Source organism: Nocardioides aurantiacus, assembly GCF_003752505.1.
Taxonomy (GTDB): domain Bacteria; phylum Actinomycetota; class Actinomycetes; order Propionibacteriales; family Nocardioidaceae; genus Marmoricola; species Marmoricola aurantiacus.
In genome coordinates, this window is record NZ_RKHO01000001.1 from 2,556,015 (window position 1) to 2,612,918 (window position 56,904).

At 74.1% G+C, this 56,904-nt stretch carries 53 protein-coding genes and 1 tRNA gene (2 of these 54 running past the window's edge); 16 read left to right on the plus strand and 38 right to left on the minus strand.

Features of this window, described 5'->3' with window-relative positions; all coding sequences use genetic code 11:
* The 5 genes from EDD33_RS12230 to EDD33_RS12250 form a co-directional block, all read right to left on the minus strand.
* A protein-coding gene (locus EDD33_RS12230) for a PhzF family phenazine biosynthesis protein (protein WP_123391191.1) crosses the window boundary here: on the minus strand, positions 1–93 show its 5' portion. Its footprint begins 765 nt before the window's first position; the window shows 93 of its 858 coding nt (coding positions 1–93); it begins with the start codon at positions 91–93; the stop codon falls past the left edge of the window.
* Positions 94–122: 29 nt separating this feature from the next.
* The gene (locus EDD33_RS12235) at positions 123–2,420 is read right to left on the minus strand and encodes a ComEC/Rec2 family competence protein (RefSeq protein ID WP_123391193.1); all 2,298 of its coding nucleotides are present in this window, start codon (positions 2,418–2,420) and stop codon (positions 123–125) included.
* Complete coding sequence (locus EDD33_RS12240) at positions 2,417–3,421, minus strand: helix-hairpin-helix domain-containing protein (protein WP_123391195.1); 1,005 nt, start codon at positions 3,419–3,421, stop codon at positions 2,417–2,419. Before EDD33_RS12240 ends, EDD33_RS12235 begins: the two co-directional genes overlap by 4 nt.
* A 67-nt stretch (positions 3,422–3,488) precedes the next feature.
* Complete coding sequence (locus EDD33_RS12245) at positions 3,489–4,358, minus strand: DegV family protein (RefSeq protein WP_123393376.1); 870 nt, start codon at positions 4,356–4,358, stop codon at positions 3,489–3,491.
* 10 nt (positions 4,359–4,368) lie between these two features.
* The gene (locus tag EDD33_RS12250) at positions 4,369–5,910 is read right to left on the minus strand and encodes an MFS transporter (RefSeq protein ID WP_211332532.1); all 1,542 of its coding nucleotides are present in this window, start codon (positions 5,908–5,910) and stop codon (positions 4,369–4,371) included.
* 51 nt (positions 5,911–5,961) lie between these two features.
* Here EDD33_RS12250 and EDD33_RS12255 point away from each other — a divergent pair, with 51 nt between their 5' ends.
* On the plus strand, positions 5,962–6,609 hold the full coding sequence (locus EDD33_RS12255) for an SDR family oxidoreductase (RefSeq protein ID WP_123391197.1): 648 nt from the start codon (positions 5,962–5,964) through the stop codon (positions 6,607–6,609).
* 21 nt (positions 6,610–6,630) lie between these two features.
* Here EDD33_RS12255 and leuS read toward each other — a convergent pair whose 3' ends face one another.
* Positions 6,631–9,108 (minus strand): leucine--tRNA ligase, encoded by a 2,478-nt coding sequence (leuS, locus tag EDD33_RS12260; RefSeq protein ID WP_123391199.1) that lies wholly within the window; start codon positions 9,106–9,108, stop codon positions 6,631–6,633.
* A gap of 191 nt (positions 9,109–9,299) precedes the next feature.
* On the opposite strand from leuS, the gene EDD33_RS12265 reads away from it, so the two are divergent.
* Genes EDD33_RS12265 through EDD33_RS20030 form a run of 4 tightly spaced genes read left to right on the plus strand, consistent with a single transcriptional unit; the run spans position 9,300 to position 12,677 of the window.
* Entirely contained in the window at positions 9,300–10,409 is a 1,110-nt protein-coding gene (locus EDD33_RS12265) for a sigma-E factor regulatory protein RseB domain-containing protein (protein ID WP_123391201.1), read from the plus strand.
* Entirely contained in the window at positions 10,406–11,308 is a 903-nt protein-coding gene (locus EDD33_RS12270; protein WP_123391203.1) for an ABC transporter ATP-binding protein, read from the plus strand. The genes EDD33_RS12265 and EDD33_RS12270 overlap by 4 nt, the downstream gene beginning before the upstream one ends.
* Positions 11,305–12,117 (plus strand): ABC transporter permease, encoded by an 813-nt coding sequence (locus tag EDD33_RS12275; RefSeq protein ID WP_123391204.1) that lies wholly within the window; start codon positions 11,305–11,307, stop codon positions 12,115–12,117. The genes EDD33_RS12270 and EDD33_RS12275 overlap by 4 nt, the downstream gene beginning before the upstream one ends.
* Positions 12,114–12,677 (plus strand): hypothetical protein, encoded by a 564-nt coding sequence (locus EDD33_RS20030; RefSeq protein ID WP_170169802.1) that lies wholly within the window; start codon positions 12,114–12,116, stop codon positions 12,675–12,677. Before EDD33_RS12275 ends, EDD33_RS20030 begins: the two co-directional genes overlap by 4 nt.
* Before the next feature lie 4 nt (positions 12,678–12,681).
* Here the strand turns inward: EDD33_RS20030 and EDD33_RS12285 are convergent, their stop codons facing one another.
* From EDD33_RS12285 to EDD33_RS12295, 3 genes are read right to left on the minus strand one after another with little or no spacing between them, the layout of a single operon-like run.
* Entirely contained in the window at positions 12,682–13,467 is a 786-nt protein-coding gene (locus EDD33_RS12285; RefSeq protein WP_123391207.1) for a lipase family alpha/beta hydrolase, read from the minus strand.
* A 7-nt stretch (positions 13,468–13,474) separates the two neighbouring features.
* Positions 13,475–13,744 carry a hypothetical protein gene (locus EDD33_RS12290; RefSeq protein ID WP_246003496.1) on the minus strand — a complete coding sequence of 90 codons (270 nt, stop codon included), beginning with the start codon at positions 13,742–13,744 and terminating at the stop codon, positions 13,475–13,477.
* 10 nt (positions 13,745–13,754) lie between these two features.
* A complete protein-coding gene (locus EDD33_RS12295) occupies positions 13,755–15,455 on the minus strand; it encodes a sodium:solute symporter family protein (protein WP_123391212.1) in 1,701 nt (566 codons plus the stop codon).
* A gap of 129 nt (positions 15,456–15,584) precedes the next feature.
* Between EDD33_RS12295 and galE the strand changes: the two genes are divergently transcribed.
* Positions 15,585–16,544, plus strand: a complete 960-nt coding sequence (gene galE, locus EDD33_RS12300) for a UDP-glucose 4-epimerase GalE (RefSeq protein WP_123391214.1) — start codon at positions 15,585–15,587, stop codon at positions 16,542–16,544.
* A 61-nt stretch (positions 16,545–16,605) separates the two neighbouring features.
* The gene (locus EDD33_RS12305; RefSeq protein WP_123391216.1) at positions 16,606–17,373 is read left to right on the plus strand and encodes an SDR family NAD(P)-dependent oxidoreductase; all 768 of its coding nucleotides are present in this window, start codon (positions 16,606–16,608) and stop codon (positions 17,371–17,373) included.
* A 3-nt stretch (positions 17,374–17,376) separates the two neighbouring features.
* On the opposite strand, the gene EDD33_RS12310 is transcribed toward EDD33_RS12305, so the two are convergent.
* Positions 17,377–17,769: a DUF1304 domain-containing protein gene (locus tag EDD33_RS12310; protein ID WP_123391217.1), complete on the minus strand. Its 393-nt coding sequence runs from the start codon at positions 17,767–17,769 to the stop codon at positions 17,377–17,379.
* Between the two features lie 140 nt (positions 17,770–17,909).
* Here EDD33_RS12310 and EDD33_RS12315 point away from each other — a divergent pair, with 140 nt between their 5' ends.
* The 4 genes from EDD33_RS12315 (at position 17,910) to EDD33_RS12330 (ending at position 21,343) form a co-directional block, all read left to right on the plus strand.
* Entirely contained in the window at positions 17,910–19,370 is a 1,461-nt protein-coding gene (locus tag EDD33_RS12315; protein WP_123391219.1) for a flavin-containing monooxygenase, read from the plus strand.
* A 133-nt stretch (positions 19,371–19,503) separates the two neighbouring features.
* Positions 19,504–20,514 carry an iron-containing redox enzyme family protein gene (locus tag EDD33_RS12320; RefSeq protein WP_123391221.1) on the plus strand — a complete coding sequence of 337 codons (1,011 nt, stop codon included), beginning with the start codon at positions 19,504–19,506 and terminating at the stop codon, positions 20,512–20,514.
* Positions 20,511–20,711: a CDGSH iron-sulfur domain-containing protein gene (locus tag EDD33_RS12325; RefSeq protein WP_123391223.1), complete on the plus strand. Its 201-nt coding sequence runs from the start codon at positions 20,511–20,513 to the stop codon at positions 20,709–20,711. Before EDD33_RS12320 ends, EDD33_RS12325 begins: the two co-directional genes overlap by 4 nt.
* On the plus strand, positions 20,708–21,343 hold the full coding sequence (locus EDD33_RS12330) for a methyltransferase (protein ID WP_246003497.1): 636 nt from the start codon (positions 20,708–20,710) through the stop codon (positions 21,341–21,343). The genes EDD33_RS12325 and EDD33_RS12330 overlap by 4 nt, the downstream gene beginning before the upstream one ends.
* A 6-nt stretch (positions 21,344–21,349) precedes the next feature.
* Here EDD33_RS12330 and EDD33_RS12335 read toward each other — a convergent pair whose 3' ends face one another.
* The 5 genes from EDD33_RS12335 to kdpA are packed head-to-tail and all read right to left on the minus strand — an operon-like array spanning position 21,350 to position 28,886.
* The gene (locus EDD33_RS12335; RefSeq protein ID WP_123391227.1) at positions 21,350–22,048 is read right to left on the minus strand and encodes a response regulator transcription factor; all 699 of its coding nucleotides are present in this window, start codon (positions 22,046–22,048) and stop codon (positions 21,350–21,352) included.
* Positions 22,045–24,540 (minus strand): DUF4118 domain-containing protein, encoded by a 2,496-nt coding sequence (locus EDD33_RS12340; protein ID WP_123391229.1) that lies wholly within the window; start codon positions 24,538–24,540, stop codon positions 22,045–22,047. The genes EDD33_RS12335 and EDD33_RS12340 overlap by 4 nt, the downstream gene beginning before the upstream one ends.
* A gap of 4 nt (positions 24,541–24,544) precedes the next feature.
* Positions 24,545–25,159, minus strand: a complete 615-nt coding sequence (gene kdpC, locus EDD33_RS12345) for a potassium-transporting ATPase subunit KdpC (RefSeq protein ID WP_123391230.1) — start codon at positions 25,157–25,159, stop codon at positions 24,545–24,547.
* Positions 25,160–25,161: 2 nt separating this feature from the next.
* Entirely contained in the window at positions 25,162–27,222 is a 2,061-nt protein-coding gene (gene kdpB, locus EDD33_RS12350; RefSeq protein ID WP_123391231.1) for a potassium-transporting ATPase subunit KdpB, read from the minus strand.
* Positions 27,219–28,886 carry a potassium-transporting ATPase subunit KdpA gene (gene kdpA, locus EDD33_RS12355; RefSeq protein WP_123391232.1) on the minus strand — a complete coding sequence of 556 codons (1,668 nt, stop codon included), beginning with the start codon at positions 28,884–28,886 and terminating at the stop codon, positions 27,219–27,221. The genes kdpB and kdpA overlap by 4 nt, the downstream gene beginning before the upstream one ends.
* Positions 28,887–29,179: 293 nt before the next feature.
* Between kdpA and EDD33_RS19780 the strand changes: the two genes are divergently transcribed.
* Both EDD33_RS19780 and EDD33_RS12365 read left to right on the plus strand, forming a co-directional pair.
* Positions 29,180–29,791: a Pr6Pr family membrane protein gene (locus tag EDD33_RS19780; protein WP_246003672.1), complete on the plus strand. Its 612-nt coding sequence runs from the start codon at positions 29,180–29,182 to the stop codon at positions 29,789–29,791.
* Positions 29,788–30,306: a DNA polymerase ligase N-terminal domain-containing protein gene (locus EDD33_RS12365; protein ID WP_211332533.1), complete on the plus strand. Its 519-nt coding sequence runs from the start codon at positions 29,788–29,790 to the stop codon at positions 30,304–30,306. Before EDD33_RS19780 ends, EDD33_RS12365 begins: the two co-directional genes overlap by 4 nt.
* 47 nt (positions 30,307–30,353) lie before the next feature.
* On the opposite strand, the gene EDD33_RS12370 is transcribed toward EDD33_RS12365, so the two are convergent.
* The 16 genes from EDD33_RS12370 to EDD33_RS12440 form a co-directional block, all read right to left on the minus strand.
* Positions 30,354–30,426 (minus strand) — tRNA-Ala (locus EDD33_RS12370).
* Positions 30,427–30,499: 73 nt separating this feature from the next.
* On the minus strand, positions 30,500–31,165 hold the full coding sequence (locus tag EDD33_RS12375) for a histidine phosphatase family protein (protein WP_170169803.1): 666 nt from the start codon (positions 31,163–31,165) through the stop codon (positions 30,500–30,502).
* Positions 31,166–31,167: 2 nt separating this feature from the next.
* Positions 31,168–31,548, minus strand: a complete 381-nt coding sequence (gene rsfS / locus EDD33_RS12380) for a ribosome silencing factor (protein ID WP_123391235.1) — start codon at positions 31,546–31,548, stop codon at positions 31,168–31,170.
* Positions 31,545–32,186: a nicotinate-nucleotide adenylyltransferase gene (gene nadD / locus EDD33_RS12385; protein WP_281274217.1), complete on the minus strand. Its 642-nt coding sequence runs from the start codon at positions 32,184–32,186 to the stop codon at positions 31,545–31,547. Before nadD ends, rsfS begins: the two co-directional genes overlap by 4 nt.
* A gap of 35 nt (positions 32,187–32,221) precedes the next feature.
* Entirely contained in the window at positions 32,222–32,374 is a 153-nt protein-coding gene (locus EDD33_RS20035; RefSeq protein WP_156384401.1) for a hypothetical protein, read from the minus strand.
* A gap of 26 nt (positions 32,375–32,400) precedes the next feature.
* Positions 32,401–32,859 carry a hypothetical protein gene (locus EDD33_RS12390; RefSeq protein WP_123391236.1) on the minus strand — a complete coding sequence of 153 codons (459 nt, stop codon included), beginning with the start codon at positions 32,857–32,859 and terminating at the stop codon, positions 32,401–32,403.
* Entirely contained in the window at positions 32,856–34,103 is a 1,248-nt protein-coding gene (locus EDD33_RS12395) for a glutamate-5-semialdehyde dehydrogenase (RefSeq protein ID WP_123391237.1), read from the minus strand. Before EDD33_RS12395 ends, EDD33_RS12390 begins: the two co-directional genes overlap by 4 nt.
* A 20-nt stretch (positions 34,104–34,123) precedes the next feature.
* On the minus strand, positions 34,124–34,441 hold the full coding sequence (locus EDD33_RS12400) for a hypothetical protein (protein ID WP_211332534.1): 318 nt from the start codon (positions 34,439–34,441) through the stop codon (positions 34,124–34,126).
* Between the two features lie 136 nt (positions 34,442–34,577).
* Positions 34,578–35,690 carry a glutamate 5-kinase gene (gene proB / locus EDD33_RS12405; protein ID WP_211332535.1) on the minus strand — a complete coding sequence of 371 codons (1,113 nt, stop codon included), beginning with the start codon at positions 35,688–35,690 and terminating at the stop codon, positions 34,578–34,580.
* Complete coding sequence (gene obgE, locus EDD33_RS12410; RefSeq protein WP_123391240.1) at positions 35,687–37,219, minus strand: GTPase ObgE; 1,533 nt, start codon at positions 37,217–37,219, stop codon at positions 35,687–35,689. Before obgE ends, proB begins: the two co-directional genes overlap by 4 nt.
* Positions 37,220–37,343: 124 nt before the next feature.
* Positions 37,344–37,601 carry a 50S ribosomal protein L27 gene (gene rpmA, locus EDD33_RS12415; RefSeq protein WP_056544267.1) on the minus strand — a complete coding sequence of 86 codons (258 nt, stop codon included), beginning with the start codon at positions 37,599–37,601 and terminating at the stop codon, positions 37,344–37,346.
* Positions 37,602–37,654: 53 nt separating this feature from the next.
* Positions 37,655–37,957 (minus strand): 50S ribosomal protein L21, encoded by a 303-nt coding sequence (rplU, locus tag EDD33_RS12420; protein ID WP_056544270.1) that lies wholly within the window; start codon positions 37,955–37,957, stop codon positions 37,655–37,657.
* 187 nt (positions 37,958–38,144) lie between these two features.
* The gene (locus EDD33_RS12425; RefSeq protein ID WP_246003673.1) at positions 38,145–41,552 is read right to left on the minus strand and encodes a ribonuclease E/G; all 3,408 of its coding nucleotides are present in this window, start codon (positions 41,550–41,552) and stop codon (positions 38,145–38,147) included.
* 457 nt (positions 41,553–42,009) lie between these two features.
* A complete protein-coding gene (locus EDD33_RS12430) occupies positions 42,010–42,753 on the minus strand; it encodes a TIGR03936 family radical SAM-associated protein (protein WP_123391242.1) in 744 nt (247 codons plus the stop codon).
* Positions 42,659–43,969, minus strand: coding sequence for a winged helix DNA-binding domain-containing protein (locus EDD33_RS12435; protein WP_246003498.1), 1,311 nt, complete (start codon positions 43,967–43,969; stop codon positions 42,659–42,661). Before EDD33_RS12435 ends, EDD33_RS12430 begins: the two co-directional genes overlap by 95 nt.
* A gap of 11 nt (positions 43,970–43,980) precedes the next feature.
* Positions 43,981–44,280, minus strand: a complete 300-nt coding sequence (locus EDD33_RS12440) for an SseB family protein (protein WP_123391243.1) — start codon at positions 44,278–44,280, stop codon at positions 43,981–43,983.
* Positions 44,281–44,418: 138 nt separating this feature from the next.
* Between EDD33_RS12440 and EDD33_RS12445 the strand changes: the two genes are divergently transcribed.
* Both EDD33_RS12445 and EDD33_RS12450 read left to right on the plus strand, forming a co-directional pair.
* Positions 44,419–45,642 (plus strand): MFS transporter, encoded by a 1,224-nt coding sequence (locus tag EDD33_RS12445; RefSeq protein WP_246003499.1) that lies wholly within the window; start codon positions 44,419–44,421, stop codon positions 45,640–45,642.
* The gene (locus EDD33_RS12450; RefSeq protein ID WP_123391245.1) at positions 45,639–46,859 is read left to right on the plus strand and encodes an alpha/beta fold hydrolase; all 1,221 of its coding nucleotides are present in this window, start codon (positions 45,639–45,641) and stop codon (positions 46,857–46,859) included. The genes EDD33_RS12445 and EDD33_RS12450 overlap by 4 nt, the downstream gene beginning before the upstream one ends.
* 3 nt (positions 46,860–46,862) lie before the next feature.
* On the opposite strand, the gene EDD33_RS12455 is transcribed toward EDD33_RS12450, so the two are convergent.
* From EDD33_RS12455 to EDD33_RS12485, 7 genes are all read right to left on the minus strand, one after another.
* Positions 46,863–48,797 (minus strand): TIGR03960 family B12-binding radical SAM protein, encoded by a 1,935-nt coding sequence (locus tag EDD33_RS12455; RefSeq protein WP_123391246.1) that lies wholly within the window; start codon positions 48,795–48,797, stop codon positions 46,863–46,865.
* A 77-nt stretch (positions 48,798–48,874) separates the two neighbouring features.
* Positions 48,875–49,234 carry a monovalent cation/H(+) antiporter subunit G gene (gene mnhG, locus EDD33_RS12460; protein WP_123391247.1) on the minus strand — a complete coding sequence of 120 codons (360 nt, stop codon included), beginning with the start codon at positions 49,232–49,234 and terminating at the stop codon, positions 48,875–48,877.
* A complete protein-coding gene (locus tag EDD33_RS12465; protein WP_123391248.1) occupies positions 49,231–49,530 on the minus strand; it encodes an MrpF/PhaF family protein in 300 nt (99 codons plus the stop codon). Before EDD33_RS12465 ends, mnhG begins: the two co-directional genes overlap by 4 nt.
* Positions 49,527–50,090 carry a Na+/H+ antiporter subunit E gene (locus tag EDD33_RS12470; RefSeq protein WP_123391249.1) on the minus strand — a complete coding sequence of 188 codons (564 nt, stop codon included), beginning with the start codon at positions 50,088–50,090 and terminating at the stop codon, positions 49,527–49,529. The genes EDD33_RS12465 and EDD33_RS12470 overlap by 4 nt, the downstream gene beginning before the upstream one ends.
* A complete protein-coding gene (locus EDD33_RS12475; RefSeq protein ID WP_123391250.1) occupies positions 50,087–51,787 on the minus strand; it encodes a Na+/H+ antiporter subunit D in 1,701 nt (566 codons plus the stop codon). Before EDD33_RS12475 ends, EDD33_RS12470 begins: the two co-directional genes overlap by 4 nt.
* Positions 51,784–52,218: a Na(+)/H(+) antiporter subunit C gene (locus tag EDD33_RS12480; protein WP_123391251.1), complete on the minus strand. Its 435-nt coding sequence runs from the start codon at positions 52,216–52,218 to the stop codon at positions 51,784–51,786. Before EDD33_RS12480 ends, EDD33_RS12475 begins: the two co-directional genes overlap by 4 nt.
* A complete protein-coding gene (locus EDD33_RS12485) occupies positions 52,218–55,127 on the minus strand; it encodes a Na+/H+ antiporter subunit A (RefSeq protein ID WP_211332536.1) in 2,910 nt (969 codons plus the stop codon). Before EDD33_RS12485 ends, EDD33_RS12480 begins: the two co-directional genes overlap by 1 nt.
* Positions 55,128–55,267: 140 nt before the next feature.
* Between EDD33_RS12485 and EDD33_RS12490 the strand changes: the two genes are divergently transcribed.
* Positions 55,268–56,904: the 5' portion of an ATP-binding protein gene (locus tag EDD33_RS12490; protein WP_211332537.1), read on the plus strand. 301 nt of this gene lie beyond the right edge of the window; 1,637 of the gene's 1,938 nt are visible here — the first part of the coding sequence; the start codon lies at positions 55,268–55,270; its stop codon lies off the right edge, out of view.

The following is a 56,904-nucleotide window of genomic DNA, read 5'->3' on the forward strand; positions in this document are numbered from 1 at the left end:
GAGCCCCTCGGCCCCGTGCACCACCGCCACCGGGTTGCCGCTGAGCGGCCCGTCGGCGAAGACGTCGACCCAGGACACGGGGAGGCTGGTCATGCGACCCAGCCTTCCAGGACCCTGCCGCGTCAGTCACGGCTCCCCACCACCGCCGGCCCACTGCCGCCCGCGGGGACCACGACCGCGACGTCGCCGTCGCGGTCGGTGCGAGCGACCCGCATGCCGGCGTCACGGAGCAACGCGCTCAGCGACGGAGCGGGGTGGCCGTAGTCGTTGTCCTCCCCCACCGAGACCACGGCCAGCCGGGCGCCGGTCGCGCGGACCAGGTCGGGGTCCTGGCTCGCGCTGCCGTGGTGGGCGACCTTGAGGACGTCGGCCTCGATGCCGCCGGTCTCGCGCAGCAACCGGGACTGCGAGGCCTCCTCCTCGTCGCCCATGAGCAGCAGCCGGACGCCGCGGGTGCGCACCAGCAGCACGACGCTCGAGTCGTTGGGCGGCGACTCCGACGCGGCCGGGGGCGGACCGGCCGGGGCGACGACCTGCCACTCCAGGTCGCCGAGCCGCCTGGTCCCGGCGTACGTCGCCCGCTGCACCGGCACCCCCGCCGCGGCCGCCACCCGGGCCACCTCACGGGCGCCGCCGGCCGGCTCGGCGAGGCCGGTCACCTCGACCGCGCCGACGCGACGCCCGCGCAGCACCCCCGCGAGCCCGTCGACGTGGTCGGCGTGGAAGTGGGTCAGCACGACCAGCGGCACGTCCTCGACGCCCAGCCGGCGCAGGCAGCGGTCGGCCGCGGCCGGGTCCGGACCGGCGTCGACGACGAGCGCCCGGCCGGGACCCACCCGCAGCACCAGGGCATCGCCCTGCCCGACGTCGCACGCCACCATCACCCACCCCCGCGGCGGCCAGCCCGGGCTGGGCAGCGGCACCAGCAGCGCCACCAGCGCGAGCGAGGCCAGCACCACGCTCGTCGTGCGCCGCGCCAGGACGTGCCCCAGCAGCACCGTGACCGCCAGGCAGGTCAGGCTGAGCAGCGTCAGCCCGAGCGCGGTGGTCGGCCACGAGGCCGACGCCGACGGCAGGTCGGCCGCCCGCTGCGCCACGGCGACGATCCAGCTCGCGCACCACGCCGCCGGGGCCGCCACCACCGCGCCCAGCCAGGGCCAGACGAGCCCCACCACCCCGCCCGCGAGCCCGAGCACCGTGGCCGGTCCGACGGCCGGCGCCACCAGCAGGTTGGCCAGCACCGCCACGAGGCTCACCTGGCCCGACAGTGCTGCGACCAGCGGGGTGCAGGCGAGCTGGGCGGCGAGCGGCACCGAGACCGCCTCGGCGACCCAGCGCGGCACCCACCGCACCATCCGGTCGCGCCAGGCGGGTGCCAGCCACACGATCCCGGCCGTCGCGAGGGCGGACAGCGCGAACCCGGCCGAGAGTGCGAGCCACGGGTCGAGCAGCAGCAGGCCCAGGACCGCGGCGCCCAGCGCCCGGGTGGCCTGCCGGCGACCGTGCGAGCCCAGCGCCAGCAGGCCCACCACCCCCATCGCCGCCGCCCGCACCACGCTCGGCTCGGTGCGGGCCAGCAGCACGAACCCGGCCACCCCGAGCAGCCCGACCACCAGCAGCCCCCGAGCCCGTACGCCGGCCCAGCGGGCCAGCAGCAGCAGGCTGCCGACCACGAGCGTCAGGTTGGTGCCGGAGACGGCCAGCAGGTGGGTCAGCCCGGCGGTGCGGAAGTCCTCGGCGACCCCCTCGGGCATCGCCGTGTCGTCCCCGTCGACCAGGGCGGGCACCAGCGCCCGGGGTGCGGGGGGCCGGTCGGCCACTGCCTCGCGGATCGAGGCCCGCAGCGCCGCGGCGCCCCCGAGCAGCGGACCCGGCACGTCGACCACGCGGGGCGGTCCCCGGGGACCCAGCACGGCGGCGAGGTCGCGGCTGCGCGGCGGCGCGAGCCGGCCCGACGTCTCCACGCGGCTGCCCAGCTCCACCCGCGACCACGCGGTGTCGCCCAGGAGCAGCACCGGGGCGCGCACCGCGTGCGCCCGCCCCCGACCGCTGACCTGCTCCACCCGGGCACGCACCAGCACCACGTCGCCGAACCGGCCCGGTCGCAGCACCGGGTCGGAGGTGGTCACCAGCTCGACCTGCACCACGGCGCGCTGCCGGGCGAGGTCGGCCACCGGGCCCGACCCCACCCCGTCGACCCGGAGCAGCACCGAGGACACGACGCCGACCCCGCAGCACACCCAGACCAGCAGCGTGGTGGTGTCGCGACCCCGCCGACGCAGTCGCGCCCACACCATGCCCACGACCGCCACCACCGGCACGGCCGACCACGCGGGTGCCAGCACGGCGAGCAGTGCGCTCCCCCACGCCACGAGCGCCAGCGCCGGCAGCCGCAGGTCGTCGACCGACGGCGGCCTCACAGGGTGACGTGGGGGGCGATCTCGGCGAGCGTCTTGTCACCGATGCCGTCCACCTCGAGCAGCTCGTCCACGGCCGTGAAGGAGCCGTGCGTGCTGCGCCAGTCGAGGATCTTCTGCGCCGTCACCGGGCCCACCCCCGGCAACGTCTCGAGCTGCTCGGGCGTCGCGGCGTTGAGGCTGACCAGCGCCCCTGCGGGGTCCGGCGCGGCCTGCGCCGCTCCCGCCGCCGCTCCCCCGGGCCCGGCCGGCACAGCCGCGGCGACCGGCGCGCCGACCAGCACCTGCTCCCCGTCCACCAGGACACGGGCCAGGTTGAGGCCCCGCAGGTCGACCCCCTGCCGGGCGCCACCGGCGTGCTCCAGGGCGTCCACCACCCGCGACCCGGCCGGGAGCGTGGCCACGCCGGGACGACGGACCTTGCCGGCCACGTCGACCACGACCGTCGCACCGGGCGACCCCGTCCCCGACGGGGTGGCCGCCGAGCCCGTCGACGCACCCGGGGAGTCCGGCGGCGACGCCGAAGGCGTCAGCTCGGCCAGCGGCTCGGCGGAGGCGGGGGCGCGGTCGAGCGCGACCGGCCGCGGGCTCCCCCGCTGCCAGACGTAGGCCGCCAGGGCGATCCCCGCCACGACGAGCAGCACCACCAGCAGCGCCTGCCCGCGCTGCAGGCCCACCCGACCCCGCACCGTGCTCGGCAGCGCATCGGCCACCCACGCACGGGCCCCACCACCGAGCCGCGCCCCCACCCCCGGCGGCCGCTGACGCGCGTGCCGACCCACGGGCCGGACCACGACCGGCGGCCCGACCAGCGGCCCGGCCGGCGGACCGGCCCCGCCCTCGGCCCCGGGCGGCTCCTCGACGGCGTCCGGCACCTCCCAGGGCGCCGGCTCGTCGTCGACGCGCCGCAACCCGGCCGCCTCCAGCTCCCGCCCCAGCAGCTCGAGCCGACGACGGGCCGCCGCGGCGACCTCCTCCTGCGACTGCCTGCCCCTGCCGACCATGACCGCGACGCTAGGAAGCGGGCGCCGCCCCCACCAGGGCCACGCGGCACCCTGTGGACGACGCGGGTCAGGAACCCGCCTGTGGAGGCCGGGGCGCCACCACCACGGCGACCATCCCCGGTCCGACGTGGGCGCCGAGCACGGCGCCGATCTCGACCAGCGCGACGTCGCGACCCTCGAGCTGCTCGGCCAGCCGCCCGCCCAGCACGGAGACGAGGGCCGTGGCGCGCTCCTCGGACTCGAGGTGGGCGACCGCCACGTCGACCGGGCCGGTGGCCGCCTCCGTGGCGAGGACCTCGAGCCGCTGCAGCGCCTTGCCGGCCGTGCGCACCTTCTCGAAGGCGCCGACCCGGCCGTCGGTGAGCCTGAGGATCGGCTTGACCGCGAGCGCCGAGCCGACGAGGGCGGCCGCCGCGCCCACCCGTCCACCGCGACGCAGGTGCTCGAGCGTGTCGACGTAGAACAGCGACGTGGTGGCCTCCCCGCGGGCCCGGGCGACCTCCGCCGCCCGCGCGGCCGGCTCCCCCGCCGCCAGTGCGTCAGCGGCGGAGAGCACCGCGAACCCGGTGCCCATCCCCACCTGGCGGGTGTCGACGACGTGCACCGGGACGCTCGCCCGTCGCGCGGCCAGCCGGGCCGACTCGACGGTGCCGCTGAGCTCGCCGGAGATGTGGACCGAGACGATCTCGTCGTGGCCCTCGCGCACCAGCTGCTCGTAGACGGCGAGCACGACCTCGGGGCCCGGTCGCGAGGTGGACACCGAGCGGCGTCGGTCGCGCAGCGCCGCCGCGAGGCGACGGGGCGAGGCGGCCTCGCTGCCCTCCTCGTGCGCGGTGCCGCCGATGACCACCTGCAGCGGCACGACCCGGACACCCCGCCGTTCGGCGGTCTCCTGCGACAGCGAGGCCGTCGAGTCGGTGACCAGGGCGACGGGCATGGCGCTCAGGCTAGCCGCGGCCGTGGTCGGGCTCCGGGGCACGTCCGGTCGCGGCCGGGGTGACGCTCGCCCCCGGCGTGCGCACGCGACGGACGAGGTCGGCGAGCCCCAGCAGCAGCGCCACCACGACCAGCCCGATGGTGGTGCGCAGCGACGTCGAGAGCGCCTCGGCGTAGTCGCCCCGCGTCGCGGCGAGCGAGCCGAAGAACTGCGCCAGCACCACCGCGACCCCGAGCGCCGAACCCACCCGCTGCGCGGTCTGCAGCAGCCCGCCGCCCGCGCCCGCCCGGGCCGGGTCGACCTCGTCGAGGGCCAGCGTGATGTTGGGCGAGATCACCAGCCCGCCCCCGGCGCCGGCGAGCAGCAGCAGCGGCGCGAGGCTCAGGCCGACGTGGCCGTCCAGGCGCGGGAGCAGCAGGTCGATCCCGACCAGGGCGGCGGTGATGGTGACCAGTCCGCCCAGCACCAGCGCCCGTCCCCACCGCTGCACGACGCGGCCGCCGTAGAACGCCGTCACCGCCGAGCCCGCCGCGAACGGCAGCTGGGTCAGCCCCGCCTCGAGCGCGCTGTAGCGCAGCCCCGACTGCAGGTAGAGCGTGAGCACGATGAAGATCGAGGTGAAGCCGGCGAAGTAGAACGTGCCCAGCCCCAGCCCGAAGACGTACGACGGCACCCGCGCCAGGCTGAGGTCGACGAGCGTCTCCCGACCGCGGCCCGACCAGTGCCGCTCCCAGCCGTAGAACACGCCCAGCACCACCACGGCGACCCCGGCCAGCCACCACGGACGCTGCGAGAGCGGCGCGCCCTGGTCGCCCTCCACGACGGGCAGCAGCACGAGCAGCATCGCGGCGGCGAACAGCAGCACCCCGACCGGGTCCAGGGACTGCCGGCGACCCGGTGGCACGCGGGGCAGCCACTTCCGGGCCAGCACGAGGAGCAACAGCCCGACCGGCAGGTTGACGTAGAACACCAGCCGCCAGCCCCACTCCGGACCGCCGAGCTGCACCAGCAGCCCGCCTAGCAGCGGCCCGATCGCGGTCGAGATGCCGATGCTGGCGCCGAAGAGACCGAAGGCCCGACCACGCTCGGGGCCGCGGAAGAGGTTCTGGATGAAGCCCGAGACCTGGGGCGTGATCATGCCGCCACCGACGCCCTGCACGACCCGGGCGACGGCGATCGCCCACGCGGTGGGGGCGGCGCCGCACGCCGCGCTGGCCAGGGTGAACAGGGCCACCCCCCACATGAAGACCGTACGACGCGAGCGCGCGTCCCCGAGCCGCCCGGCCGGCACCAGCGCCATGCCGAACGCCAGCGAGTAGCCGGCCACCACCCACTGCACCTGGCTGTCGCTCGCCCCCAGGCCCTCGCGGATCGACGGCAGCGCGACGTTGACGATGCTGACGTCGAGCAGGCACATCCCGCCCGCCACCAGGCACACCGCCAGCGCCCGCCACCGGTCGTCGTGACCCGAGTCGTGACCAGAGTCCTGACCCGAGTCCTGACCTGCCCTGCCACCCGTCGCGGCCGCCCCGGCCCGGTCGTCCTCACGCACCTCGCCACGCTAGCCGCGGGGTCGCTACGGCCCAGCCGCTACGGTCGGGGGATGCGCATCGTCATCGCCGGAGGACACGGTCAGATCGCCCGCCAGCTCGGGCGCCTCGTCACCCAGGACGGCCACGAGGTGGTCGGCCTGATCCGCAAGGCCGAGCACGTGCCCGACCTCGAGGCCGACGGGGTCGGCTGGAAGCAGCTCGACCTCGAGGACACCTCGGTCGAGCAGCTGACCGAGGTCGTCCGCGGCGCGGACGCCGTGGTCTTCGCCGCCGGTGGCGGGCCCGACGGCAACGCCGCCCGCAAGGAGACCGTCGACAAGGGCGCGGCCGTGATGCTGGCCGACGCGGCCGTCGCCGCCGGCGTGCGCCGCTACGTGATGATCTCCTCGATGGGGCAGGACCGCATCGAGGAGGACTCCGACGAGGTCTTCCAGGTCTACCTCCGCGCCAAGCGCGACGCCGACGACCACGTCCGTTCCCAGGACGCGCTCGACTGGACCGTCGTGCAGCCCGGCAAGCTCACCGACGACGTGCCCACCGGCACCGTCGCGGTCGGCGACGTCGACTACGGCTCGGTCACGCGCGGCGACGTCGCCCACGTGCTGGCCGAGGTGCTGGAGTCCGACCACACCATCGGCCGCACCTTCGCGGTGATCGGCGGCGACCAGCCCGTCGCCGAGGCGGTCCGCAAGCTCTGAGCGGGGCCGCCCCGGCGGCCCTCAGCCGGCGACGACGTTGACCAGCTTGGGGGCGCGCACGATCACCTTGCGCACCTGCTTGCCCTCGAGCGCGCGCTGCACGGCCGGGTCGGCGAGGGCGGCGGCCTCCAGGTCGGCCTCGGAGACGTCGGGGGCGACCTCGAGGCGGGCCCTGACCTTGCCCTGCACCTGCACGACCGCGGTCACCGACTCCTCGACCAGCAGCGCCTCGTCGACGACCGGCCACGGGACGCGGGCGACGGTGGGCTCGTGGCCCAGGCGCTCCCACATCTCCTCGGCGGTGTAGGGCGCGACCAGCGACAGCAGCACCGCCACGGTCTCGGTCGCCTCGCGGACGGCAGGGTCGGCGGGGCCGACGCCGGAGTCGATCGCCTTGCGGGTGGCGTTGACCAGCTCCATGGTGCGGGCCACGACGACGTTGAAGCGGTGCGAGGCGATCAGCTGCTCGGCCTCGCGCACCGTCTTGTGGGTCTGCCGGCGCAGGGCGGCGTCGCCGCCCGCGGGGTCGGTGCCGGCCGGGCTGGTGACGTCGCCGGAGAGCCGCCACGCGCGCTGCAGGAACCGCGCCGACCCGCCGGGCGAGACGTCGGCCCAGTCGATGTCGTCCTCGGGCGGGCTGGCGAAGACCAGGGTCAGCCGCACGGCGTCCACGCCGAACTCCGAGAGCTGCTCGCCCAGGCTGACGCCGTTGCCCAGCGACTTGCTCATCTTGCGGCCGTTGTTGACCACCTTGCCCTGGGAGAGGTACGCCGAGAACGGCTCGTCCCACGAGACCAGCCCGATGTCACGCAGCGCCTTGGTGAAGAAGCGGGCGTACAGCAGGTGCAGCACCGCGTGCTCGTCGCCGCCCACGTAGAGGTCGACCGGCCCCCACGCGTCGGCCAGGCCCTTGTCGAAGGCCTGGGTGTCGTCCTGCGGCGAGAGGTAGCGCAGGAAGTACCACGACGAGTCCACGAAGGTGTCCATCGTGTCGGTGTCGCGGGTGGCCGGGCCGCCGCACGTCGGGCAGGTGACGTTCACCCAGTCGGTCGCCGCGCCCAGCGGCGAGGTGCCCTTGGGCTTGAGGTCGGCGCCACGCAGCTCGGGCAGCTCGACGGGCAGCTGGTCCTCGGGCACCGGCACCTCGCCGTCGACCGGGCAGTGGATGATCGGGATCGGCGCGCCCCAGTAGCGCTGCCGCGACAGCAGCCAGTCGCGCAGCCGGAAGTTCACGGTGCCGCGCCCCAGGCCCTGGCCCTCCAGGTAGGCGATGGTCGTCGACTTGGCCTCGGTCACGCCCATCCCCGACAGGTCGATCTCGTCGTTGGCGGAGTTGATGGCCGGGCCGTCGCCGGTGAAGGCCTCGCCGTCGAAGTCCTCCGGCGGCTGCACGGTGCGCACCACCGGCAGGTCGAAGGCCGCGGCGAAGTCCCAGTCGCGCTGGTCCTGGCCGGGCACGGCCATGATCGCGCCGGTGCCGTAGTCGGCCAGCACGTAGTCCGCGGCGTACACCGGCAGCGGTGTGCCGGTCAGCGGGTTGGTCGCGTGGACGCCCAGGAAGACGCCGGTCTTGGGGCGCTCGGTGGAGAGCCGGCTGATGTCGGACTCCTTGCGCACCTCGACCAGGTAGTCCTCCAGGGCCCCGCGCTGCTCGTCGGTCACCAGCTCGGCGGCCAGCGCCGCGTCGGCGGCCACGACCATGAAGGTCGCGCCGAACAGCGTGTCCGGGCGCGTGGTGTAGACGGTGATCGGCTCCTCGCGGCCCTCGACGGGGAAGTCGACGTGGGCGCCCTCGGAGCGGCCGATCCAGTTGCGCTGGGCGTTGACGACCTTGTCCGACCATGTCGGCTGCAGGTCGTCCAGGGAGTCCAGCAGCTCCTGGGCGTAGGCGGTGGTGCGGAAGTACCACTGCGTCAGCTCGCGCTTGGTGACCTCGGCACCGCACCGCTCGCAGGCGCCGTCGACGACCTGCTCGTTGGCCAGCACGGTCTGGTCGTGGGGGCACCAGTTGACCGCGCTGTTCTTGCGGTAGGCCAGGCCCTGGGCGTGCAGCTGCAGGAACAGCCACTGCGTCCAGCGGTAGTACGTCGGGTCGCTGGTGTTGAACCGGCGCGACCAGTCCACGGCCACGCCGTAGCGCTGGAACGAGGCCAGCTGGGTGGCGATGTTGCCGTAGGTGTAGTCGGCGGGGTGGGCGTCGTTGCGGATCGCGGCGTTCTCGGCCGGGAGCCCGAAGGAGTCCCAGCCCATCGGGTTGAGCACCTCGTAGCCGCGCTGCCACCAGTGGCGCGCCACGACGTCGTGCAGCGCGGTGACCTCGGCGTGACCCATGTGCAGGTCGCCGCTGGGGTAGGGGAACATCGTCAGCGCGTAGCGCTTCTCGCGCGGGCTGTCGTCGTCGGCGCGGAACGGGTCGAGCTCGGCCCAGACCCGCTGCCACTTCTCCTCGGCCGCCTGCACGTCGTAGCGCGCGGTGCCGTCGGTGTCGTGCTCGCTCATCTGGGGCTCCTCCTGGGCGGGGACGGTGTGGACATGAAAAAGCCCCTCGCGCAGAGGGGCGGCCGCGTCGTGGTCGACGCGGCTAGGCGAGAAGCAGGGAGGTGCTCACCGCTCCATCCTAGACCCTGCACCGCTCGCGTCGGCCGTTCGCTCCCGGAGCCGCCTTCGCGCGGGGTCGTACGGTGACGGGCATGGGTCCTGCGGCGCGCTGGCTGGTGGTGCTCGCCGTGGCCGTGGCCCTCGTGGCGGTGCCCCAGGGCCTGCGCGCCCTGCCGGTCGAGGACACCGGGGAGAGCGCCGCCGACCTCGCCGCCCGCGTCCTCGACGCCGACCGCCTCGGCTGGTCCGGCGAGGTCGCCACCCAGGGCGACGTCGAGGTCCCGCTGAGCGGTGACACCTTCGGGGGCGTGGTGCGGATCCTCGGCGAGTCCAGCCGGCTCCGGGTGTGGTGGCGCGGCCCCACCCAGCACCGCGTCGACCGGGTCCGCGAGAGCGGCGAGACCGACGTGGTCCGCAGCGGCGGCACGACCGTCCGGTGGCGCTACGAGGGCAACCGGGTCAGCGTCGTGCCGTACTCCCGGATCCGGCTGCCCGACGACCCCGACGTCGTCCCGGTCGCGCTCGCCCAGCGGCTGCTCACCGGCGCCCGGGCCGCGGAGCTCTCCCGGCTGCCGTCGGAGCGCGTCGCCGGTCGCGCCGCCGCCGGGCTGCGGCTCGTCCCCGCCGACCCCCGCTCGACCGTCGGGCGCGTCGACCTGTGGGCGGACCAGGAGACCGGTCTCCCGCTCCGCGTCGAGGTGTACGACGGAGCAGCGGGGTCGCGACCGGTGCTGACCACCGAGACCACCTCGGTCGACCTGACCAGGCCGCCCCGGTCGCGCACGACCCTCGACCTCTCCTCCGGCGTGGACGTCTCGCGCGGCGTGACCCTCGACGACGCGGCGGGTGCCGACGCCTACGCACCGTTCGCCCCGCCCTCGGAGGCGGCCGGGCTCCCCCGCCGCGGCGACCCCGAGGACTTCGGGGCGGTCGGCGTCTACGGCCGCGGGCCGACGGTGCTGGTGGCGGTGCCGCTGCGCGACGTGGTCGCCAAGGGACTGCGCGAGCAGCTGCGCAAGGCCGGCACCGTCCGCGACACCGGCGAGCGCCAGGCGCTGGAGTTCGGGCCGCTCTCGGTGCTGCTCGACAGCAGCGGCCGCGGCAACTACGTGCTGCTCGGCACGGTCACCCCGCAGACGCTCGTGCAGGCGGCCGACGACGTGCGGGCCGGCGTACGCCTCGTGGACCCGGTGGGCCGATGACCGACCTGCTGATCGCCACCCGCGGGCTGACCAAGGTCTACCGGGGCGGTGTCCGCGCCGTCGACGGCGTCGACCTCGAGGTCCGCGCGGGCGACGTCTACGGCTTCCTCGGCGCCAACGGCTCGGGCAAGACCACGACCGTGCGGATGCTGCTCGGCCTGGTGCTCGCCACCGAGGGCGCGATCGAGCTCTTCGGCGAGGCCATGCCGAGGGCCGGCGCGTCGGTCCTGCCCCGGGTCGGCGCCCTGGTGGAGGGCCCCGGCGCCTACCCCCACCTGTCCGGGCGGGCCAACCTGACGCTGCTCGACTCCACCGACGGCCGGCGCCGCCGCGGCGACCGCCGGCGCCGGGTCGGCGAGGTGCTGGACCAGGTCGGGCTCGACCCGGCCGACCGCCGCCCGGTGCGCACCTACAGCCTCGGCATGCGCCAGCGCCTGGGCCTGGCCTCGGCGCTGCTGCGCCGGCCTCCGCTGCTCGTGCTCGACGAGCCGACCAACGGCCTGGACCCCCAGGGCATCCGCGAGATGCGCGAGCTGCTGCTCTCGCTCAACCGGGAGGGCACCACCATCTTCCTCTCCAGCCACCTGCTGGCCGAGATCGAGCAGATGTCGAGCCGCGTGGGCGTCCTCGACCGCGGCCGGCTGGTGCTGCAGGAGGACCTCGCCACCCTCCAGGCGCCCACCGGCCTGGTGCGGGTGCGCACCCCCGACGTGAGCACCGCGCTGCGGCTGCTCGACGGCCGGGTGGTCGACCGCGGCGAGGGCCACCTCGTGGTCCGCAGCCCCGACGCCGCCGCCCTCAACGCCCACCTGGTGGCCCGCGACATCCGCGTCACCGAGCTCGGTCCCGAGCGACGCAGCCTGGAGGAGATCGTGCTCGCCGCGAGTGAGTCGGCGTGATCCGCGTCGAGCTGGTCAAGCTGATGACCCGTCCCCGCACCTGGATCACGATCCTGGCGCTCAACGCCCTGCCCACCCTGGTGGCGGTGCTGCTCGCGGTGACCGACCTCGGTCCGCGGCCCGGCACCGGACCGCCGTTCCTGTCCGCGGTGCTGACCGACGGCACCCTCTTCCCGCTGGCGGCGCTGGGCATCGTGCTGCCGCTCTTCCTGCCCGTCGCGGTGGCCGTGGTCGGGGGCGACGCCATCGCCGGGGAGGTGCAGAGCGACACGTTGCGCTACCTGCTGGTGCGGCCCGTCTCGCGGCTGCGGCTGCTGGTGGCCAAGCTGGTCAGCGTCGTGGTCTTCGTGGTGCTGGCGGTGCTGGCCGTCGCCGTCGTGGCCTACGTCGAGGGTCGGCTGCTGCTCGGGGACGCCCCGGCCACCGGGGTGGTCAGCGTGTCGGGCTCGACGCTGACCCAGGCCGAGATGACGCAACGCACCGGCCTGGCCTTCGTCTACGTCGTGCTGGCGATGCTCGGGGTGGCCGCGATCGCGCTCTTCTTCAGCACCCTCACCGACTCCGCGGTGGGCGCCGCCCTGGGCACCATCGGGGTGCTGGTCGCCTCCACCGTGCTGCTGGGCCTCGACGCCGCCGACGCGATCAAGCCCTACCTGATGACGCGGCACTGGCTGGCCTTCGTCGACCTGTTCCGAGATCCGATCCGGTGGGGCGACGTGGTCGACGGGGTGCTCACCCAGCTGGGCTACCTCGTCGTCTTCGCCGGCGCCGCCTGGGCCAACTTCGCCACCAAGGACGTCAACCGGTGAGGACCCGGCTGCTCGGCCTGCTGGCGGTGCTCCCCCTCGCCGCGTGCGGCGCGACCGCGGGACCCGACCTCGGGCTCGACCCGCGCGCGGAACGGCTCGACCAGCAGCAGTACGAGCAGCTGCGCGCGGCCGTCGACCGGGTCGCCGACGACGCCTTCGCCGCCGCCGGCACGGCCGTCGACGGGCGGGTGCGCGCCTACCAGCTCGTCACCGTGCGGTGCGCCGCCCGGCCGCGCACCGTCGGCAGCCTCACGGTGGTCGGCGAGCTGACGTACGCCGAGCCCGACGACACGGTGACCGACCGGGCCATCGACGCCGCCTGGCGCGACCTGGGGCTGGAGCGCGACGCCCAGGGGCGTGCGGGGGCCTTCGCCCGCACGGACCTCCCGGAGGATCTCCCCGGGGAACTCCAGGCCGACGTGGGCGCCCGGGCGTCGCGCGACGAGCCCGGGTCGCGGCAGCGCGTCCGCCAGCTGTTCGCTTCCAGCCCGTGCGTCGACCTGCGTGACGTCGAGGTCCCCGACGAGGACCGCGGCGACCTCGACGACCAGCTCCGCTGACGACTCAGCAGCCGGGCTCGGGCGCGACGACGGGCCCCGCACCCAGCGCGCCGTCCAGCACGCGGCCGACGCGGGTGTCAGCGGGCAGGTCGTCGTGCTGCACCTCGGCTCCGGGGCACAGGTCCTGGACCAGCACGTTGCGCGCCCCCTCCAGCGCGGCCGAGCCGGTGGGGGTCACCACCCGGTCGGCGTCGCTGCGCACCGTCGCCCACTGGGGGCCCTCGGGCGTCTCGTCGCCCGCGTTGAGCTCGCGCAGCAGGTCGCTGTCGGGCACCAGCTGCTCGCACGCCGTGGGGCAGGTGCCGGCCGCCTCGACCGCCAGCTCGGCCACGTCGGTGCCGTGGTGGTGGGGCGAGCCGAGCGTCACCACGCGGCGCACGACGTCGGCGCCGCTGCCGTCGCGGACGTAGAGCCGGACCACCACTCCCCCGGCCGAGTAGCCGACGAGGTCGACCGACGCCGCGCCGGTGCGCTCGCGCGTCTCCTCGACGAGCGTCGCGAGCCGGGCCGCCTCGTCGCGCAGGTCCCCGGTGCCGCCACCCGCGGGCTGCAGCACCACCACGTCGCGACCCTGGTCGCGCAGCCGCTGCACCAGGGGGTCGAGCGCGGCGACGCGGCCGCCGTACCCCGTCACGGCCACGACCGGGCCGGGGGTGCCCTGGTCGACCGACGGCCCGCCGAGGACGGCGCGCAGCCCGACCCAGGCGACGAGCGCGACGAGGGCGGCGACGACGAGGGCACCGAGCACGACCGCCTGCCGGCGCCGCGCCGGCGCGAGCCGGGAGCTCACGGAGGCGTCAGGGCGTGTCCTCGGGCACCACGACCGGACGCAGCCGCGCCCAGGCGAAGAACACGAGCGCGGTCAGGACCATCCCGGCGCCGGCCCACAGGTTGACCCGGACGCCGTCGGCCTTCGCGATGTCGGCCGCGCTGTCGAAGATCGAGGCGATCAGCAGCACCACGCCGAAGATGCCGATCAGCATCCCGATGAAGTTGCGGATGTCGAAGGCGCCCGCCTTGCGGGTGCGCTCCGCCTGCGCGTCCGCGCCGGACATTTTCTCAGCCATGACTACCGCCCTACCAGAAGATGATGTTGAGACCGACGACGATGACGACGCCGACGCCGGCGAGGATGTTGGGCTTCTGGTACCACGCCAGCGCCTCCTCGTTGTCGTCGTGGAAGTCCATCTTGGGGGTCAGCGAGTAGACCAGGCCCCGCAGCTCGGACTCCTCCCGCGGCTTGGTGACCAGGGTGACCAGGACGCTGACGATGATGTCGACCACGAACGCCGCACCGGCGGCCACGAAGCTCGCGCCCTGCCCGGAGAGCCCGACCCAGCCCTGCGACAGGCCGCCCAGGGCGTCCTGCGAGGCGATGCCGACCAGGATCGCCGCCGTGGTGCCGGCCACGAGGCCGGTCCAGCCGGCCGTCGCGGTCATCCGCTTCCAGAACATGCCGAGGATGAAGGTCGCGAACAGCGGGGCGTTGAAGAACCCGAACAGCGTCTGCAGGTAGTTCATGATGTTGGAGTACGACGCCGCGAAGGTCGCCGTGCCGATCGCGATCACCGTCGCTCCCACCGTGGCCGCCCGACCGACGGCCAGGTAGTAGCCGTCGGGCCGGTCCTTGACGACGTAGGTCTCCCACAGGTCGTAGGAGAAGACCGTGTTGAAGGCCGAGATGTTGGCCGCCATGCCGGCCATGAAGGAGGCCAGCAGGCCCGCGATCGCGACGCCCAGCATGCCGTTGGGCAGCAGGTCGCGGATCAGGTAGAGCAACGCGTTGTTGTAGTCCGGTGACCCGCCGTTGTTCTTGGGCTCGGAGATCTCGTTGACCAGGACCGCGGCGATCATGCCGGGGAAGATGACGATGAACGGCACGAACATCTTGGGGAAGGCGCCGATGATCGGCGCCCGCTGCGCCGCGGAGATCGAGCTCGACGCCATCGCGCGCTGGACCTCGACGAAGTTGGTGGTCCAGTAGCCGAAGGACAGCACGAAGCCGAGGCCGAGCACGATGCCGACGACCGACCAGAACGGGCTGTCGAAGCCCGTCAGCGCGGTGCCGGGCCAGGAGGAGAGCTGCTCGGCTCCGCCGGCGCTCGCGGCCACCTTCTCCTTCAGGCCGCCCCACCAGCCGACCTTGTGCAGACCGATCAGGGTCAGCGGCAGCAGCGCCGCGACGATCACGAAGAACTGCAGCACCTCGTTGTAGATCGCGGCCGAGAGGCCGCCGAGCGAGGTGTAGGTGAGCACGATGGCGGCGGCGACGATCAGCGAGACCCACAGCGGCCAGCCGAGGATGATCTCGACGATGTTGGCCAGCAGGTAGAGGTTGATGCCCGCGATCAACAGCTGCGCGATCGCGAAGCTCAGCGCGTTGACGAGGTGGGCCCCCGTGCCGAACCGGCGGCGCATGAACTCGGGCACCGAGCGCACCTTGGAGCCGTAGTAGAACGGCATCATCACCACGCCGAGGAACAGCATGGCCGGGACCGCGCCGACCCAGAAGTAGTGCACCGTCGGGATGCCGTAGTTGGCGCCGTTGGCCGACATGCCGATGATCTCGACCGCGCCGAGGTTGGCGGAGATGAACGCCAGGCCGGTCACCCACGCGGGCAACGAGCGGCCCGAGAGGAAGAAGTCGATGCTGGAGGAGACCGAGCGGCGGGCCAGCACCCCGATGCCGATGACGAAGGCGAAGTAGACGCCGATCAGCAGGTAGTCCACCCAGTTGGTGTCGAGCCGCAGCGCACCTTCCGCAGCGAGGACCGTCATCGTCAAACCTCCGTCGTGCCCGAGCGGCGACCCGTTGTCGCCTCGGGCACGCTACTCCTCGCACCCGCTCCCGTCGCGCACCCCGATGGGTAGAGTCGCCGCTCCGTGTCGACGAGGTGAGGACGGGCGATGAGCTGGCTGGTGACCGGGGGTGCGGGCTACATCGGCTCCCACGTGGTGAGGGCGTTCGGGGAGGTCGGTCTCGAGGTGGTCGTCGTCGACGACCTGTCCAGCGGGCACCGCGCGTTCGTGGGTGCCGAGGTCCCGCTCGTCGAGGGCAGCGTGGTCGACACCGACCTGATGACCCGCACGATGCGCGAGCACCACGTCGAGGGCGTCGTGCACCTCGCCGGCTACAAGTACGCCGGGGTCTCGGTGCAGCGACCGCTGCACACCTACACCCAGAACGTCACCGGCACCGTCAGCCTGCTCGAGGCCATGGCCGCCACCGACGTCGACGCCATGGTGTTCTCCAGCAGCGCCGCGACCTTCGGCACCCCCGACGTCGACCTGGTGACCGAGGAGACGGCCACGCGCCCGGAGTCGCCGTACGGCGAGAGCAAGCTGGTCGGTGAGTGGGTGATCCGCGACCAGGCCGTCGCCACCGGCCTGCGCCACACCTCGCTGCGCTACTTCAACGTGGTCGGCTCCGGCACCGACGAGCTCTACGACACCAGCCCGCACAACCTGTTCCCGATCGTGTTCGAGAAGCTCCTCGCCGGCGAGACGCCCCGCATCAACGGCACCGACTTCGAGACCCCGGACGGCACCTGCGTGCGCGACTACGTCCACGTCGCCGACCTCGCCCGCTCCCACGTCGTCGCCGCCCAGCGGCTCGCGGCCGGCGAGGACCTGCTCCCCGTCTACAACCTCGGCAGCGGCACCGGCTCCTCGGTCGCGGAGATCATGACCGCCATCCGCACCGTCACCGGCATCGACTTCACCCCCGAGCACGGCCCCCGCCGCCCCGGCGACCCGGCTCGCATCGTCGCCACCGGCGAGGCCGCCGCCCGCGACCTCGACTGGCAGATGCGCCACACCCTCGAGGACATGGTCCGCTCGGCCTGGCAGGCGCGCAGCAGCCACTGACCCGCCCGCCGTCGGTCCCTCCTCGGCGACCCCGGCGGTGCGGTGCTGCCATGATCGGGACATGAGCGCACCCATCACGGACCTGTTCGACCTGACCGGCAAGGTGGTCGTGGTGACCGGGGCCTCCTCGGGCCTCGGCGTCGCCTTCGCCGAGGCCTTCGCCCAGGCGGGCGCCGACGTCGCGCTCGGGGCGCGCCGCGTGGCGCGGCTCGACGACACCGCGGCGCTGGTCGAGGCCGCCGGCCGACGGGCGGTCAAGGTCGAGACCGACGTGAGCTCCCCCGAGGACTGCCAGGCGCTGGTCGACGCGGCGGTCGAGGCGTTCGGCCGGGTCGACGTGCTCGTCAACAACGCCGGCATCGGCACCGCCGTGCCCGCGACCCGGGAGACGCCCGAGCAGTTCCGCTCGGTCATCGACGTCAACCTCAACGGCTGCTACTGGATGGCGCAGGCGTGCGGCCGCGTGATGGAGCCCGGGTCCTCGATCATCAACATCTCCTCGGTGCTGGGCCTGACGACCGCCGGGCTCCCCCAGGCGGCGTACGCCGCGTCCAAGGCCGCCCTCATCGGGCTGACCCGCGACCTCGCCCAGCAGTGGACCGGCCGCAAGGGCATCCGCGTCAATGCACTGGCGCCGGGGTTCTTCGCCTCCGAGATGACCGACAGCTACCCCGAGGGCTACCTCGAGGCGCAGCAGCAGCGGATCCCGGCCGGCCGCAAGGGCGACCCCCGCGAGCTCGCGGCCACGGCGGTGTTCCTGGCCTCCGACGCCGCGGGCTACATCACCGGCCAGACCCTCGCCGTCGACGGCGGCATGACGATCACCTGACGCCTAGAGCAGGCCCGCCAGCGCCAGCAGCACCAGCGTGACGGCCGGCAACGTGCCCTGCACCGCGGCCGGGCGCGCCTTGGTGCGGTCGGAGGTGATCAGCACCAGCGCGGCGGCCAGCATCGAGCCGGTGCCCGCGACGACCAGGGCGACCCCGGCCTCGCGCACCGGCGCGAGCAGGCCCACGCCGACCAGGGTGACCACGGCGAGGAACAGGTTGTAGAACCCCTGGTTGTAGGCCATCTCCCGCGTCGCGCTCGCCTGCTCCGCCGTCGTCGCGAACGTACGACGCGTCGCGCCGTCCTCCCACCGCAGCGACTCCAGGACGAAGATGTAGACGTGCAGCAGCGCGGCCAGGACGGCGGGGACGGCAGCGGCGACGAGGAGGGCGTCCATGGCCGGGGACGCTACGCCGTCCCTCACGTGCGCGGGAACCGTGAGGCGCGGGCACGCCGGGCCGGGGCGCGGGTGCTCACCCGTCAGGACGACGCCCACCAACCCCACCGGCCGCGCCGCCGAGCCGCTAGGTTCGCCGGATGCGTCCCCCCGGCAGTCGTCCGAGCGTCACCGTCATCGGAGCCGGTTTCGGGGGGATCGGCACCGCCATCGCGCTGCGCCGGGCCGGCTACAGCGACATCACGGTGCTGGAGAAGGGCGACTCGGTCGGCGGGGTGTGGCGCGACAACACCTACCCCGGGGCCGCCTGCGACGTGCCGTCCTCGCTCTACTCCTTCTCCTTCGCCCCCAACCCCCGCTGGCCGCACCGCTACTCCCGGCAGCCCGAGATCCGCGACTACATCGAGGCCGTGGCGCGCGAGCACGGCGTCCTCGACCTGGTCCGGTTCGGCGTCGAGGTCGCCACCGCGGCCTACGACGAGGACGAGTGCCGCTGGCACCTGACGACCACGACGGGTGCGTCGCTCCACACCGACGTCGTGGTCAGCGCCGTCGGGCAGCTCTCGCGACCGGCGATCCCCGAGCTGCCGGGCCGCGAGGAGTTCGAGGGCCCTGCCTTCCACTCCGCCGACTGGGACCACGACGTCGACCTGACCGGCAAGCGGGTCGCCGTGCTCGGCACCGGCGCCAGCGCGATCCAGTTCGTGCCCGAGATCGCGCCGGTGGCCGGTCACGTGACCGTCTTCCAGCGCTCGGCGCCGTACGTCGTCCCCAAGCCCGACCGGGAGTACACCGGGCTGCACCGACGGGCCTTCGAGCGCGCGCCCCGCAGCCAGCGCGCGGGCCGGCTGCTCACCTGGGTGGTGACCGAGAAGTTCAACAAGGCGCTGCTCCAGGACACCTGGATGAAGAAGGCCGTCGGCCTCGGCTGGCGGGGGCTGCTGCGCACCCAGGTGCGTGACCCGGAGCTGCGCCGCAAGCTCACCCCCGACCACGAGCTGGGCTGCAAGCGCGTGCTGTTCAGCAACGCCTGGTATCCCGCCCTGACCCGCGACGACGTCGACCTGGTCACCTCGCCGGTCTCCCGGGTGCTCCCGCACGGGGTGCTGGCCGACGACGGCACCGAGCACGCCGCCGACGTCGTCATCTACGGCACCGGGTTCGCCGCCACCGAGTTCCTCGCGCCGATGCAGGTGACCGGGGCGGGCGGGGCCGACCTCCAGGAGCGCTGGAAGTCCGGCGCCCACGCCTACCTCGGCCTGTGCGTGCCCGACTTCCCCAACTTCTTCGTGGTCTACGGCCCCAACACCAACCTGGGCGGCAGCTCCATCGTCGGGATGCTCGAGGCGGCCGCGGGGGCCGTGGTCACGCTGCTGGACCGGGCTCGGACGGCCGGGGCCCGCAGCGTCGCGGTGCGCGCCGACGTGGAGCGGACCTTCGACGACGAGGTGCAGCGCCGGCTGCGCGAGAGCGTGTGGGCCGGGTGCCAGAGCTGGTACCGCGGGTCCGACGGCCGGATCAGCACCAACTGGCCGGGCCTGGTCGCGGAGTACCAGCGTCGCTGCGCCGCCCTGGACCCCGCCGACTTCGTGCTCGCCTGACCGCGTCGGCGGGACCGGTCCGGGGCTCGCTCGCCACTTCACCCTTCCGGGGCGAGCAGGGTCGCGCGCGGTGGGTACGGACACGGACGTCCTGCCCGGGGCCTCGGCGCCCCACCCGACGAGAGGTGACACGTTGCTCCTCCCCCGTGAGCGAGGCCCGCTGAGCCGCCGCGTCCTGCAGACCCTGCGGACCGGCCCCGGGTCCTCCCGTTCCACCACCGCCTTCACCGAGCTGGCGCTCGGCCCCGACTCCGTGGTCACCGACGAGGACGCCCAGCTGGCGCTGTGGACGCTCTACGAGCTGCACTACCGCGGCTTCGAGGACGCGGCCGAGGAGCTCGAGTGGGACCCCACCGTGCTGCGGCTGCGCCGCACCCTGGAGCGCCGCTTCGAGCGTGAGCTCCGCGAGGCCGTGGCCCTCCGGCTCCGCTCGGTCCCCGGCGAGGCACCGGTCGGCGAGACGCTGCTGGCGCTCCCCGCGACGTCCACCGGCCCCTCGCCCGCGGCGTACCTCCACCGCCACGCGAGCCGCGAGGTCGTCGTCGACTTCCTGCGCGAGCGCAGCCTGCAGCAGCTCAAGGAGTCCGACCCGCAGGCGTTCGTGCTGCCGCGGCTGACCGGCCGCTCCAAGGTGGCCCTGGCCGAGCTGCTGTACGACGAGTTCGGCGGCGGCCGCCCGGAACGGCTGCACCAGCGGCTGTTCGCCGAGGCGATGGTCTCGGTCGGGCTCGACCCGACCTACGGCACCTACGTCGACGAGGTGGGGGCGCTGTCGCTGGCCAGCGCCAACGCGATGTCGATGTTCGGGCTGCACCGGCGGCTGCGGGGTGCTGCGATGGGCCACCTCGCCGTCTTCGAGGCCACCAGCTCGGTGCCCTCGCGCAAGATCGCCGGTGGCATGGAGCGGCTCGGGCTGCCGCCGGCCGCCGCGGCGTACTTCCACGAGCACGTCGAGGCCGACTCCGTCCACGAGCACCTCGCCGCGCACGACGTCTGCGGTGCCATGGTGGCCGAGGAGCCGGAGCTGCGCGAGGACGTCCTCGTCGGCGCGGCCGTGTGCCTGCACCTCGACGAGCTGTCGGCGCTGGAGCTGACCGAGCGCTGGAACCCCGCGCCGCCGCCGGCCCGGGGGGTGGCCTCGTGAGGCTCAGCGGACCCGACGACGTCACCGTGCGCTCCTGCCCCGGCGGACCCGACCTCGTGCGCGGCGCCACCCTGGTCGTCGACGACGACGGCGTGCAGCACGAGGTGACCCGTCCCGTGGTCGCGATCTGCCGCTGCGACCGCTCGTCGCGGATGCCGTGGTGCGACAGCACCCACAAGGCGGTGCGGCCCCGGTGAGCGCCGACGCAGGACTCGCCGGGGAGATGGAGTACGGCGAGCTGGTGATCCGGTTCGACGACCGGGTGCTGCGACCACGTCCGTGGACCGCCGCGCAGTCGCGGTGGGCCGCCGACCTGCTGCGCTCCGCTCCCCCGGGGCCCGTGCTGGAGCTGTGCTCCGGCGCCGGCCACATCGGCCTGCTGGCGGTGCACGCCTCGGACCGGCGGCTGGTCTGCGTCGACGCCAACCCGGCGGCGACCGAGCTGACCCTCGCCAACGCGGCGGCCGCCGGCATGGCCGACCGGGTCGAGACCCGCGAGGGCTGGATCCGCGACGTGCTCCGCCCCGACGAGACGTTCCCGCTCGTCGTGGCCGATCCGCCGTGGGTCCCGGCCGCCGAGACCGGCCGCTTCCCCGAGGACCCGCTGCTCGCCATCGACGGCGGCGAGGACGGGCTGGTCGTCGTCCACGAGGTGCTCGGGGCGCTGCGGCGGCACCTGGCCCCCGGTGGGGTGGCGCTGCTGCAGCTCGGCACCACGGCCCAGGCCGAGGCCGTCGGCGAGGCGCTGGGCGGCTCGGGGCTGGTGCCCGGCGAGCTGCGGGAGTACGGCGACCGCGGCGTGTTGCTGCGCCTGGACCGACCGACCTGAGACGGCCTACCCGAGCGTGTAGCCCACGCCCGGGGTCGTGACCAGCCAGCGCGGGTGGGCCGGGTCGGCCTCCAGCTTGCGGCGCAGCTGCGCGGCGTACACCCGCAGGTAGTGGTACTCGCGCTCGTAGCCGTCGCCCCACACCTCGTGCAGGACCTGGTCGCGTCCCACCAGACGGCCACGGTGCCGGGCGAGCAGCTCGAGGAAGGACCACTCCGTGGGCGTCAGCCGGACCTCCTCACCGGCGCGGTGCACCCGCTTGCGCGCCAGGTCGATCGCCAGGTCGCCCACCTCCACCACGGCCTGGTCCTCGGTCGGTGACGCCGGGGGCCGGCCCCGTCGCACCGCCGCCCGCAGCCGGGCCATCAGCTCGTTCATGGCGAACGGCTTGGTGACGTAGTCGTCGGCGCCGAGGTCGAGCGCCTCCACCTTGTCCTCGCCGTGCTGGCGGGCCGAGAGCACCACGATCGGGACCGACGTCCAGCCGCGCAGGCCCGCGATCACCTCGGTGCCGTCGAGGTCCGGCAGGCCGAGGTCGAGCACCACGACGTCGGGCTCGGAGTCCGCCGCGGCCTGGAGCGCGGCGCGGCCGGTGGCGGCGGTGACGACCTCCCAGCCGTGGGCGCGCAGGTTGATGGCCAGCGCGCGGGCGAGACCCGGCTCGTCCTCGACGACGAGGACGCGATCTCCCCGCGTGACGTTCACGCGACCCCCCGGCGCGGCAGAGTGAGCACCATGGTCAGCCCGCCGCCGGGCGTGTCCTCGGCCTCGAGCGTCCCACCGAGGGCGGTGGCGAGGCCCTGGGACACGGCCAGGCCCAGCCCGAGCCCGCCGGGCGAGCCGTCGGAGAGCCGCTGGAACGGCTCGAACATGTGCGCCCGTCGGTCCCGGGGCACGCCGGGCCCGCGGTCGACCACCAGCACGGTGACCGTGTCGGGCTCGTCGTGCACCATCACCTGCACGGGTGTGCCGTCCGAGACGCGCACGGCGTTGGCGACGAGGTTGGCCACGACCCGCTCGAGGAACCCGGTGTCGGTGCACAGCAGCGGGGCGTCCTCGGCCAGCTCGAGGCGGACCGCCCCCGGTGGGTGGCCGGCCACGGCCAGGGGCAGCACCTCCTCCAGGCTGCGCTCGCGCAGCACCGGGCGCAGCAGTCCGGTCTGGAGCCGGGAGAGGTCGAGCAGGTTGTCGATGAGGGACTCCAGCTGGTCGGTCGAGTCACCGAGCGCCGCGAGCAGCTCCGACCGGTCGGACCCGGCGAGCGCCGTACCTCCTCCGACGAGGCCGTCGACGGCCGCCCGCATCGTGGCCAGCGGGGTGCGAAGGTCGTGGCTCACCGCCCTGAGCAGCGCCGTCGAGGTGGCCTCGGCGCCCTCCAGGGCTGCCGCGCGCTCCTCGCGCTCGCGGAGGCGGCGGTACTCCAGGACCAGGCTCGTCTGCAGCGCGAACCCCTCGAGCACCCGACGGTCCTCGGCCCGCAGCGGCGCGCCGCGCAGGGCGAGCACGCGGTCGTCGTCCACCGCCACCTGGGTGTCGGCCTCCCCGGGAGCGCCGGGCGGGTCGTCGCCGGAGGCGGCGACGCCCTCCCACCCGGACGGCGTGCGGACCAGCAGCGCGACCGACCGCTGTGCGAAGACCTCCCGCACCCGCTGGGTGATGGCCTCGGCCGTGTCCTGGCCGGTCAGGACCGACCGCGAAAGCGAGCTCATGGCCGCGGCCTCGGTACGGGCCCGCACGGCGTCACCGGCCCGGCGCGAGGCGCGGTCCACGACCGTCGCCACACCCACCGCGACGGCGACGTAGACGAGGAGCGAGAGCAGGTTCGGCGGCTCGGCAATGGTGAAGGTGCCGAAGGGCGGGGTGAAGAACCAGTTCAGCGCCAGGAAGCTCACCACGGCGGCGAGCAGCGCCGGGAGCAGGCCGCCCACCAGGGCCACGACGACCGTGCCGGCCAGCAGGGCCATCTCGGCCAGCGGCAGCTGGTCGGTGTCCTGGAAGGCCCGCAGGCCCGGGGTGATGAGGGCGGGGAGCAGCAGGGCGAGCACGAGGCCGGTCGCCTGGCGTCGCCGGCTGAGCGGGGAGAGCACGGCGAGGGGGCGTCGCCGAGCGCTGCCGGACACCTGCCCGTGGGTGACGAGGTGGACGTCGATGGCCCCCGCCGCCGCGGCGATCCGGTCGCCCGTCGTGCCGGCCACCAGCCGCCGCAGCCGCCCGTGGCGCGAGACGCCGACCACGACCATGGTCGCGTTGGCGCCCTGCGCGAAGTCGACCACGGCGCTGGCCACGTCCTCGCCGCTCACGGTGTGGAAGCTGCCGCCGAGCGAGACCACGAGCTGCTGCACCCGGCCGAGGCGCGACTCGGGCACCCCGGCCAGGCCGTCGGAGGCGATGACGTTGACGGCCATCAGCTCGGCCCCGGCCGCGCGCTGCGCGAGGCGCGCGCCGCGCCGCAGCAGCGTCTCGGACTCCGTGCCGCCCGTGACGGCCACGACGATGCGCTCCTTGGTCGGCCAGCTCTGCTCGATGTCGTGCGCGCGCCGGTAGTCACCCAGGGCATCGTCGACGCGGTCGGCCAGCCACAGCAGCGCGAGCTCGCGGAGCGCGGTGAGGTTCCCGACGCGGAAGAAGGAGGTGAGGGAGGCGTCGATGCGTTCGGGACGGTAGATGTTGCCGTGCGCCATGCGTCGGCGCAGCGCCTCCGGTGGCATGTCGACCAGCTGGATCTGGTCGGCCGTGCGCACCACCTCGTCGGGGACCGTCTCGCGCTGCCGCACCCCAGTGATGCGCAGCACCTCGTCGTTGAGCGACTCCAGGTGCTGGATGTTGACCGTGGTGACCACGTCGATGCCCGCCGCGAGCAGCTCGGCGACGTCGCCCGCACGCTTCTCGTGGCGTCCGCCCGGCAGGTTGGTGTGGGCCAGCTCGTCGACGAGCACCACCTCCGGCCGGCGCTGCAGCACCGCGTCGGTGTCCATCTCCTCGAAGCGGGCCCCGAGGTGCTCGACGACCCGGCGCGGGAGGACCTCGAGGCCCTCGAGCATGGCCGCCGTCCTGACCCGGTCGTGGGTCTCGACGAGGCCGACGACCACGTCGGTGCCGCGGTCGCGGCGGCGTGCGGCCTCGCTGAGCATGGCGTAGGTCTTGCCCACGCCCGGCGCAGCGCCCAGGTAGACCGTCAGCCGGCCTCGTCGTCCCACGCGCCTAGTCTCCCGCAGCCCGCCGCACCGCCAGGTTGAGCATCAGCACGTCGACCCCGGGGTCGCCCAGGACGCCGAGGGGCCGCCGGTCGGTGTGCTCGGCCACGAGGGCGCGGACCCGCTGCTCGGAGAGCCCCTGGGCCCGGGCGACCCGCGGCACCTGGATCGCGGCGTACGCCGGGCTGACGTGGGGGTCCAGGCCGGAGGCCGACGCGGTGACCGCGTCCGGGGGCACGGCGTCGGCGGGGACGCCCTCGCGGTCGGCGACCTGCGCCCGGCGGGCCCGGATCTCCCGCAGCAGCTCGGGCGCCTCGGGCCCCCAGTTGGACCCGTAGGTGCTCAGGGTGTCGTAGCCGTCGCCCGCCGCCGAGGGCCGCGGCTGGAACAGGCCGTCGTCGTCGACCGCCTGCCCCACCAGCGCCGACCCCACCGCCTCACCGGGGTCCGTGGTGGTGCCACCGGCGCGCGTCACGAGCGAGCCGTTGGCCTGCCACGGGAACGCCACCTGGGCCACCCCGGTGACCAGGAGGGGATAGGCCACCCCCAGCAGGAGGGTGAGGGCGAGCAGCACGCGCAGCCCGGCGAAGGAGAAGCGGGCGAGGGAGAGGAGGTCCTTCATGGTCACAGTCCTGGGATGAGGGAGACGACGAGGTCGAGGAGCTTGATGCCGACGAACGGGGTGACGAGGCCGCCGAGTCCGTAGACGAGCAGGTTGCGGCGCAGCAGCACGTCCGCCGCAGCCGGGCGGTAGCGCACCCCGCGCAGCGCGAGGGGGACGAGCGCGACGATGACGAGGGCGTTGAACACCACCGCCGAGACGATGGCCGACTCGGGCGAGGACAGCTGCATGACGTTAAGCACCCCGAGCTGCGGGAAGGCCACCACGAACATCGCCGGGAGGACGGCGAAGTACTTCGCGACGTCGTTGGCCACCGAGAAGGTCGTCAGGGCGCCCCGGGTGATCAGCAACTGCTTGCCGATCTCCACGACCTCGAGCAGCTTGGTGGGGTCGGAGTCCAGGTCCACCATGTTGCCGGCCTCCTTGGCCGCGGCCGTCCCGGTGTTCATCGCGACGCCGACGTCGGCCTGGGCCAGCGCCGGCGCGTCGTTGGTGCCGTCGCCGCACATCGCGACCAGGCGGCCACCCTGCTGCTGCTCCCGGATCAGCCGCATCTTGTCCTCGGGGGTGGCCTCGGCCAGGACGTCGTCGACGCCGGCCTCCTCGGCGATGACCCGCGCGGTCACGGCGTTGTCACCGGTGACCATCACGGTCCGGATGCCCATCGCGCGCAGCTCGGCGAAGCGCTCGCGGATCCCGTCCTTGACGACGTCCTTGAGGTGCACCACCCCGAGCAGCCGGGCGGGGGCGGTCCCCTCCTGCGCGGCGACCACGAGCGGCGTCCCGCCCTGCTCGCTGACGCGTTGCACCAGCGTCTCGACCTCGGCCACCGACGGGTGCGCCGCGGCGGGACCGGTGCCGTGCACCCAGCGCGCGACGGCCGACGCCGCGCCCTTGCGGACCAGGCGGCCCGGCAGGTCCACCCCGCTCATGCGGGTGGCGGCGGAGAACTCCACGAGCTCGGCGCCGGCGGGCACCGGCGGCGCGTCACCCGGCGCGACCAGCTCCACGATGCTGCGCCCCTCGGGCGTCTCGTCGGCCAGGGAGGCCAGCAGGGCCGCGTCGGCGAGCTCCTCGGGCGCGACACCGGTGACGGCGAGCAGCTCGCTGGCCCGGCGGTTGCCGTGGGTGATGGTGCCGGTCTTGTCGAGCAGCAGCACGTCGACGTCGCCGGCTGCCTCCACCGCACGCCCCGACATCGCGAGGACGTTGCGGCGCACCAGTCGGTCCATCCCGGCGATCCCGATGGCCGAGAGCAGGGCGCCGATGGTGGTGGGGATGAGGCAGACCAGCAGCGCCACCAGCACCAGGACGGACTGCCGGGCGCCGCTGTGGTCGGCGATGAGGTAGAGCGTGCCGACGACGACCAGGAAGACCACGGTGAGCGCGGACAGCAACACCTCGAGCGCCGCCTCGTTGGGGGTCCGCTGCCGCTCCGAGCCCTCGACGAGCGCGATCATCCGGTCGACGAAGGACTGGCCGGGGTCGCTGGTGACCCGCACGGCGATGCGGTCCGAGAGGACCACGGTGCCGCCCGTCACCGCGCTGCGGTCGCCGCCCGACTCCCGGATGACCGGTGCGGACTCGCCGGTGACCGCGGACTCGTCGACGGAGGCGACGCCCTCGACGACGTCGCCGTCGGCGGGGATGCGCTCCCCGGCCTGCACCAGCACCACGTCGTCCCGGCGCAGCGAGCTGCTCGGCACCTCCTCGACGGGCAGCTCCCACCGGTCACCGGCGTGCCGGAGCTGGTCGACGCCGCCGCGCACCCGACGGGCGAGGGTGTCGGTCTGCAGCGCCCGGAGGCTGGCGGCCTGGGCCTTGCCCCGCCCCTCGGCGACGGACTCGGCGAGGGTGCCGAAGAGCACGGTCAGCCAGAGCCAGACGGTGACCGACCAGCCCAGCACGCTCGGGTCGAGGACGGAGAGGACGGTCGTGACGACGGCCCCCAGCTCGACGACGAGCATGACGGGGGTCGCCAGCAGCTCGTGCGGCGAGAGCTTGCGCAACGCCCCGGGGAGCGCCTCGCGGACCTGGGGGGCGGTGAGGGTGCGTGCGGTCACGAGAGGGACTCCACGATCGGGCCCAGCGCGAGCACCGGCACGTAGGTCAGACCGACCAGGACCAGGGCGACACCGGACAGGAGGACGACGAAGAGGGGACGGTGGGTGGGCAGGGTGCCGGGGCCGGGCGGGAGGGTGTGGGCCGAGGCGAGCCGGCCGGCCAGCGCGAGGACCAGCACGATCGGCACGAACCGGCCGAGCAGCATGGCCAGACCGAGCAGGGTGTTCCAGAACGGCGTGCCCGACGTCAGCCCGGCGAACGCGGAGCCGTTGTTGTTGGCGGCCGAGGTCACGGCGTACACCGCCTCGGTGAGGCCGTGGGGCCCGCCCTCCTGCAGCCCCGCGAGACCGGCGGGGGCGGTGAGGGCGACGGCGCTGCCCACGAGCACCAGGACGGGGGTCACCAGCACGTAGACGGCGACGAGGGCCATCTCGTGCTGGCCGATCTTCTTGCCGAGGTACTCCGGGGTGCGACCGACCATGAGGCCGCTGAGGAAGACCGTGACCACGGCCAGCACCAGCATCCCGTACAGGCCCGACCCCACTCCCCCCGGAGCGATCTCGCCGAGCATCATGTTGAACAGCGCGACGCCTCCTCCGGGTGCGGTGAGCGAGTCGTGCATGGAGTTGACCGCGCCCGTCGACGTGCCGGTGGTCACGGCGGCGAACAACGCCGACCCCGCGGTCCCGAACCGCACCTCCTTGCCCTCCATCGCCGCTCCGGCCAGCGTCGGCGCCGACCCCGGCCCCGTCATCTCGGCCCAGGTGAGCAGGGCCACCGAGGTGCCCAGCAACAGCACCATCACGGCGAGGACGGCTCCGCCCTGCCTGCGGTCGCGCACGATCAGGCCGAAGGCCCACGCCATCGCGAGCGGCAGCAGCAGGATCAGGAAGACCTCGAACAGGTTCGAGACGGCGGTCGGGTTCTCGAAGGGATGGGCGGAGTTGACGTTGAAGAAGCCACCTCCGTTGGTCCCCAGCTCCTTGATGGCTTCCTGGGAGGCCACCGGCCCGGTGGTGTAGGCCTGCTCCCCCCCGGTCAGCGTCGACATCGATCGGTGCCCGGCGAGGTTCTGCACCACTCCGAGCGCGACGAGCAGCAGGGCCGACACGACCGCCAGGGGGAGCAGCACCCGCAGCACGGTCCGCACCAGGTCGGCCCAGAAGTTGCCGACCCGGCCCTCTCCCCCGCCCCGGCGGGCCAAGGACCGCGCGAACGCTGCCGCGACCGCCATCCCCGTCCCGGCCGACACGAAGTTCTGCACCGTCAGGCCGGAGGCCTGCAGCAGGTGTCCCGTCGTCGTCTCCCCGGAGTACCACTGCCAGTTGGTGTTGGTCACGAAGCTCACCGCGGTGTTCCAGGCCCCGTCGGACGGGAGGGCCGAGAACCCCAGCGACCCCGGCAGGTGCTGCTGCACGCGCGCGAGCGTGTAGAGGAGCAGCACCCCCGCCAGGGAGAAGCCCAGGACCGACATGGCGTAGGAACGCCAGTGCTGGTCGGCGTCCGGGTCCACGTGCAGCGCCCGGTAGGTGAGGCGCTCGACACCGAGGTGCCGCTCGCTGGTGTAGGTCCGGGCGAGCAGGTTGCCCGCCGCCGGCACCGTGAGGGCGAGGAGGACGGCGAGGACCGCGATCTGACCCAGCGCCGGGCCGAACGCGCTCACCTGTCGTCCCCGTCCGGGCGGCGGTCGATCGACCCGGTCAGGAACGCGAGGAGGGCGAAGCACACGAGGGTCGTCGCCACGTACAGCACATCGGTCACCTGCTCATGACACCGCCCGGACCGTGCTCGGGCCGGGCTCCTTGACGGTCCCTTGACGGCGTAAGCCGCTCCCCTGACGGGTCCTGGACGCCCCCGCGACGCGGGGGGCGACGGACCCGGTCCTCGCCGCGCAGCACCACCCGGCCTCGACGCTGCACGTCACCCCGCGCCCCGACCTCTAGCCTTGGCCGGGTGATGCCGCCCCGCTGGATGCCGGTCGCCCGGGTCGGCGTCGCGCTGCTCGGCTTCTCGGCCGTGGTCACCGAGCTGGCCACGCTGGTCGAGCGCGGCAGCTTCCGGGCCAGCCAGTTCTTCAGCTTCTTCACGATCCAGAGCAACCTGCTCGTCGTGGTGGTCCTGCTCGCCACCGCCCTGGCCGGCGAGCGTCGCAGCCGGTTCCTGGACCGGCTGCGTGGCGCCACGACGGTCTACATGGTGGTCGTGCTCCTGGTCTTCGCGGTGCTGCTCGCCGGCCTCGAGGGCGTCGCCCTCACGGCCGTGCGGTGGGACAACACGGTGCTGCACCAGCTCGTCCCGGTGGCGGTGCTGCTCGACTGGCTGCTCGACCCGCCCGCCGAGCGGATCCCCTGGCGCACCGGCCTGCTGTGGCTGCTCTACCCCCTGCTGTACGCCGCGTGGGCACTGGTCCGCGGGCTGCTGGACGGCTGGTACCCCTACCCGTTCCTCGACCCCGGGACGGGCGGGTACGCCGGCATCGGCACCACCGCCGCCGTGATCGCGGTCGGGGCCGCCGGGCTGGTCTGGCTGGTGACCCGGCTCCCGCTCCCGCCCCGGGCTTCCCGGTGACCACCGACAGCGGCGACCCGGTGTTCACGGTGCAGCGCCACCACGCCTCGACGCTGCACTTCGACCTGCGCCTCGAGGTCGACGGCGTGCTGGTGAGCTGGGCGGTGCCCAAGGGTCCTTCGCTGGACCCGTCGGTGAAGCGGCTGGCGGTCAAGGTCGGCGACCACGACCTCGACCACGCGACCTACGAGGGACGGCACGCCGGCGGGCGGGGCCCCGGCACCAAGATCGTCTGGGACACCGGCACGCTCACCAACCTGACCCGCCGCGACGGCACGGAGGTGCCCCTGACCGAGGCCCTGGCGGCCGGCCACCTCAAGGTCGAGCTGCACGGGCAACGACTGACAGGGGCCTTCGCCCTGACCCGCACGTCGCTGCGCGGCGACCCCGCCAGCTGGATCCTGGTCAAGGTCGACGACCACGGCGCCGACCCCGCGCACGAGGTGACCGAGGCGCTCACCTCGGTGCTCACGGGCCGCACCAACATCGACCTGGAGGACGTCGCACCCGACTGACCCCGGGGACGCAACAGGCCCGGTGCGCAGTGCACCGGGCCTCTCGGTGGAGCTGAGGGGATTCGAACCCCTGACCCCCTGCATGCCATGCAGGTGCGCTACCAACTGCGCCACAGCCCCGAGTGTCACCCGTTCAGGCAACGCCGGAAATCCTAGCGGGCACCCCCGCCGGACGCGAATCCGGGGGTGCCGATCAGGAGATCTCGACGTCGGTCGCGCCGAGGTTCCAGCCGGCGAGCCGCAGCCGGCTGGCGCCACGCTCGCGCAGCACCGCCCACGCGCAGTTGCGCATCGCCTCCAGCCCGTCGGCGGCGGCCAGCGGCCAGCCGAGCATCCCGGCGACCCCGACGCGCATCGCGGCGCCGTGGAGGACCACGACGGCCGTCCCGTCCTCGGGCAGCCGGTCGAGCACCTCGCGCAGGGCGGGCACCAGGCGCTCCCCCACCTGCGCGACCGTCTCGGCGCCCTCGGCGTCGACGTGGGCGTGGACGTCGAAGGACTGTGCGGCCCCGGGTCCGAGGCGGTCGGCGAACTCCTGGCGGGTCAGGCCGGTGCGGGCGCCCGTGTCGTACTCCCGCAGCCGCGGGTCCTCCTCGGCGACCATCCCGATGGCCTTCTCGAGGAACGCCGCGGTCTCGCGGGCGCGCGCGAGGTCGCTGGTGACCAGCAGGTCGGGCCGCACCTCGGCGACCACCGGCGCCATCGCCTCGGCCTGGTCGCGCCCGGTCTCGTCGAGACCGACGTCGGCGTGGCCCTGGGCGCGCCCCTCGGCGTTCCAGGCGGTCTGCCCGTGGCGCACCAGCACCAGGCGTCGACCCCGTCCTGCCGGGCCGTCCTCGGGCTGCCGGTCGGCGGCCACGGTCAGCGACCGCGCCCGGACGTGACGTCGGCCGGCAGGGCGAGCGCCGGACAGTCGCGCCAGAGCCGCTCGAGGGCGTAGAACTCGCGCTCCTCGGTGTGCATCACGTGCACGACGACCTCGGTGTAGTCGAGCAGCACCCAGCGTCCCTGGCGGTGGCCCTCGCGGCGTACGGGCTTGGCGCCGGCCTCGCGCAGCCGGTCCTCGACCTCCTCCACGATCGAGCGCACCTGACGGTCGTTGGGCGCGGAGCAGATGACGAAGACGTCGGTGATGGCCAGCTGGTCGGAGACGTCGAAGGCGACGATGTTCTCGGCCAGCTTGTCCGAGGCGGCGCGGGCGGCGGTGTGCGCCAGCGCGACGGCCTGCTCGGTGGCGGTCATGAGGGGACTCCCGTGGCGTAGAGGTCGTGCTTGGCGATGTACTGCACCACGCCGTCCGGCACGAGGTACCAGACCGGTTCGCCCTTGGCGCGACGTTCGCGGCACTCGGTGGAGGAGATCGCCAGGGCGGGGATCTCCAGGATGGTGACCCGGTCGGCGGGGATGCCGTCCAGGGTGCCGGCGGTCATGTCGTAGCCGGGTCGCGTGCACCCGACGAACTGGGCGAGGTCGAAGAGCTCGTCGGCCTCGCGCCAGGTGAAGATCTCCGCCAGCGCGTCGGCGCCGGTGATGAAGTAGAGGTCGGTGTCGGGCAGCCGCGCGGTCAGGTCGCGCAGCGTGTCGATGGTGTACGTCGGCCCCTCCCGGTCGATGTCGACCCGGGAGACGGTGAACCGCGGGTTGGACGCCGTGGCCACCACCGTCATCAGGTAGCGGTGCTCGGCCGGGCTGACGTCACGGTCGGACTTCTGCCAGGGCTGGCCGGTCGGCACGAACACGACCTCGTCGAGGTCGAACCACGACTGGACCTCGCTGGCGGCCACGAGGTGGCCGTGGTGGATCGGGTCGAAGGTGCCGCCCATCACCCCGACGCGTCGTCGACGCGGCGTCGACGCCCCGGGTCCGACGGGGGACTCCACGGGGTCGGCGAGCACCTCCGGGACCTGCGCTGCGCTCAGGAGTGATCGCGTCCCTTGCCGAAGGCCGCCAGCGCGAGCACCAGGGCCAGGAGCAGGACCAGCGTGCCCCCACCGATGAGGTAGGGGCCGAAACCGGGGCCCTCGCCCTCGGCCGCGTTGAGCGGCAGCATCATCAGCACGTCGATCATGGGCCTCAGCCTAGCCGCAGGCCAGGTCAGTGGAAGAGCAGGCCCACGCCCAGCAGCCAGGCCCAGAAGAACAGGGTGCGGCCGACCAGCCCGGTGACGAAGAAGACCACGACGTTCATCCGCAGCGTGCCCGCGAGGACCGCCATCACGAAGAACGGCGGGAAGCCGGCGGCTGCGGAGACGAAGTTGAGGGCGCCGCTGACCACGGGGCGTCCCTCGACGGTGCGCTGCCAGCGCGCCAGCTGGGCCTGTCGCTTGGGGCTCTGCATCCGCTTGCGCATGAACGGCACCCCGATGGCGCTGCGGGAGCCGTAGTACCACGCGAGCTTGCCGATGTTCTGGCCCAGCGAGGCCACTGCTGCCAGCAGCAGCGCGTTGCGGTCGTCGTTGGTGGCGTAGGCGACGGAGATGTACGCCTCCATGTTGAACACGGGGATGCTGGAGGAGATGATCCCGAACCCGAAGGTCAGCAGCAGCAGCTTCACCGGGTGTGGCCGTCCCCCGTCACGACGTACTTCGTGGAGGTCATCTCCGGCAGGCCCATCGGGCCCCGGGCGTGCAGCTTCTGGGTCGAGATGCCGATCTCGGCGCCGAAGCCGAACTCGCCGCCGTCGGTGAAGCGGGTGGAGGCGTTGACCAGCACCGCGGCGGAGTCGACCGCGGCGGTGAACCGCTGGGCGGCGGCCGCGGAGTCGGTGACGATCGTGTCGGAGTGGCCCGAGGAGTGCCGGCGGATGTGCTCCAGGGCCCCGTCGAGGTCGGGTACGACGGCCGCGGAGATCTCCAGGGCGAGGTACTCCGTGCCCCAGTCGGCCTCGGTCGCCGGCACCACCCCGTCGACGGCGGCGAAGGTCGCGTCGCCGTGCACCAGCACCCCGGCCTCGTGGAGCCGGGCGGTGATGCGCGGCACGAACTCGGCGGCCACGGCCTCGGCGACCAGCAGCGACTCGGCGGCGTTGCACACCGAGGTGCGGTGGGTCTTGGCGTTGAGCACGATCCGCTCGGCCATGTCGAGGTCGGCGGCCGCGTCGACGTAGACGTGGCAGTTGCCGACCCCGGTCTCGATGACGGGCACCGTGGACTCCTCCACGACCGAGGAGATCAGCCCGGCGCCGCCCCGCGGGATCAGCACGTCGACCAGGCCCCGCGCCCGCATCAGCTCCTTGACGGCGTCGTGGCCCTCCCCCGGCACCAGCTGCACCACGTCGCCGGGCAGGCCGGCAGCGGCTGCGGCACGCTGCAGCGAGGCCACGATCGCGGTGTTGGAGCTCAGCGCGCTGGAGGACCCGCGCAGCAGCACGGCGTTGCCGCTCTTGAGGCAGATCCCGGCGGCGTCGGCGGTGACGTTGGGCCGCGCCTCGTAGATGATGCCGACCACGCCGAAGGGCACCCGCACCTGCCGCAGCTGCAGGCCGTTGGCCAGGGTCGAGCCCCGCACCACCTCCCCCACCGGGTCGGGCAGGCCGGCGACGTCGCGCAGGCCCTGCGCCATCGCCGCCAGGCGGGGGCCGTCGAGGCGAAGCCGGTCGACGACGTTCTCCGCCGTCCCCGCGGCGCGGGCGCGCTCGACGTCCTCGGCGTTGGCGGCCAGGATCGCGGCCTCGTCGTCGAGCAGCGTGGCCGCCATGGCCTCGAGGGCCGCGTCCTTGGCCGCCCGGGTGGCCAGGGCCAGGGTGGTCGCGGCCGCACGGGCGCGTCCGGCCACCTCGGTGAAGACGGTGGTGGGCATGCGCCCAGGGTAGAGGGACCTCAGGCCCGCCGGCCGGGACGGGTGCGCCGGTCGTGGATGTGCTTCTCCACGATCTCCAGGCCCACGACCTCCCAGTCGGGGAGCCGGGCGCTCTCGCGATGCTCGTTCCAGAGCCGCATCGCGAGCGAGGCCACGTCGAGCATCGACTCGCCCTCGTCCCAGAAGCGCACCTCGGCCGTGTCGCCGGTGGCGGCCACGGAGTCGAGGAACGGGCGCTCCTCGGTGAGGCGTTGCACGGCGGCCCGCGCCAGCAACGGCTCGACGGCGGCACCCCCCAGCGTCAGCGTCACGTGCCAGTGACGCACAGCAGTCTCCACGTCAGTCCCCCTCGCGACGTCCCCTGCTTCGGTCATGTGCTGCCGGCGGAGCCATCCCCACGCCTCGACCGGCGGGGTCCATTCTGTCCGGATCCTGGGACCGGCGGAGCAGAACCGACAGATCGGACCGGTCGAGTCAGAGCACCACGAGGTCGTCGCGGTGGACCACCTCGCGCTCGTACGCCGCCCCCAGCTCGCGGGCCAGGTCGTGGGTGGACCGACCGAGCAGCCCGGGGAGCTCGACGGCGTCGTAGTTGACGAGACCGCGGGCGATCGGGCGACCCTCGGGACCCACGAGCTCGACCGGGTCGCCGGCCACGAAGCTCCCGCCCACGTCGGTCACGCCCGCCGGCAGCAGCGAGGCCCGCCGCTCGGTCACGGCCCGGACGGCTCCCGCGTCGAGCACCAGGCGACCGCGCGGCTCGGTCGCGTGGGCCAGCCACAGCAGCCGGGTCGGACGGCGGCGTCCGGTGGCGTGGAACAGGGTGCCGGTGACCGCCCCGGTCAGCGCCTCCCCCGCGTGCGCGGTGTCGGTGAGGACGACCGGGATGCCGGCCCCGGTGGCGATCCGGGCGGCGTCCAGCTTGGTCTCCATGCCGCCGGTGCCGACACCGGCACTGCCCGCGCCGCGGACCTCGACGCCCGTGACGTCGTCCCAGGAGTGCACGTCGGCGAGCAGGGTGCTCCCCGGGCGGCCGGGCGGAGCGTCGTACAGGCCGTCGACGTCGGAGAGCAGCACCAGCAGGTCGGCGTGGACGAGGTGGGCCACGAGCGCGGCGAGCCGGTCGTTGTCACCGAAGCGGATCTCGGAGGTCGCCACGGTGTCGTTCTCGTTGACGATCGGCACCGCTCCCAGCTCGAGCAGCTTGTCGAAGGTGCGCTGGGCGTTGCGGTAGTGGTTGCGGCGGGTCACGTCGTCGACGGTGAGCAGCACCTGACCGGTCACCTGGCCGTGCCGGGCGAACTCCTCGGTGTAGCGGTGCACGAGGATGCCCTGGCCCACCGACGCGGCCGCCTGCTGGCGGGCCAGGTCACGCGGGCGACGCCGGAACGCCAGCGGTGCGAGCCCGGCGGCGATCGCTCCGGAGGACACCAGCACCAGCTCGGCACCGCGGGCGCGCACGCCGGCCAGGTGGTCGACGAGGTCGCGGACCCGTGCGGGGTCCAGGCCACCGCTGGCCGTGGTCAGCGAGGACGAGCCCACCTTGACCACGACGCGCCGGGCGCCGGAGACCGCGGGACGGCTCACTGCCAGTCGTCCCGGTCGTCCCCGTCCTGGCCGTCGTGCTCGTCGTCGAAGTCCAGGTGCGCCAGGCCGTGCTCCTGGTCGTAGCGCCGCGCGACGTCGGCGCGCTCCTCGCCCTCGGCGCGGCCCTCCATGAGGGCGTCGATGGCACGGCGGCGCTGTCGGGCCACGCGCGACTCGCTGAAGCGCTGGTCCTCGCCGCGGCGACCGAGCATCTGCGCGCCGGCGTCGATGCCGGGCCGGAAGTCGAAGACGACCGCGTTGTCGGGCTGGCCGATCAGCACCGGGTCACCCTCGTTGGCGCCGAGCTCGACCAGCCGCTTCTCCACACCGAGCCGCTCGAGCCGGTCGGCGAGGAAGCCGACGGCCTCGTCGTTGCTGAAGTCGGTCTGGCGGATCCAGCGCTCCGGCTTCTCGCCGCGCACGCGCCAGCCCTCGCCGGTCTCCTTGACGGTGAACTCGACCGCGGCGCTGGTGCTGCGCGGCCGGATCACGATGCGGGTCGACTCCTCGCGCGGCTCGGCGGCCCGTCGCGCGGCCACGACCTCGGCCATGGCGAAGGACAGCTGGCGCAGCCCCTCGTGGCTCGCGGCGCTGACGTCGAAGACCGGCCAGCCACGCTCGGCGACCTCGGCCCGCACGATGTCGGCCATGTCACGTCCGTCGGGCACGTCGATCTTGTTCAGCGCAACGAGGCGGGGCCGGTCGGCCAGGCCGCCGTAGCGCTCGAGCTCGCGCTCGATGACGTCGAGGTCCTCGGCCGGGTTGCGGCCGGGCTCCAGGGTGGCCAGGTCGACCACGTGCACGAGCGCGGCGCAGCGCTCGACGTGGCGCAGGAAGTCGTGGCCCAGGCCCCGGCCCTCGCTCGCGCCCTCGATCAGGCCGGGCACGTCGGCGACGGTGAACGTGGTGTCGCCGGCCTTGACGACCCCGAGGTTGGGCACCAGCGTCGTGAACGGGTAGTCCGCGATCTTGGGGCGGGCCCGCGACAGCGCGGCGATGAGGCTGGACTTGCCGGCGCTGGGGAACCCCACCAGCCCGATGTCGGCGACCACCTTGAGCTCGAGGTGGATCACCAGCTCCTCGCCGGGCTCGCCCAGGAGGGCAAAGCCGGGCGCCTTGCGCTTGGCCGAGGCGAGCGCGGCGTTGCCGAGGCCGCCGCGACCACCCTCGGCGATCGTCATCTCGGTGCCGGGACCCACGAGGTCGGCCAGCACCTCGCCGTCCTCGTCGGTGACGACGGTGCCGTCGGGCACGGGCAGCACCAGGTCCTCGCCGTGGCCGCCGTTGCGGTGGGCGCCGGCCCCGTGGCCGCCGTGCGGCGCGACCCGCCGCGCCTGGTGGTGGTAGTCGATCAGCGTGGTGACGTCGGGGTCGACGCGCAGGATGATCGAGCCACCGGGACCGCCGTTGCCGCCGTCGGGGCCGCCGAGCGGCTTGAACTTCTCACGGTGCACCGAGGCGACGCCGTTGCCGCCGCGTCCGGCCACGACGTGCAGCCGGACTCGGTCGACGAAGGTCGGGACGGCCATGGTGCTCCTACTCGGTGCTGCTGGGGGTCCCGCCACGGCCGGCGGCCGGGGTCGGGCAAGCGCGAAGGGCGCTCCTGATGGTCTCAGGAACGCCCTTGCAGGTGGATCGGAGATCGGGTGCGGGTCACTCCGCCGAGACGACGACGTTGACCACGCGGCGACCACGCTTGGTGCCGAACTCCACGTTGCCGCCCACCAGGGCGAACAGCGTGTCGTCCCCGCCGCGGCCGACGCCGGCACCGGGGTGGAAGTGGGTGCCACGCTGACGCACGATGATCTCGCCGGCGTTGACCAGCTGGCCGCCGAAGCGCTTGACGCCGAGACGCTGCGCGTTGGAGTCGCGGCCGTTCTTGGTGGACGCCGCGCCCTTCTTGTGTGCCATGAGGTGAAGTCCTTTGCGTGCGGGAGGAGCGGGAAGGGGTGACCAGGAGCTGGTCAGACGGTGATGTCGGTGACCTTCACCTGGATGTACTTCTGGCGGTGACCCTGACGCTTCTTGTAGCCGGTCTTGTTCTTGTACTTCTGGATGACGATCTTGGGCCCCTTGGTGGCACCGAGGACCTCGACGGTCACCCCGGCCTTGTCGAGGCCGGTCGAGGTGACGTTCTCGCCGTCCACGACCATCACCACGGGGAGGGTCAGCGACTCGCCGACACCGGTGGCGGTGCGGTCGATCTCGATGACGTCGCCGACGGCAACCTTCTGCTGCTTGCTGCCTGCGCGCACGACTGCGTACACGACGACTCACTCTCCTCGGGTCTGCTGCTGATGGTCAGTCTGGGTGGCCCGCTCGACGTCCTCGGCCCCGGGTCCGTGGACCAGGCGCGAGGCGGCTCGGGCGACGGTGCGGCGAAGCGCACCAAGGGAGTACGTTACCGGCCCTCCGGCGGCAGGGTCAAAACGGCCCCGCCCGCCGGCTCGTGGGTCAGCGCTTGCGGGCTCCTTTGCGCTTCACCGGCACGTGGAGGAGCGAGCCCTCCCCGTCGCCCTGGTCCTCCGTGTCACCCGTGTCGTCCGGCCCCTGGGGCGCCTCGGCCTCCTCGACCGTGGGCGCCAGCGCCTCCCCGCTGCGCGGGTCGCCGGTGGTCACCTCCGGGCTGCTCGGCTCCGGCTGTCCGGCGGCGGGGCCCTCGGTGGGCTCGGCCACGACCACGGGCGGTCCGGCGGCACGACGGGCGCTGCGGCGTCGGGTGCTGGTGACGATCCGCGCTGCGGTGTCGACGGGAGCCTCGGCCGGGGTCTCGGCCGGGGTCTCGCTCGGGGTCTCGCTCGGGAACTCGGACGCGGTCTCGGCCGGGGTCTCGCCCGGGGTCTCGCCCGGGGTCTCGCCCGGGGTCTCGGTCGGGGTTGCGTCGGACGCCTCGACCTGCTCGACCGGTGCCACCGGCTCGGCTGCTCCGGTCTCCTCGACCGGGCCTCCGGAGCTGGGCACCTGCTGCGGCTCGGGCGCGGTGCCGGCGGGCCGGCCGATCACGGTCTGCTCGACCGGTGCGTCCGTGGGGGCGTCCGTGGGGGCGTCCGCCGGCTCGGCGTCCGCGGGCTCCGGAGGCCGGCTGTGGGCCAGGTCGCGGGGTGACGGCGGGCCGCTGGGCGCGCTCCCCTGCCCCTGACCACCGTTTCCGTTGCCGCCGTTGCCGTTGCCGCCGTTGTTGCCGTTCCCGTTGCCGTCGGAGTCGTCGCCACGACCGCCGCGGTTGCGGCCCCCGCGACCGCGACGCCCGCCGGAGCGGCCGTCGTCGTCGTTGGCCGCGCGGTGCTCGACCGGGTGGTCCTCCACCACGATGCCGCGTCCCTTGCAGGCCTCGCAGTCGTGGCTGAAGGCCTCGACCAGCCCGGTGCCGATGCGCTTGCGCGTCATCTGCACCAGCCCCAGCGAGGTCACCTCGGCGACCTGGTGGCGGGTGCGGTCGCGGCCCAGGCACTCGACCAGGCGCCGGAGCACCAGGTCGCGGTTGGACTCCAGGACCATGTCGATGAAGTCGACGACGATGATGCCGCCGATGTCACGCAGCCGGAGCTGGCGCACCATCTCCTCGGCCGCCTCCAGGTTGTTCTTGGTGACCGTCTCCTCCAGGTTGCCCCCGGAGCCGGTGAACTTCCCGGTGTTGACGTCGACCACCGTCATCGCCTCGGTGCGGTCGATGATGAGCGACCCACCCGAGGGCAGCCAGACCTTGCGGTCCAGGCCCTTGGCGATCTGCTCGTCGATCCGGTAGGCCGCGAAGACGTCGGCGCCGCCGTTCTGGCCCTGCTCGGCCGGGCCGTAGTGCTCGAGGCGCTCACGCAGCTCGGGAGCCACGTGGGAGACGTAGCCGTCGACCAGGTCCCACGCGTCGTCGCCCTGGACCACCAGGCGACCGAAGTCCTCGGTGAACAGGTCGCGGACGACCTTGAGGGTGAGATCGGGCTCGCCGTACAGCAGCTGCGGGGCCTTGCCGCCCTTGATCTTCTCCTCGATGTCGGACCAGCGCGCGGTGAGGCGCTCGACGTCGAGGGTGAGCTCCTCCTCCGAGGCGCCTTCGGCGGCGGTGCGGACGATGACGCCCGCACCGTCGGGGACGATCTGCTTGAGCAGCGTCTTGAGGCGGTGCCGCTCGGTGTCGGGGAGCTTGCGCGAGATGCCGGAGGTGGTGCCCTCGGGCACGTAGACGAGGAACCGGCCCGGGAGGCTGATCTGCCCGGTCAGCCGGGCGCCCTTGTGGCCGACGGGGTCCTTGGTCACCTGCACCAGGATCGACTGGCCCGAGGAGAGGACCGACTCGATCTTGCGCGGCTGCCCCTCCTGGTGGCCCAGGGCCTGCCAGTTGACCTCGCCGGCGTAGATGACCGCGTTGCGGCCCTTGCCGATGTCGACGAACGCCGCCTCCATCGAGGGCAGCACGTTCTGCACCCGTCCGACGTAGACGTTGCCGATCATCGAGGTCTGCGACTCACGGGCCACGTAGTGCTCCACGAGGACCTTGTCCTCGAGCACCGCGATCTGCGTGAGGTCCTGTCGCTGCCGGATCACCATGACCCGGTCGACGGCCTCGCGGCGGGCCAGGAACTCGGCCTCGCTGACGATCGGGGCGCGACGACGGCCGGCCTCACGACCCTCGCGACGCCGCTGCTTCTTGGCCTCGAGGCGGGTCGAGCCCTGCACGCTCGTGATCTCGTCCTCGGCGTTGCGCGGCCGGCGTGAGCGGCCGCCCCCGCCCTGGCCGCCGCCGCCCGATCCCGATCCCGAGCCACCGTTGTCCTGGGAGTCGCCCCCGTCGGAGTCGCCGGAGCGACGACGACGGCGCCGACGACGCGAGCCGCCGCTGCCACCCTCGCCGGAGTCATGGGCGTCGTTGGCGTCCTCGGAGTCCGGGGTGTCGCCCGACTCGCTCGCACCCGCGTCCTGGTCGGACGCGCCGTCGGGGTCGGCCGAGGCGCTGCCGCGGGAGCGCCCGCGACCCCGACCGCCCGATCCGGACCGGCCGGAGCCGTCCGCGGCGTCGGTGCTGGCGGGGCCGTCGGAGGTGTCGGAGCCGCCCGGGCCTTCAGAGCCGTCGGATCCGTCGGAGCCGTCACCGTCAGCGGCGTCCGAGGGCCGGCGGCGACGTCGGCCACCACGGCGACGGCGACGGCGGGGCGCGGTGTCGTCGCCCTCGTCGGTGTCGTCGCCCTCGTCGGCGTCGTCGGTCGCAACGTCGGCGTCGCCGGTGGTGGTGTCGCCGGTCGTGGTGTCGGGTGCCTCCGTCCCGGCGTCCGGGGCGTCCTCGGCGGCCGGGTCGGTGACGGTATCGTCGGCGTCGTCCTCGGCGGGGACGGCCTCGGCGTCGACCTTCTTCTTCGACCCGCTCTTCTTCTTGCCGCCCGACTTCTTCTTGGGCTTCTCGGGGGCGTCCGCGTCGCTGCTGCTGGTGGCGTCCGAGGCATCCGCGGGGGCAGCCGCGGGTGCATCGACGGCGACGGCCGCCTCGACCGGGGCCTCGGCGGCCTCGGCGGGCTCCGCAGTCTGGGCGGGCTCGGCGGGCTCCGCGGCGGGCGCGGGGGCGGCCTTGCGGGCGGCCCGCTTGCGCGGCGCGGCCTTCGTGGCCGGTGCCTGGAACAGCACGGCCGGAGCGGCGGGGGCCGTCTGCTCGTCGGTCTGCTCGTCGGGCTGCGGGGCGGCCGACTGGTCGACCGGCTGGTCCGCGGCGGGGGCGTCGACCGCCACCTCGGTGGGCGCGGCGGCCTCGGCGGGCGCCGGGGCGCCGGCAGGGCGGCGGGCGGCGGTCCGCTTGCGGGCGGCCGCCTTCTTGCGCGGCGCGGGGGCGTTCTCCGTCGTGTCACCGGTGCCGGCGTCCGGCTCGGCCGGCGCCGTCAGCGGGTCGGTCGGCTCGGGGGCGGCGGTCCGCTTGGCCGGAGCCTTGCGGGTGGTCTTGCGTGCGGTCTTGCGGGCCGGGGCCGCAGGCGCGTCCGCAGCCGCGTCGGGCGTCACCGGCGCGTTGGGGTCGGGCGTGGGGCCGGTCTCCGCCGGCGGCGTCGTGCCACCGACGCCGGGGGCGCCACCCGGGGAGTCCCCGGTGGTGTCGGGGCCGGGGGCCGACGGGTCGGGCGTGGGGGTGGTGGTCTGGTCGTCGTCGGGCACGGGATGAGCTCCTCGTGCACCGCGGGCCGGGGGTACCGGGCCTGCTGGTGCGTGGTCGCGGGGTGCGACGCGCCGTGGATGCGGCGCGCTGCACGCAAAGCCTGTCGGTGGCGACGACTCCTCCGCCTGTGCGCGTCGACGGGCGCTGTCCACACCGACCGCGGTCGCCGGGCCTATCGGGAAGCTGTCACCTTCACCGAGGGGCCGCGTCGCGGTCCGGTGCCAACGGGTCGCCCACCGTGCCGTCCGCCTCGTCCAGAGGCCCCTGCGCCAACCGCTGCTGGAGGGCCGCGGTGACGTCGAGGCCGGAGGACTTGCTGAGAGCGGCGAGAACGTCGTCGGGTCTCACGGACGGCGTGCCGTGCCGCAGGACCACGTCGAGTATCGCACACCCGGGTCGATCCGGGTCCTCTCCGCGCACCGACGCCGCCTGCACGGATGCCCGGGCGTCGAAGCGCCGCAGCCCCTTCTTGGTCATCCGCTCGACCTCGACCTCCGGCGTGTCGAGGAGGACGGCCACCGCCTCCCGCGCGGCGTCCACACCGATGCCGTCGAGGGTGATGCGCCAGTGCGAGGCCTCGAGGCGCTCGGCCAGGGAGCCTCCGGAGCTGACCACCACCTCGAGCACGTCGAGCCCGTCCGGGAGCGCCTCGGAGAGCGAGGCGTGCACGCTGGCCGGGTCGACGACCGCGGCGAGCGCCACCTCGACGTACTCCGCCTCGCTGGCCGACCCGGTCGGCGCGGCGCCGGCGTAGGAGATGCGGGGGTGGGGGTTGAAGCCCGAGGAGTAGGCCATCGGCACCCGGGCGCGGAAGACCGCGCGCTCGAAGGCCCGGCTGAAGTCACGGTGGCTGGTGAAGCGGAGCCGGCCGCGCTTGGCGTAGCGGATCCGCAGCCGCTGGAGCGGCGGGGGCTGCTGCTCGGGCTGCTCGCGCACCCGCAGACCCTAGCCCCGGGGATCCTCGGGGCAGCCGCTCCCCCTTCATCTGGGGCGAGGCGTAGACGGTCGAGACGACGTCGCCGTCGAGCCAGGCGGTCAGGCGCGCGGCCTCCCCGTCGAGGGCCCGCCGCCCCTGCTCGCCCACGTCGCGCCGCAGCACCACGCGCACGACGGCGTCGGGGTCCTGGACCCAGCAGCCCACCACCCGGCCGTCCCACCACGCGGTGGTGCCGCCGTTGCCGTTGGTGTCGAACAAGAAGGGGACGTCGACCGGGTCGAGGTAGAAGCCGCGCTCCTTCCAGCCCATCAGGGTCGGGTCGAGCACCGGCAGCAGCGCGGCGCCGGCAGCCGGCTCGGGCTCGTCGTCGAGGTCGTCGGGCAGCACCCAGCCCACGGAGCCCGCCTCGAGCGCGACCTCCACGGCGTCGAGGTCGGCGAGCGCACGACGCACGGCCGCCTTCGTGCCGCCCAGCCACCACACCAGGTCGGTCTCGGTGCCCGGCCCGAACTGCGCCAGCCACCGGCCCACCAGGACGCGGTAGCCGTCGGCCTCGTCCAGCGGCGCGGGCGGGTCCTCCCCCAGCCACGTGGCCGGGAGGGTCCAGCGGTGCCGGGCCGAGCGCCACCCGAGCTCGTTGTCGCCGCGCAGCAGACGGGCCTCGGCGGCGAGCACGGTGAGCACCCGCCCGGCGACCGGCGTGGTGGCACCCCGCCAGGCCCCGAGCCGACGGTCGAGCTCGGGCACCAGGCTGCGCAGCTGGGTGGTGGTGGCGCCTCCGGTGTCCTGGACGGCGGCGAGGAGCGCGTCGCCCACGACCTGGAGCCACGCCGCGCCGTCGTCGGCCAGCCCGGCCAGCTCGACCTCCTTGGCCAGGCGGGTGCGCTGCTGCGCTGCCACGCGCCGCGACGCGCTCCCCCACACCGCCGGCAGCAGCTCGCGCGGGAAGCCGAAGAGCGTGCGCCTCATGGCGAGCTGCTTGACCACGGTGCGGTCGTCGTAGAGCGCCGCGTCGACCTGCTCGCGCGAGGCTCCGCTGCGCGCGCGGACCGCGAGGTGCACCGTGGGCGGTTCGGTGGCGTGCAGGCACACCACGGACGCCACGGCCGCCTCGACGTCGGCCACGGGCGCCGCCAGCGCCTGCCGCCGCCAGGCCCGGGCGCGGCGCTGCTCGTCGGGGATGGCGTGCACGGTGCCGATCATGGCACCGGTCACCGGCGGTGGTCTCAGGCGCGGCGCTGGCCGGGGACGACGGGCACCGGACCGGTCGGGGCGACACCGGGCGTGGCGTCGAGCAGCAGGGTCTGGACGTGCGCGCGCACCGCGGCCACCTCGTCGAGGTCGAGCCGGGCCCAGGGACAGTCCGCGCGGTAGAGCCGGTGGAGGGCCTCCACGTCGGAGTAGCAGAACAGCACCAGCCGGCCGTCCGGGCCCTGCCACAGCTCGACCCGGCGGTCGGGGCCGTCGTCCTCCGAGGTCGGGACCACGACCAGGTCGGGGAGGGGGCGGTGGGTGCTGTCGTCCATGGGGGCCGATCCTCGGGCTCGCGACCCCGGTGGACCGCGTCGTGCCAGTGTGCGTCCCCGAACCACGCCCGTGGCCGAGACGGGTGTGTCGTCCCGCCTGCCGGAACGGTGTCTCCGCCCATGGGCCACACTGCCGCAGTGACCGACGTACGCCGCCCGCTCGCCGCCCGGACGTTGGTGGTGGTCGCGATCGTGGCGCTCGCCTTCAACCTGCGGCCCGCCGCCGTGAGCATCGGACCCGTCCTGGAGGACCTCCGCGCCGACCTCGGGCTGTCCGGCGCCGAGGCCGGCCTGCTCACCACGCTGCCGGTGCTCGCCTTCGCCGTCTTCGGGGCGCTCGCACCCCGGTTGGCCCGCGCCCTGGGACCCCACCGCCTCACCTTCGTGGCGCTGCTGTGCGTGGTCGCCGGCCTCGCGGGACGCAGCCGGGTCGAGCACGAGTCGACCTTCCTGCTGCTCTCGCTGCTGGCGCTGGCCGGCATGGCGACGGGCAACGTGGTGCTGCCCTCGCTGGTCAAGCTGCACTTCCCCGACCGGATCGGACTGCTCACCTCCGTCTACACCACCTCCCTGGCCGTGGGCCTGACCTGCGCGCTGACGCTGACCGTGCCGGCGGGCGAGGCCACCGGGGGTGGCTGGCGCGACGGGCTGCTGCTCTGGGCCCTGGTCGCGGCCGTCGCCGCCGTGCCGTGGATCGGTCTGCTGCGCCGCGACCGGCGCGACCCCGACGCCGTCGCCACCCGCGCCATCGGCGTCGTCGAGGTCGGGCGCACCTCGCTGGGCCGCCGGATGGCGCTGTTCTTCGGCCTCCAGTCCCTCCAGGCGTACGCCGTCTACGGCTGGTTCGGCGTCGTCTACCGCGACGCCGGGTTCTCCGCGACGACCGCGGGCCTGCTCCTGGGCGTCATCGGCGGGCTCAGCATCCCGCTCTCGCTGGTGATCCCCCGGCTGGCCGCCCGCACCGACGACCAGCGTCCGCTGATGTGGGGGCTGATGGTGTGCTACCCGCTGGGCTACCTCGGCCTGGCGATCGCCCCGGTCGCCGGCGCCTGGCTCTGGGCGGTGCTGGTCGGGACCGGCCTGTGCGTCTTCCCCCTCATCCTCACCCTGATCGGGCTGCGCGCCCGCACCCCCGACGGCACCGCGGCGCTCTCGGGCTTCACCCAGGCCGTCGGCTACCTGCTCGCCGCCGTGGGTCCGTTCGGGATGGGCGTCCTGCACGACGCGACGGGCGGCTGGACGGTGCCGCTGCTGGTCCTGCTGGCCCTGGCGGTGCCGCAGCTGCTGGTCGGGCTGTCGGTCGCCAAGCCCGAGCACGTCGAGGACCAGCTGCAGCGCGAGCCCGAGGCGGCGCGGCGATGAGCCCCGCGGTCGTCGACCACCGGGTCACGGTCCCCCTCGACCACGACGACCCCGCCGGCCCGACGCTCGAGGTGTTCGCGCGCGAGGTCACCGCCGACGGCGGGGCCGACCGGCCGTGGCTGGTCTACCTCCAGGGCGGTCCCGGCCACGAGTCGCCGCGACCGACGGCGGAGCCGCTCGCCCCGGGGTGGCTGGAGCGGGCCCTGGTCGACTTCCGGGTGCTGCTGCTCGACCAGCGCGGCACCGGTCTGTCCACCCCCTACGGTGTCGGCACCCGCCCCCACCCGCTGGACCCGGCGCCCGAGGCGGCGTACCTCACCCACTTCCGGGCCGACGCGATCGTGCGCGACGCCGAGTGCCTGCGCGAGCACCTCGGGGTGCGGCGGTGGTCGGTGCTCGGCCAGTCCTTCGGCGGGTTCTGCGTGCTGCACTACCGCTCGCGCTTCCCCGACAGCCTGCGCGAGACCTACGTGACCGGCGGGCTGCCGCCGGTGGGACGTCCCCCCACCGAGGTGTACGCCGCGACGCACGCCTCGCTGCGCCGGCTCGAGTACGCCCACCACCGCCGCCACCCCGAGGACGCCGACCGGCTGCGGGCGGTGCTCGACCTCGCGGGGGACGGCCGGCTGCGCCGCACCGACGGCTCGCCGCTGACCCCACGCCTGGTCCGCACCGTCGGCAACCAGCTGGGGCTGCACGGCGGCTCGGCCGCGCTGCACCACCTGCTCGAGCGCGACCCCCGCTCCCCCGCGTTCGTGCCCGACCTCGAGGCGCTGCTGCCCTTCGGTGGCCGCAACCCGCTCTACGCCGTGATCCACGAGTCCTGCTACGCCGACGGCGGCGTCACCGGCTGGGCGGCCGAGCGCACCCTCCCCGACGAGGACCACCTCACCGGCGAGCACGTCTTCGGCTGGCACTTCGACGACGACCCCGCCCTCGCGCCGTACGCCGGGACGGCCCGCCTGCTCGCCCGGCACGACTGGCCGCGCCTCTACGACGCCGACGCGCTGGCGGCGGTCGACCTGCCGGGCGCCGCGGTCGTCTACGTCGACGACCCCTTCGTCGAGCGCCGCTTCAGCGAGGAGACGCTGGCGCTGCTGCCCGGCGTCGCCGGCTGGGTCGACGACACCCACCTGCACAACGGGCTGCGCGTCGACGGCCCCGCCGTCCTCGACCGGCTGCTCGCGCTGGCGCGCGGGACGGGCCGGGCGGGCTAGGGATCAGACGACCGAGAGCGGCAGCAGCGACTGACCGGTCGGACCGACCTGGATGTCGGTGCCGAGCTCGGGGCACACGCCGCAGTCGTAGCAGGGCGTCCACCGGCAGTCCTCGACGTCGACCGAGTCGGGGTCGAGCGCGTCCTCCCAGTCGGCCCACAGCCAGTCCTTGTCGAGCCCGGAGTCGAGGTGGTCCCAGGGCAACACCTCGTCGTAGCCGCGCTCGCGGGTGGTGAACCAGTCGAGGTCGACGCCGGTGCCGGCCAGGCCCGCCTCGGTGGCGGCCATCCAGCGCTCGTAGGAGAAGTGCTCGCTCCAGCCGTCGAAGCGGGCCCCCTGGCGCCAGACCTCCTCGATCACCGCGCCGACGCGGCGGTCGCCGCGCGAGAGCAGTCCCTCGATGATGCCGGGCTTGCCGTCGTGGTAGCGGAACCCGATGGCGCGGCCGTACTTCTTGTCCGCCCGCACCAGGTCGCGCAGCTTCTTCAGCCGCTCGTCGGTGGTCTCGACGTCGAGCTGCGAGGCCCACTGGAACGGCGTGTGCGGCTTGGGCACGAACCCGCCGATGGACACGGTGCAGCGGATGTCGTTGTGGCCCGCCACCTCGCGACCCTTGGCGATCACCTTGCGGGCGAGGTCGGCGACCTGGAGGACGTCCTCGTCGGTCTCGGTGGGCAGCCCGACCATGAAGTAGAGCTTGACCTGCCGCCAGCCGTGGGAGTACGCCGCGGCGACCGTGCGGATCAGGTCCTCCTCGGTGACCATCTTGTTGATCACCTTGCGCATCCGCTCCGAGCCACCCTCGGGGGCGAAGGTGAGCCCCGAGCGGCGGCCGTTGCGGGAGAACTCGTTGGCCAGGGTGATGTTGAAGGCGTCGACCCGGGTGGAGGGGAGCGAGAGCGAGACGTTGGACCCCTCGTAGCGGTCGGCCAGGCCCTTGGCGACCTCGCCGATCTCGGTGTGGTCGGCGCTGGAGAGCGAGAGCAGGCCGACCTCCTCGAAGCCCGACTTGCGGATGCCGTTCTCGACCATGTCCCCGATCGTGGTGATCGACCGCTCGCGGACCGGGCGGGTGATCATGCCGGCCTGGCAGAAGCGGCAGCCGCGGGTGCAGCCGCGGAAGATCTCGACGCTGAAGCGCTCGTGGACGGTCTCGGCGAGCGGCACCAGCGGGTTGCGCGGGTAGGGCCACGCGTCGAGGTCCATCAGGGTGTGCTTGCGGACCCGGTCGGGCACCCCGGGGCGGTTGGGTCGCATCCCGAGCAGCGCGCCGTCCTCGGCGTAGGCCACGTCGTAGAAGCGGGGCACGTAGACGCCGCCGCTGACGGCCAGGCGCAGCAGCAGCTCGTCGCGGCCGCCTGGGCTCCCCTCGCCCTTCCACTCGCGCACGACCTCGCTGATCTTGAGCACGACCTCCTCGCCGTCGCCCAGGGCCACGGCGTCGAGGAAGTCGGCGACCGGCTCGGGGTTGAACGCGGCGTGGCCGCCGGCCAGCACGACCGGGTCGGCGTCGGTGCGCATCCTGGAGTGCAGCGGGATGCCGGCGAGGTCGAGCGCGGTCAGCATGTTGGTGTAGCCGAGCTCGGTGGAGAACGACAGCCCGAGGACGTCGAAGTCGCGGACCGGGCGGTGGCCGTCGACGGTGAACTGCGGGATGCCCTCGCGGCGCATCACCGCCTCCATGTCGGGCCACACCGCGTAGGTGCGCTCGGCCAGGGTCCCCTCCTGCTCGTTGAGCACCTCGTAGAGGATCTGGACGCCCTGGTTGGGCAGGCCGACCTCGTAGGCGTCGGGGTACATCAGGGCCCAGCGCACGTCGGTGTCCGCCCAGTCCTTGTGGACCGAGCCGAGCTCGCCGCCGACGTACTGGATCGGCTTGCTGACCCGCGGCAGGTGCGGCTCGAGGCGGGCGAAGACGGACTCTCCGGTGACGGACATGCAGGACCTTCCGAGGTCGGGGGGACGACGGTCCAGGGTACGCGGCCCCGGGGGCTGCTCCGAGGCTCCCCGGTCGATCAGGGCGCTCCGCGGTCCTCCTGCAGCGTCGCGGAGCCGGTGAGCTCGTCGACGTCGAGCAGGTCGTGGCGCACCTGGCCGCCGCGCCAGGAGGCCCGGGCCACCATGTGGCTGGCCACGGGGATGGTCAGCAGCTGCGCCACCACGACCAGCCCGAGCAGCATCGTGGTCGAGCCATCGCGCAGCACCAGCGCCAGGCCGCCGGTGACCAGCACCAGGCCGAGCACCTGCGGCTTGGTCGCGGCGTGCATCCGGGTCAGCAGGTCGGGCAGGCGCACCAGCCCGATGCCGGCCACCAGGCTCAGCAGGCAGCCGAGCAGCACCAGCACCGCTCCGCTCACGTCGAGCACCTGGCTCATCCGTCGCCCTCCTCGTCGTCGGCGGCCTCGGCCTCGACGTCGTCGCTCCCGGGGCTGAACCGGGCCACGCTGACCGAGCCGACGAAGCCCAGCAGGGTGGCGACCAGCATGGCGGGCACGTTCTCGGCCGTACGCCGCAGCGCGGCGTCCACGGCGATCACGCAGATGATGATCGAGAGCAGCACGTCGAAGGAGATCGCCCGGTCGAGCATCGTCGGACCCATCGTCATCCGGGCCAGGGTCAGCATCCCCGAGACCGCGAGCACGACCGCGGCGGCGACCAGCACGACGCTCATCGGGCCGGCTCCGGGGGGACGCCCTCGCGGCCGATCGCGGCCAGCACGCGCGCCTCCTGGTCCCACACCATGCTGCGCACCGCCTCGACCCCGGCGGCGTCGGTGTCGATGGCGTGCAGGAACAGCGTGTGGCTGCCGCGGTGCGCCTCGACCACGACCGTGCCCGGCACCAGCGAGACCAGCTCGGCGACGGCCGTGAGCACCAGGTCGGACTCGGTGCGCAGCCGCACCTCGACCAGGGAGCTGCGCAGCGGGTCGGGCGGAGCCAGCGTGGTGCGGGCGACCTGGAGGCTCGCGACGACCACGTCGACGGCGAACCGGCCCACCAGCACGAGCAGGCCGACCGGGTGCAGCCGCACCCGCATCCGCAGCGGCGGCAGCGGGAAGACCCAGCACGCGGCGACCGCCACCAGCACGCCCCCGACCAGCGAGAGCGCGGAGTAGCTGCCCCACAGCACCCACCACACCAGGGTCAGCCACAGCACCATCGGCCACTGCACGGCGCGGTAGCGCGCCGGGCGGGTGCTCCCCCGGCGGGTGGTGCGGACCTCGGGGCTCATCGCGGCACCCCGTCCATCACGGCGCCGACGTAGGAGTCGCGGTCAGTGAGGTCGGCCGCGGCGCGGTCGGTGTAGCCCACCAACGGCCCCGCGACCACGGTGATGGCCAGGCTGGCGAGCACCAGGCCGGCGGTGGGCAGCACCATCAGCAGCGGCAGCCGGTCCGGCAGCGCACCGGCCTCGATCAGCTGGTGCAGGTCGCGGTCGGGCGCATCGGCGTCGGCGACCTGGCGGGCCTCGTCGAGGTCGGCGGCACCGAAGGCGACGCTGCCGACGTGCACGTGGCCACGGTGCTCGACCATCGCCGGGACCGCCTGCTCGTCCTGCTCGCGCCGGTCCTCCTCGCCGTGGCCGACGAGCAGCCGTGCCATGTCGTGCGCCTGCTGCGGGGAGCGCCAGAACGCCAGCGCCCAGGTCTTCGCCACGGCGTAGAGCGTGAGCAGGCTGGTCAGCGTGCCGCCGGCCACCAGCACCAGGGCGAGCGGCGACCCCTGGGCCACGCCGGCCTGGAACAGGTCGACCTTGCCGAGGAAGCCCGACATCGGCGGGATGCCGGCGAGGTTCATCGCCGGCACGAAGAACAGCACGCCGAGCAACGGGCTGAGCCGGGCCAGGCCGCCGAGCCGGAGCAGGGCGGTGCTGCCCGCCCGGCGCTCGATCAGCCCGACGACCAGGAACAGCGCGGTCTGGATGGTGATGTGGTGGGCGACGTAGAACACCGCCCCGCCGGTGCCGGCCTCGGTGGCCAGGCCCACCCCGAAGATCATGTAGCCGATGTGGCTGACCAGCGTGAAGGACAGCATCCGCTTGATGTCGGACTGCGCGATCGCCCCGAGGATGCCGATCACCATCGTGAGCAGCGCCGCCACCATGAGCAGCGTCGAGAGCGGGCTGTCGGGGAAGAGCAGCGTCTGGGTGCGGATGATCGCGTAGACCCCGACCTTGGTGAGCAGGCCGGCGAAGACCGCGGTCACCGGCGCGGGCGCCGTGGGATAGCTGTCGGGAAGCCACAGCGAGAGCGGGAAGACGGCCGCCTTGATGGCGAAGGTGACGAGCAGCAGCAGCTGGATCATCAGCGCCACCGACGGCGGCAGCCCGTCCAGGCGCTCGGCGACCTGCGCGAGGTTGAGGGTGCCCACCGCGGCGTACGTCGTGGCCAGGGCGATGAGGAAGAGCATCGAGGAGACCACGTTGACGACGACGTAGATGGTGCCCGCGCGCACCCGGGCGGCCGTGCCGCCGAGGGTGAGCAGCACGTAGCTGGAGAAGAGCAGCATCTCGAAGCTGACGAACAGGTTGAACAGGTCGCCCGCGAGGAAGGCGTTGGAGACGCCGGCCACCAGGGTGAGGAACGTCGGGTGGTAGATCGAGACCGGGGTCTCCCGCTCGTCGCCGGTGATGCCCTGCCCGATGGAGTAGAGCAGCACCGCGAGGGTGACGACGGCCGAGACCAGCAGCATCAGCACCGCGAGCCGGTCGGCCACCAGCGCGATGCCCAGGCCCTCCCAGCCACCCAGCCAGACCACCTGGGTGCCGTCCCGGTCGACCGAGACCAGCAGCACGGCGGCCACGACCACCACGGCCGTCAGCACCAGCGCGCTGACGATCCGCTGCGCCCGCGGGAAGCGGAACAGCATCAAGGTGGCGCCCGTGCCCAGCAGGGGCAGGATCACCGGCAGCGGCACGAGACTCGTCACTGGCGGTCCTCCACGGGGTCGTCCTGCTCCTGGCCCTCGGTGCTGAGCCCGAACGAGTCCGAGGTCGCGTCGTCGAGGGCCAGCTTGCGGATCGCGGCGTCCTCCACGTCGTCCTGGACGTCGTCGTGGCCGTGCAGCTGCCAGCTGCGGTGCGCCAGGGCCAGCAGGAAGGCGATGGTGCCCAGCGTGATCACGATCGCGGTCAGCACCAGCGCCTGCGGGAGCGGGTCGGACATGTCCTCGGGCTCGGCCGAGCCCCAGAAGGGCGAGTCCCCCGCCGGGCCGCTGGCTGCGAGGAAGGCGAGGTTGACGCCGTTGCTGAGCACGACCAGGCCGACGAGCACGCGGGTCAGGCTGCGCTCGAGCAGCAGGTAGACGCCGCAGCCGCTCATCACCGCGCAGCCCACCAGCAGGGTCAGGTTGACCTCCATCAGTGCACCCCCGACGCTTCCGGCGCAGCAGCCGCGTCCTGGCGCTCGCTGCGCAGGATCTCGCGGTCGAGCTGGGAGCCGAAGGTGCGCAGCAGGTCGAGCACCAGCCCGACAACGACGAGGTAGACACCGATGTCGAAGCCCACCGAGGACACCAGGTGGACCTCGCCGAGCAGCGGCAGCGTGACGTAGACGTCGGCGGTCTGCAGCACCGCGCCGCCGACGAGCATCGGCCCGATGCCCGAGAGCGCCGCGACGAAGAGCCCGGACCCGATCAGCACGCCGGCGTCGATCGGCGCGGCCTCGTTGAGCTCGTAGCGACCGCCCGCGAGGTAGCGCACCATCAGCGCCAGGCCCGTGACCATGCCCGCGGCGAAGCCGCCGCCGGGCAGGTTGTGACCAGCGACGAGCAGGTAGATCGAGAACACCACGATGGTGTGGAAGACCAGGCGCGTCACGACCTCGAAGACGATCGAGCGCCGCTCCGGGCTCAGCGTCCGCGGTCCCGGAAGCCAGACCCGCCGTCCGGGACGCGTGGGCTGCTTCTGCACGCCCTGGGGATAGGGGATCTCGTGGACGCGGCGGATGCCGGTCGAGCGGGAGTCCAGGAAGATCAGGCTGGCCACCCCGGTGGCCGCCGCCACCAGCACGGAGATCTCGCCGAAGGTGTCCCAGGCCCGGATGTCGACCAGGGTCACGTTGACGACGTTGCGGCCGTAGCCCTCGACGTAGGCCATCAGCGGGAACGAGTCCGAGATCGGGGTGGTGCTGCGGGCGGCCGCCGCGACCAGCACGAACCCGGCCACCGCGACGCCGACGCCGGTGGCCAGCGCCATCCGGTAGAAGCGCGTCACCCGCAGCGGCCGGTCGGTGAAGTAGTCGGGGAGGCGCCGCAGCACCAGCACGAAGACGGTGAGGCTGACCGTCTCCACCAGCACCTGGGTCAACGCGATGTCGGGGGCACCGTGCAGCAGGAACAGCACGGCGCAGCCGTAGCCGGTGACGCCGGCCAGCACGACGGCGCGCAGCCGGCGGCGCGACCGGACCGTCATGACCGCCGCGGCCACCATCACCAGCGTGACCAGCGGCTGGCCGGCGCGGTCCCACAGCACCCACTGCGGCGCGGGCAGTCCCCCGGTGACCAGGCCGTGGACGAGGACGCCGCCGGGCGCGGCCAGCACCACGGTGAGGATGACGCCGAGGTAGATCGAGACCGAGCCGCGCTGGAAGGAGCCGGTGACCTCGACCGCGACCCGGTCGAGCAGCCGCATCCCCCACCGGTAGACCTGCTCGGCCTGGAGCGGGGCGGCGAACCGGGCCTGGAGCCGGCACAGCGGGTCGCGCCACCGGAACACGAGGTAGCCCACACCGATCGAGACCGCGCTCAGCAGGAGCGGCAGCTCGAGGCCGTGCCACAGCGCGAGGTACTCGTCGTGGCCGCGGGCCGGCAGCTGGTCGGCGTACGGCGCGAGCACGGCCGTGAGCGCCGCGCCGGCCAGTCCCAGCGCCAGGCTGAGGCCGGCGAGGACCACCGGGGCGGCGCCGAAGGCGGGCGAGAGCGGCAGCGGCGCGCTGTCCTCGACGTCGCGCTTGCGGGCGAAGGCGCCCCACCAGAACCGGGCGGCGTACCCCGCGGTCAGGGCGGAGCCCAGCACGAGGCCGACCAGCACCAGGGTGCCGGCCCAGGCGGGGACGCCCGGGGTCTCGCCGTCGGCGAGCTCGAGCAACGCGGCCCAGAGCGTCTCCTTGCCCACGAACCCGAGCAGCGGGGGCACGCCGGCCATCGAGGCGGCGGCGAGGCCGGCCGCGACCGCGAGCACGGGCAGGCGACGACCCAGGCCCGAGAGCCGGTGCAGGTCGCGGGTGCCGGTCAGGGTGTCGACCGCCCCGACGGTGAGGAAGAGCGTGGCCTTGAACAGGGCGTGGGCGAGCAGCACGCCGAGGCCGGCGAGCGCGGCGGTGCGGCTGCCGATCGAGAGCACCACGAGCAGGAAGCCCAGCTGGCTGACGGTGCCGTAGGCGAGCAGCAGCTTGAGGTCGAGCTGGCGCAGCGCCCGCCAGCCCCCCAGCAGCATCGTGGTCGTGCCCAGCGTCAGCAGCGTGAGGTGCCAGCCGGGGACGCCGGCGAAGGCCGGGGCGAGCAGGGCCACGAGGTAGAGGCCGGCCTTGACCATCGACGCGGCGTGGAGGTAGGCGCTGACCGGGGTGGGCGCTGCCATCGCGCCGGGCAGCCAGAAGTGGAACGGCACCTGGGCGGACTTGCTCAGCGCGCCGACGAGCAGCAGCAGGACCGCCACGGTCGTGGCCGTGCCGGTCGGCGGGTCGGCCAGGATCGTGGAGATCCGCATCGTGCCGGCCTCGTGGCCCAGCACCAGGACGCCGACCAGCATCACCAGGCCGCCGAGCGTGGTGACCAGGAGCGCCTCCATCGCGGCCAGCCGCGAGGCCCGCTTGGTCGGCTCGAAGCCGATCAGCAGGAACGAGAAGATGGTGGTCAGCTCCCAGAACACGACCAGGACGATGAGGTCGTCGGAGAGCACCAGCCCCAGCATCGCGCCGACGAAGGCGGTGAAGCTGGTGGTGAACCCCACCAGGCCCGGGGTGCCGTCGGAGAAGTAGGAGGCCGAGTAGGCCATCACCAGCACCCCGATGCCCGCGACGACGAGCACCATCAGCCACTGCAGCGAGCCCAGCGAGAACGCCAGCTCGAGGTCGAGACCGGGCGCCCACCGCACCACCTGGGTGACCGGGCGCCCGTCGAGGACCTGCCCGGTGCGGGTCAGCGCCCACACCGTGGCCACCAGCGGCACCACCGCCAGCGCCAGGAACGCACGGGGCCCGAGCCGGCGCACCAGCACCGGAGCGGTCGCGGCGGCCACGAAGTGGGCAGCGACGATCGCGAGCAGCACGGCGGCCTTCCGGTCGGGGTGGGGCGTGGGACGGTGAGGTCAGGGCGTGGGGGCCAATACTAGGGAGCGGGCGCGAACCTCCGGCGTCCCCCGTTGGCGGGACGGCGGGCACGACACCGGCCTAGACTCCGCCCCCGGGGGTGGCGCACGTGCAACGTCAGGTGGGACGCCTCTCCTTCGTGGTGGTCTGCTACGTGGTGGCGCCCTGGATGGGGCTCGACAGCTTCACCGTCGACCCGCGGATCGCCGAGGTCTGGCCCCTGGGCGGCGTCGGCTTCGTGCTGCTCACCCTGGCCTGGGACCTCCCCCGGCCCCGCCTGGCCGCCGTGCTCGCGGCGATGGTGGCCGTCGTCACGGCCACCGCGCTGCTGGTCGGCCAGCCCCCGGCGTACGCCGTGTGGTTCGGCGTCGTCGCGGTGCTGCAGCCGCTCGCCATGGCGGCGGCGTACCAACGGGGGCGCGGAGCGCCCGGCTGGGCCCCGCGCCACGCCGCCGACGTCGGGACCCTGCTGGCCGCGGCGGTGGCCTCCTCGCTGCTGGTCGGCCTGCTCGGGGGCTACCCCGGTCTGGCGCTGACCGACCTGCCGAGCAAGGTGCTGCTGTGGTGGGTGCTGCGCAACGCGGTCTTCAGCTTCGTCGGCGGGCTCATCCTCTCGGTGCTGCTGCACCGCGACGAGCCCGAGGCGCTGCCGCCCAGCGCGTGGTACCACCGCGTCGGGCTGGCCGCGGTCGCCGCCCTGTGCGTGCTCGGGACCTACCACGACCCCTCGCTGCCGCTGTCGTGGCTGCTCATCGTGCCGAGCGTGTGGGGCGGCATGACGCTGACCGTGCGCGGGACCGCCTGGCTGACCCTGTACGTCGCCCTGGTGGCCGCCGGGATGACCTACCTGCCCCAGAACCAGTTCGGCTACGCCGGCTTGCTGCCCGCCGCCTCGATCGTCGACCTGCTCGTCGTGGCGAGCAGTGCCTTCGCGCTGCTGCTGGCGCTGATGCGCGACCAGCGGGCCCGGCTGATCGAGCAGCTCGACGCCCGCGGCCGCGAGTCCGAGGCGCAGCGCGGGCTGCTCGAGGCGGTGCTCGATGCGATGGACGAGGGCGTGCTCGTCGTCGGCCAGGAGGGCGTACGTCGCCACAACAGCGCGACCCGGCAGCTGCTGGGCCGAGCGGTGCCGCTGGACCAGGCCCTTTCCTGGAGCGACGCCTTCGGCCTGCAGACCCTCGACGGGCAGCCGCTGACCGACGACGTGCTGCGCCGGGTGCTCTACGAGGGGGCCGACGGCGACCGGTTGGAGGTGCGGGTCGGCCGGGGCGCCGGCGCCCGGGTGCTCGAGGTCTCGGCCCAGTCCGTGCGGCACGGCAGCGAGGCCTCGCGGCTGCTGCTCCTGCACGACGTGACCGCGCAGCGGGCCCGGGTCCGGGAGCTCAGCAGCTTCGCCAGCATGGTCGCCCACGACCTGCGCGGCCCGCTGACCGTGCTCGACGGCTGGCTCGAGGTGGTCGAGGACGACCCGGCGGAGGGCGAGGCGGCGCTGGCCCGGGCACGCGACGCCAGCCAGCGGATGCGGCAGGTGATCGAGGACTGGCTCAACTACGCCGTGGTGCAGGAGGGCCGGCTGCACCCCGAGGTGGTCGCGCTCGAGGAGCTCGTGGCCGGCCTGGTGGAGTCACGCCGCTCCGCGGGCCTCGACCACGACGAGCCCCGCTTCGAGCTCGACCTGCCGCACCGGGTGCGGGCCGACCCGGGCCTGCTGCGCCAGCTGCTGGACAACCTCGTCGA

What these genes read in the sequence shown, in the direction of transcription:
- EDD33_RS12240 (WP_123391195.1), bottom strand. Translation starts at nt 3,421, where the DNA reads ATGGTCGGCAGGGGCAGGCAGTCGCAGGAGGAGGTCGCCGCGGCGGCC.
- EDD33_RS12245 (WP_123393376.1), bottom strand. Translation starts at nt 4,358, where the DNA reads ATGCCCGTCGCCCTGGTCACCGACTCGACGGCCTCGCTGTCGCAGGAG.
- EDD33_RS12255 (WP_123391197.1), top strand. Translation starts at nt 5,962, where the DNA reads ATGCGCATCGTCATCGCCGGAGGACACGGTCAGATCGCCCGCCAGCTC.
- leuS (WP_123391199.1), bottom strand. Translation starts at nt 9,108, where the DNA reads ATGAGCGAGCACGACACCGACGGCACCGCGCGCTACGACGTGCAGGCG.
- EDD33_RS12265 (WP_123391201.1), top strand. Translation starts at nt 9,300, where the DNA reads ATGGGTCCTGCGGCGCGCTGGCTGGTGGTGCTCGCCGTGGCCGTGGCC.
- EDD33_RS12270 (WP_123391203.1), top strand. Translation starts at nt 10,406, where the DNA reads ATGACCGACCTGCTGATCGCCACCCGCGGGCTGACCAAGGTCTACCGG.
- EDD33_RS12290 (WP_246003496.1), bottom strand. Translation starts at nt 13,744, where the DNA reads ATGGCTGAGAAAATGTCCGGCGCGGACGCGCAGGCGGAGCGCACCCGC.
- EDD33_RS12295 (WP_123391212.1), bottom strand. Translation starts at nt 15,455, where the DNA reads ATGACGGTCCTCGCTGCGGAAGGTGCGCTGCGGCTCGACACCAACTGG.
- galE (WP_123391214.1), top strand. Translation starts at nt 15,585, where the DNA reads ATGAGCTGGCTGGTGACCGGGGGTGCGGGCTACATCGGCTCCCACGTG.
- EDD33_RS12305 (WP_123391216.1), top strand. Translation starts at nt 16,606, where the DNA reads ATGAGCGCACCCATCACGGACCTGTTCGACCTGACCGGCAAGGTGGTC.
- EDD33_RS12310 (WP_123391217.1), bottom strand. Translation starts at nt 17,769, where the DNA reads ATGGACGCCCTCCTCGTCGCCGCTGCCGTCCCCGCCGTCCTGGCCGCG.
- EDD33_RS12315 (WP_123391219.1), top strand. Translation starts at nt 17,910, where the DNA reads ATGCGTCCCCCCGGCAGTCGTCCGAGCGTCACCGTCATCGGAGCCGGT.
- kdpC (WP_123391230.1), bottom strand. Translation starts at nt 25,159, where the DNA reads ATGAAGGACCTCCTCTCCCTCGCCCGCTTCTCCTTCGCCGGGCTGCGC.
- EDD33_RS19780 (WP_246003672.1), top strand. Translation starts at nt 29,180, where the DNA reads ATGCCGCCCCGCTGGATGCCGGTCGCCCGGGTCGGCGTCGCGCTGCTC.
- rsfS (WP_123391235.1), bottom strand. Translation starts at nt 31,548, where the DNA reads ATGACCGCCACCGAGCAGGCCGTCGCGCTGGCGCACACCGCCGCCCGC.
- EDD33_RS20035 (WP_156384401.1), bottom strand. Translation starts at nt 32,374, where the DNA reads ATGATCGACGTGCTGATGATGCTGCCGCTCAACGCGGCCGAGGGCGAG.
- EDD33_RS12395 (WP_123391237.1), bottom strand. Translation starts at nt 34,103, where the DNA reads ATGCCCACCACCGTCTTCACCGAGGTGGCCGGACGCGCCCGTGCGGCC.
- obgE (WP_123391240.1), bottom strand. Translation starts at nt 37,219, where the DNA reads ATGGCCGTCCCGACCTTCGTCGACCGAGTCCGGCTGCACGTCGTGGCC.
- rpmA (WP_056544267.1), bottom strand. Translation starts at nt 37,601, where the DNA reads ATGGCACACAAGAAGGGCGCGGCGTCCACCAAGAACGGCCGCGACTCC.
- EDD33_RS12440 (WP_123391243.1), bottom strand. Translation starts at nt 44,280, where the DNA reads ATGGACGACAGCACCCACCGCCCCCTCCCCGACCTGGTCGTGGTCCCG.
- EDD33_RS12450 (WP_123391245.1), top strand. Translation starts at nt 45,639, where the DNA reads ATGAGCCCCGCGGTCGTCGACCACCGGGTCACGGTCCCCCTCGACCAC.
- EDD33_RS12455 (WP_123391246.1), bottom strand. Translation starts at nt 48,797, where the DNA reads ATGTCCGTCACCGGAGAGTCCGTCTTCGCCCGCCTCGAGCCGCACCTG.
- mnhG (WP_123391247.1), bottom strand. Translation starts at nt 49,234, where the DNA reads ATGAGCCAGGTGCTCGACGTGAGCGGAGCGGTGCTGGTGCTGCTCGGC.
- EDD33_RS12465 (WP_123391248.1), bottom strand. Translation starts at nt 49,530, where the DNA reads ATGAGCGTCGTGCTGGTCGCCGCCGCGGTCGTGCTCGCGGTCTCGGGG.
- EDD33_RS12470 (WP_123391249.1), bottom strand. Translation starts at nt 50,090, where the DNA reads ATGAGCCCCGAGGTCCGCACCACCCGCCGGGGGAGCACCCGCCCGGCG.
- EDD33_RS12480 (WP_123391251.1), bottom strand. Translation starts at nt 52,218, where the DNA reads ATGGAGGTCAACCTGACCCTGCTGGTGGGCTGCGCGGTGATGAGCGGC.